A 56933-nucleotide genomic window follows, 5' to 3' on the forward strand; every position below is an offset into this window, starting at 1 on the left:
GCCCCGCTAGCGGGAACTCTACGACGAGGTGTTAAAGCCGATGCAGTCACTGGAACTGCGCCGTCATGGTTCATAATAGCCCGTAGTGAAACTGCCAGCCCGGCCTCGGTGTGACGGGGTTTGTAAGCGACCCCGACTATTTATGCCCATCGAGTCAGACACGGGCTTTTCGACGATCGTGGACTAGCCGAAGTGAAGAGTTCGTCCTCGCTAAAACTGTCTGGTTCTGTGTCGCTGCGAACTCGCCAACTCTTAACCCCAGTCTTAGTCTTCAACGTCTGTGTCAACGCATTCAGCCACCGCTAGCGAGCATCGTAAGATCGGATGCGGAAATTATTTAGCCAAGTAGTCCAACAACTTGCTGACTACGTCCACCGCCGCCGCTGCGGTGAAGACTTTAAGTCGAAGCATGAACTTTGCCGAACCGGTCATTCAAACGGGCTTGAGAAGTGAAGCCGATCAGGTGCTAGCGGCTTTTCGGGCACAGACTGAGCTACCCGTATTTATTAGCCCCAGCGAATGTTTGGGGCAGTGTGGCTCCGGCCCAACCGTCAAAGTGATGCCCGATAATACCTGGTACTGCCGCGTCAAGGTCACTGACGTAGCCGAAATTGTGGAGCAGCATCTCAAGGGCGATCGCCCCGTGCAGCGGCTGCTCCATCCCAGATTTCATCCCCAGTACGATGCTTACTCCTATCCGTCCGAGCAAAGCAGCCACTAGCTAGAGGCCGCTGCCGCCATCTTTTTCTCTAAAGCCAGCTTAGAGCGCTTAAACGGCTCCGGGATTTGCACCGGATAGTTGCCGGTAAAGCAGGCCGAGCAAAAGCTGTTGGGGTCTTGCTCAGTGGCTTCTAACATGCCTTCCCAGCTTAGATAGGCCAGAGAATCTACTTCAATCTGGGCCTCAATCTCTTTGACTGACTTGGTGGCGGCAATGAGCTGATCCTGATTGTCAGTATCAATGCCGTAGAAGCAGGGATGGGTCACAGGCGGCGAAGAAATGCGCATGTGGACCTCAGTCGCCCCCGCATCCCGTAGGGTTTTAACAATTTTGCGGCTGGTAGTACCCCGCACAATTGAATCGTCCACGATCACAATCCGCTTGCCTTCTAGTACGTCCTTTAGCGGATTTAACTTCATCCGAATGCCCGCTTCTCGCATTTTCTGGGTTGGCTGAATAAAAGTGCGCCCTACATAGCGATTTTTGATCAGCCCCTCCGCATAGGGAATCCCGGAAGCCTGAGAAAAGCCAATCGCCGCTGGCACCCCGGAGTCCGGCACTGCAATAATTAAATCCACGTCGGCAGGAGATTCTTTGGCCAGCCGCTGTCCCAGACGCAGACGATAGCTGTAGAGGCTCTCATCATTGACCACGCTATCAGGCCGGGCAAAATAAATCATTTCAAAGATGCAGAGCTTGCGCTGTTCTTCGGCCCACTGCATTGAAGTCAAGCCAGTTTCATCGATCCAAACCAGCTCGCCGGCATGGATATCCCGCAGAAACGTTGCGCCGACAATATCTAAGCCGCAGGTTTCAGAGGCCAAAATGTACTGAGCCGGGCCATTTTCCGTAGCGGGCGGCTCACCCAGATAGCCTAAAACCAAAGGCCGAATCCCGTGGGGATCGCGGACGCCCATCAGCCCCTTAGGAGTACCAATCGTGAGGCTAAAGGCTCCTTCACACTGCTTCAGGGCCGCGATCGCGCCACTGGCCCAGTCCTGACCGTCATTTACTGCCTCAGCGATCGCAAAGGCAATCATCTCAGAATCGGTCGTAGTCAACAAATTACAGTCACGCTCTAACAGATCTTTTCGCAAATCGGCGGTATTGACCAGGTTGCCGTTATGAGCCAGTGCCAGCGTTCCCAGCCGCGTCTCTACGACGGCAGGCTGAGCGTTGAGGACGCGGCTAGACCCAGTCGTGGAATAGCGGGTGTGGCCGACGCCAATTTCTCCCGGCAGCTGCTGTAAAATGCTGTCGCTGAAGACCTGGGAAACCAATCCCATGTTTTTGTGCAAATGGACGCGATCGCCCTCAAAGGTGGCGATGCCCGCCGATTCCTGCCCCCGATGCTGAAGCGAATAGAGGCCAAAATAGGTGAGCGTGGCTGCGCTTTCCCCTGGTGCGTAAGCGCCAAAAACGCCGCAGGCTTCCTCTGGTTTGTCAGCACCAGATGACTTAATAGTGGCGGCTGAGGACGGAACCTCAGAGAAAGTAGACGGATAAGACATGGATTCTGTCACCTGGGAGACCATTGAATGGGACAAGAAAGCAGCGAGTAAGCTACAGCGCTGGCACAGCTCATTACTGAAAAATCAAGCACAAAGCCTGCCTCCATCATAAAAGTTCACGCTTTAATCAGGGACGCAATAGGGCTTAAAGTTTTCAAGACTTATTTTTAATGGTTTCTTAATATTGGGATTTTAGCACTCTACTGCTGGGATAAGGAGCGACCGCCGTCAGTGATTGGTTGATCGCATACTGATAGCGATCGCCAGTCTTTCCCCCCTACTGCCCCAGCTGACGTTCAATCGCCTTAGCCCAGCGATCGCGCATATCAAAGAGGCTAAGACTGATGAGGGGAACCGCTTCGGCTGTTTGAATCACCAAGCTTTGCTCAGGACTCACCTGCCCCAAACTCAGCCAGGTGTTAGCCAGTGTTTCCTGTAGATAAGCTTCCCAAGCGGCGGCCTGCTCCGCCGCCACAGAGACGATAATCCTGGCACCACCTTCACCAAACAGCACCCGGTCCCAGCGCAGCCCCCGCTGATCAATCGCCAGCGGCAGCGTAATCTCGGCTCCCTGCTGGCCGCTGATGCAGCTTTCTGCCAGGGCGATCGCCAGTCCGCCTTCAGCACAGTCATGGGCCGATCGCACCCAGCCCTGCTGCACGCCCCAACGACAAGCCTGCTGCACGCGCCGCTCCAAATCCATGTCAATTCGAGGCGGCTTGCCTGCCACCGTTTGATGGATAGCGGCCAGGTATTCTGAACCGCCGAGGGTCACCATCTCATCTGAGCGAGTCTCAAAGGTCAGACCCAATAAATAAATGCGATCGCCGGCGGCCTGCCAGCCCTGACCGCAGACTCGCTTTAGATCAGGGATCAAACCCACCATGCCAACTACCGGAGTGGGATAAATCGGCTGGGGCTGCCCCTGGCTATCGACAGTTTCGTTATACAGCGAAACATTGCCCCCAGTTACTGGCGTCCCAAAGGCCGCACAGCCCTCTGATAGCCCCCGGCAGGCTTCAGCTAGCTGCCAGTAGCCGGTGGGGTTTTCCGGGCTGCCAAAGTTGAGATTGTCGGTGACCGCTAGCGGTTCGGCCCCAACACAGCTCAGGTTACGGGCGGCTTCCGCCACGGCTGCCTTGGCCCCCTCATAGGGATCTAAGTAGACATAACGGGCATTGCAGTCTACGGTAGCCGCCACGCCTCTGCTCACATCTCCACTGCCACCGAGTTGAGGCCGCAGGCGCACAATCGCCGCGTCACCGCCGCCGGGCAGCAGCACCGTGTTGTTTTGCACCTGATGGTCATATTGACGATAAATCCATTGTTTAGAGGCAATTGTCGGCGCTGCTAGCAGGCTCAAAGTAATCTCACTCCAGCTTAGGAGTTGCCCTCCTACCTCAATCCCCCCCGCTGTACAGCCCGGTAAATCCGACTCACACCACTGCCAAGCCTGTAGGGCATAGTCAGGCGGCGTTTCTGGCAGATCTCGGTGATAGATAGGCGTGTTGTCTGAGAGGGCAGTAGCGGGAATTTCAGCGGCGATCGCCCCCTGAAAGCGAATTCGCACCGTCGGTTCTGCAATCACCCGCCCCGCTACCACGGCCTGCAGGCCCCAGCGATGGAAAATGTCGATTAGCTCTTGCTCACGCCCCGCCTGAGCCACAAACAGCATCCGCTCCTGAGATTCCGACAGCAAATACTCATAGGGCACCATGCCGGTCTCCCGCACCGGAATCAGGTCGAGGTCAAGATCGATACCGACACCGCCCTTAGCCGCCATCTCAGCCGTAGAGCAGGTAATCCCCGCTGCGCCCATATCCTGAGCCGCTACAACCGCGCCGGTCTTAAATGCTTCCAAGCAGGCTTCTACCAGCGACTTTTCTAAAAACGGGTCGCCGACCTGCACCGCTGGCCGATCGGCCTCTGACTTGTCCGTCAGCTCGGCGCTGGCAAAGCTAGCCCCGCCCATGCCATCCCGCCCGGTGGTCGAACCGACATACAAAACCGGATTGTCAATGCCAGCCGCACCGGATTTGACAATCTCTTCCGTCTCCATCAGACCGATAGCCATGGCATTGACTAAGGGATTACCTGTGTAAGCCGGATCAAAATAAACTTCGCCGCCCACGGTTGGCACCCCAAAGCAGTTGCCATAGTGAGCAATTCCAGAAACAACCCCAGTAAAGATTTGTTTGGTGCGCGGCTGGTCTAAGCTGCCGAATCGGAGGGAATTCAGCACCGCGATTGGGCGAGCTCCCATCGTAAAAATATCGCGCAAAATGCCGCCAACGCCCGTAGCTGCTCCCTGAAATGGCTCCACGGCAGAAGGATGATTGTGAGACTCAATCTTAAAGGCCAGTCTCAGCCCCTCGCCCATATCTACCACGCCGGCATTTTCCCCCGGTCCCACTAAGATGCGTGGCCCCTCAGTGGGGAACTGCTGCAGCAGGGGCCGCGAGTTTTTGTAGCAGCAGTGCTCAGACCACATCACCCCAAACATCCCCAGCTCAGCGCGGTTGGGATGACGGCCTAAACGCTGCACAATCTCTTCGTATTCTCCTGGCTTAAGTCCTTCGGCAGCAATTTCGTCAGCAGAAAAGGGCGGAACTGAAGAAGCAACCATACGCTCTTAATCACCAGGCAGATTTAAAATACAGGCTCTTATTTTACCGCCGATATCTCTGCTAGCAGCCAGAAGAATCGCTCAGAATCATCAAGTAGCCTAAAAATGATGACAGTCGGCTTCGCAAAACTTTATTCAAGACCTCTGGCCTCGCCGCAAGCCTATGAATATGCAAAAAATGCAAGGCTAGGGGTGAACTGGAGCCGTCAATTCTCAGCGTTAGGGGAGCACCGATCAAGAACAGCCGCTTGCCTGTGATTTGAGTCACATCAAAGACTGATCCAGATCGCAATGTCCTCCGGCGTAGTTAGACATACTGTAAATGACTCAACTCTAGCCGAGTCATCTACAGGGAACACACAATCGGCCGACAGCTCCTACGGGATTTGTCGGTTTTTTATTTAGCGCATAGCGCCCATCGTGTTTTTCCAAGAGAGTTCTTTGCAAAGCACCTCTAGCGCCCGCCGATCGGCCCCGGCAAATAGATCGCTCTCGATCAGTTCGCTCAGAACCTGCTGGGTAAGCTGGGCGGCAAAGTTGCCCCCCGATCGCAAGAGATGGCTGTAATAGCAAAACTGAGATTTACCTTCAGCCGTTTGGTGAAACTGGTGTACCTCCCGCAAGTCCATGCGATAAACCGCTGTATTGATGGGAACAACCGCGCGGGGAATGCCGTGAATACCATAGGGGCGATCGCCCTCAGAGAAGACGCCCACCAGCGCAACCCCCAGCAGCGTCCGCGTGTCGTTGATCAGGTCGGGCGTAAAGATCGGATCTGGCTCGCTAGAGAGACGCGGGCCACTGTTGAGAAACATGGGGTTAAAAAGCTGGGAGTTGTAGATCACGCCTACGGCCCAGTGTCGCTGATGGCCTTCCAGCTTGACGAACTGGCCGAAGCCATAGTCCGCATCAGTGGGCGGTGTATCTACTTCTAGACTGTCGTCTAGCTGCACCACATAGTCACAGTGGGAGCTAGACTTAACGACTTTGCCAATCCGACAGCGATTGGGTTCAGACCTCAAAAATGTCATAAGAATTATGCCACTGCGATCGCAGCGCGATCTCGCGATCTAAAAAGGGCACAGCTTTGCCATGCCCTTGGACTTTAAGCGTAACAGGTGTCCGTTCGCTACAGATGTTTTGAAAAAATGAGGAGAGGACGTTAGGTTTGCTAAGCCCTGAACAGCGATTAAGACATTGCCTGGATAATGTAGTCGAAGTAGGGTGCCGCCTCTTGAGCCTCTTCCTCAGAAAGCAGCCCCAGTGAAGCTTCCTTTAAGCAACGAATGGCCTCAGCCATCCCTGGAACCGGCACGTTCAGAGCGTTATACATTTCCCGGACACCCACTAAACCAATACTTTCAATCGGTTCTTTTGAACCTGAGATGAGGCCGTAGGTGATGAGACGCAGATACCAGCCATAGTCGCGGATACAAAGCGCCCGCTGCCGCTGCCCATAAGCATTGCCCCCCGGAGCGATAAAGTCGGGACGGCGCTTCCAGAGTTCCCGACTGGCCTGATCGACAATTTTCTTCTCGTTCTCGGCTAAAGCTGCTGCGATGCGCATCCGCTGTTCGCCCGACTTGAGAAAAAATTCAATACTCTTAAGCTCGCCCGTAGTTGGATAGCGCAGCTCATCATCAGCGTTAAGGATAACTTGACTAACAACAGACATGGTTAAAGACGATTGCAGTAATGTGAATAGCTATCGATAGTTTAACGACTCTAGGTACCCGCAGGAAAGCAGCTAAAATCTAGTCTTTAATGTGACACTGCCTCTGGCAATGTGCAAGAAATGTCAAGTCTCGTAAATTTTTATCCCTTTTGCTCATTATTCGTCGGCTGAAATTTCTGCCAGTAGCCTTTGGAGCTGCTGGGCGATCGCGGCAGAGCCACCGGCTTTCCCCACTCGCTCGTAGCCGTTAGTACGGCAACTTGCTAGATAGGCAGAATCTTGAAGGGTTTCAGCAACGCACCGGGCGGCCAACTGCAGCGTATACCTGTCGGCTCGTCTGCGGCCAACAGTCTGGACAGATCGGCCCAAAAGCCGCATCTGAGCTTCAGCAAACTGATAGGTGAACTGCGGCCCGACACCGGGGATTTGCACAACCGGCTTGCCCAAACCAACGGCCTGCTCAACGGCGGTTCCGGCCATACCAATCGCCAAACTGCACTGATGCAAAATATCGGCAAAGGCATCCCGGTAGCAGTAGGCTTCGATAACGATATTTTGGTCTAAAACTTTAGTCAGCTTGCCAGGGGTATACTGCCAGGCGATCGCGGCGGCGATCGCCTGCAAGTCTGCTTCCCCAATACTGGGCACCAGAGCAGCGCAAAACTGAGCTTTTTGCAGATGTCTCACCTGTTCGCACAGCCGCAGCTGCAGCTTGAGATTTTCTAAGGCTTCCGGTAGGCGGCTACCGGGCAACAGGGCAATCATGGGCAGTGCCGGGTCAATTCCTAAGTTCCGGCCCGTCGGCGTCAGCACATCCATGATGGGATAGCCCGCAAACACGGCTTTGGTGAAACCCTGGCGATTCAAATCCTGAGCGGTGTAGGCATCACGGGTAAAAATTTGCAGGCAGCGCCGCGATCGCAGGCAAAACTTAGTCACCAGCGGTAGGCGCAGTCGCCCTTCATAGAAGCTGGAGGTCGAAACTAAAAAGGCGGCATAGGGGCGGCCCGTCAGATAGGCCATTAAAATGGGCACGATATCGCCGGTCGCCAAGAGCAAATGGCAGGTGCGGCTACAGCGACGGACGGCTTTAAGCTGCTGCCAGGTGAGGCAAATCAGGCCGTTTAGAACGTCTTTGAGGTAGTTGAAGGGATGGGTATAGATCAGCCCCCCAGAGGGCAGGCTGGCGGTAGGACCCACTACTGGAATATCGCTACGGCGATAGGCTTTCCCGCGACCGACCAGCGGCATAGCAGCGAATGTAAGGCTGGGTATGAGCGCCTGTAGCGATCGCAGTACCAGACTCGCATTGAGATCTTCCCCATGTCCGTTACTAAGAGAGAGCAGCCGCTGAGTCATTAAAATAGCTTTCAGAAGATCCTTCGCTAGATTACCGTGAAGGGCTAGCGGAAATCCCCGGCAGGCTAAGTAAGTTTGGGGGCAAGTTTGTCAGCAAGGCAGATATGCGGCTACTTTGCATCAGCAACGGACATGGAGAAGACGGTATCGGCCTACGCATTCTGCAGGCGCTACAGCACTTCGATCGGGCGATTGAGATAGCAGTTTTGCCAATTGTCGGGCAGGGGGCGGCCTACCGCGCTCAAGGTTTCTCGCCGCTAGGCCCGGCCCAGGATTTGCCGTCGGGCGGCTTTATCTACATGGACAGCCAGCAGTTAGGCAAAGACCTGCAGGCTGGTTTGCTGTCTTTGAGTTGGCATCAGCTTCAGGCCGTTCGTCAGTGGGCTGCCGCTGGCGGACAGGTATTAGCCGTCGGCGATATTGTGCCGCTGCTGTTTGCCTGGCAGAGCGGCTTGCCCTATAGCTTTGTCGGGACGGCTAAGTCAGAATATTGGCTGCGCGATGAGCAGGGACCGCTTCCCTCGCAGGCTTGGCTGCGCCCAAAGTCGGTTTATTTTCCCTGGGAGCGGTGGCTAATGGCGCGGCCTCGCTGTCAGGCGGTATTTGTCCGCGATCGCCTTACAGCTGACTGGCTGCGGCAGTGGCAGCTCCCGGCTATTTACGCAGGTAATCCGATGATGGATGCCTTAGCCCCCAACCAGCCTGCTTTGCCGGGTTTAGCAGCCTCAGAGCTGACGGTGGTGCTACTCCCTGGATCGCGGGTGCCGGAAGCCCATCAAAACTGGCGGCTGATCTTGGCGGCAGCGGCAGACCTAGCCCAAACTCTCTCTGAAAAGTCGGTCACTTTTTTGGCCGCGATCGCGCCGTCGCTGTCTTTGTCGCCTTTTGCCCAGGCGCTCACCCAGCAGGGGTGGCAGCCTACTACCTCAGAAATGCTTTATCGGTCTGAAAATGCTACAAACGCAAGGCTCCAGCTGGTGAAAACGGCTTTTGCTGACTGCTTGCATCGAGCTGATTTGGCGATCGCGATGGCTGGAACGGCGACTGAACAGGTGGTGGGCTTGGGTAAGCCTGCGATTACGCTGCCGGGGGTGGGGCCGCAGTTTACCCGTCGCTTTGCTGAGATGCAAGCGAGGCTGCTAGGGCCTTCGGTTTGCCTGGTGGAGGAGCCAGCGGCGGTGGGGGCGGCAGCGCGATCGCTGGTGGCTGATCCAAAACGATTAGCGGCGATCGCTGATAATGGCCGTCACCGCATGGGCACTGCCGGAGCAGCCCGGCGAATTGCTCAGAGGTTGGTGGAGATTGAAAAATGCGGTACAATTGAGAGCCGCGTTTGATGCTGAATTTTAGAAAGGCTGGAGAATTTCATGGCCCGCAAGTGTGAACTGACCGGGAAAAAGGCGAACAATGCCTACGCTGTTTCCCACTCCCATCGTCGTACTAAGCGACTACAGCACGCCAATCTGCAAAATAAGCGGATCTGGTGGCCGGCTGGCAACCGCTGGGTGAAGCTGCGGATTTCGACGAAGGCAATCAAGACGCTGCAGTCTAAAGGAATCGAGGCAATGGCTAAAGAAGCTGGGATTAATCTAAATCAGTATTAGGCTAGCTTCGGATTTAAACGAGTCACAAAAGCGGTGAGGGTCTTCCGTAATATGACCATCAGCAGCCATAGCGAGAGCGTAGCTACACCTATGCTCTCGCTATTTTGATATGAGTGACCTAAAGGGAATTTATAAAGTTGGTTAAGAAAACTCCATAGGTTCTCGGAAGTCAGTCTTTAAAGACTGTGTGTACTATTTAACTGGAGGAGAAATGTTTTCTCCCAAAATTCCATATTTGGGGTGCTTCGCTATTGAGGCTTGTATTTTGACACTACCTGATCGTTTCCCGAAAGGAGATGGGTAGCATTTTCACTGAACGTACTTCTCGGTTTCTTCATACTTCGGTTATAAAAAAGAGGTTCAGGGCAACCTCTCAAGGCGCGATCGCGCTGACTATGCTGGTTGGTTTTATTAGACTTATCGCATTGACCTGCGGTTTTCGAGCTTAATTTTCTAAACAATCATTTAACGCTGAACAGGAAGGCAGATATGTCACCCCGTAAGCTAATCAGGGATCTTCAAAAGCTACCCCGGCGCATTACCAAGCGAGTTGTTACTTATTTATTGCGCAATTTGCTGCTATGGAATCGTCGTCCGGCAGCGGCAACGGCAGGCTTTGTATTGCCGACGACTATTTTGCTGCTGCTGATGGTGGCACTAACAGCGGGAGCTTTGACATATCGGGCCTATAGCCGCTCTGAGCAGGCAGTCATTGAGCGCCAGCAGCAGGTCATTACCAATGCGGCCACGCCTGCCATCGATCGGGCCAAGGCCAAGATTGAATTTTTATTTAAGGAAGACAATCGCATTACAGCGGGTCTGCCAAGTAGTGCCTATCTCAACAGCATGATGCTGAACGATGGAGACCCTGTCAGCGCTTTGTTTAAAAAGTTTCCAAAGGGAGAGACACCTTACCGACTACCAGATGAGATTGCTCTAAATATTAACGGTCCTGAAGCAATAGCAAACACAGTGCCTCCTCCGGATGCGGTTGATAATGCTTGGGCATTTAATGCTGATGTCAACGGTGACGGGGTTGTTGATGAAAAGAACGAGTGGATTGTTTACTCTATTTTGATCAACGATAAGGCTCGTACTGAGATAGACGACGGTGATGGAACGGTTACAGAGACTGTTGTAGCTAGTGTTGATGGGACTGCTGATCTCAACAAGAAAGCTGACAACTTAGTTACGCGAACTTATCCTCTGGAGTCTAGTGACTCTGGAGATGGATGTGCTGCCGCGCTTGCTGTTGATGCTGATGCGGCAGCACTTGATCCAGGTGAAGGATGGCAAGTTGTCAGCTTGAGCGATGATGCAGCTCTGCAGAAAAATTTTCAGGTCAATGTCTACGCAATTGACTTAAATGACGTTAGCCGTAGCGTTGAAACTTTAGAGTTTCAGCAGTCGCGTCAGTCTATAAGCGGGAACAAATGGGGAGCTTGGTTTCGCTACGACTTAGATTTATATCCGGCTGACACCTTCAACTGGAATGGAGCTATGCATACGGAAGGCAATCTCTTCCTGTCTTCAAAGTTGAAAGCTCACATGATTAGCTCTCACAGGTCTTGTCTCTACAGCGAAGATGCTTCTGAGATTGAGATTGGCGATGGTGATGGCTATGACGGACAGGTAGTGGCTGGCAGCATTCGCAAAAATGAATTTGATGCTAATGGGGTAAAGGTTCATATATTCAACGGAAAAACCAACCCTCCGATTGTTGAAAATTTCACAACTTTAACTGATTCAGTTAATCCCGGGGCAAGTGCCAAGCCTATTGATATAGCGACTGATCCTATTAACCTTTTTACGGGTAGTAACTACACGCATGTTAATCCAGACACTTGGTCAGCCTCTGGCCAGGTTTTAGACAGATTTCAAGAGACAGAAACGCCTTCTAATCCCAACGTAGACGATTCCTTCAGAGCTGATAATCGTTGGGGGCCTTCTTCGAGCTATGGGGAAATTCGGTTGCCCCCTACCACTAAGGTAGGCAGCGACATTGATGATCCTGATCTTGCAGAACTAATTGATGAAGAAGAAGGGCTTGATGGCTATTGGGAAAGGCGAGCAATAGCCACAGGTCTGCGTATCATAGTAGGCCAGCGTCTAGAGTTAGGAAATGTTGCTGGTTGGAATACCACTTATCCTGATTCCAGTAAGAATGATCCGCTATATCCGCCGCACAAAACTGATGTGATTGACGTTTCGGATAAGAGTCCCGACACCGAAAATATAGGTATTAATGAGCGTCGCCAACACAAATCATTGAGAGATAACTTGGCGGCTGTTCAGGGTATGGTGGTTTATCACTATGAAGATAACGACGGTAATTTCCCTCTAGCCTGCGTCGCCCTAACAGCTCATCCGGGAACTAAGCAGACCATTATCAATAGCCGTACTTTTGATCTGTATCCAGAAACAGGTGCGCTAAAAACCGATTTCTTCAATGGCTATGGTACTAACGGCTGGGAGTTTGGCTTTACCGGACTTACGGACACCGCAATATCACTTGGCGACTTAGATGATGCACTCGTCAACCTGGCTTATTTTGCAGGTGATCCTAGAGGAGGTGCTCCTTCCTTCACGCCAGTACCGGACTCAGCCGTGCATCCCTACCCACAGATGGCCATGTGGGGTGACTTCTCGCCGCTAAGAAGAATATTAGCTAGCAATACCTCTTTCTCATCCCTGTATTCTTCTTTAAGTCCAGCAGACAAATCAACCATTCATTCAGCTGCTTGTACGCTGGAACTGCTAGCCTACAACATTGACAGTTTAGCTAAATACAAGGTTGCCTTAGAAAGCGCAGCAACCAATGGTTTAAGTGCAATAGGGGAAGGTTTAACTAATATTGCAACTGCCATTGGTTCAACAAGTGTTGCTACTGATCAATGGATTGATGCTCTTACTGACGGAACCGTCAAAGAGAGAGCTGAGCTTTTAGCCACTTACTATCAAGTTGAACGCGATCGCAACTTTGGTTTTATTTCCGATGGCACTGTATCGTCGTTTACTGTGCCTGCGGGATATCCAATTGCAGCCGGAACAACTGTGAATTTATCTTGCGATCCAGGTACTGAGTTTGCGTCAGTAACCGATCTTGAAGATCAATTTTCTTTGGGGTTGGCTTTTTGTTCTCCTATCAATAGACCAAAATATCCTTCTCTGTTTTATGTGTTTCCCAACTTTGAGCACGGTCAAAACGGCACAGGGGCCTCTGTATCTTTTGTAACTTCACCTGAACAACCTTCGGCTGAAGAGTACATTGACAAAGTTGTCACTGATTACGGCGAAAACAATACTTTCAATGCCGTTACAGTTGCTGACATCGCCGCAACTCCAAGGGGAGTGACTGGTGGCTCGCTGACTTATGCTAACTGGGCTTTACCCAATGAGTCCGATGCAGCCATAGGCGATCGCAACGCTCTCAACGGTCTTGACGTCGATAGGCTTGACCAAGCTTTTAATATTTACGGTTCTAATGGTTCCGGTAGTTACAACAGTCGAACAGTAGCTTTGCTTGATAAGGGGCTGTTTGACGGTCGCGAATTACTTAATGTTCGCGTCCTCGACGTTAACTTAGAACTGTTATCTCAAAAGCAAAACAGCATTGACTACTGGATTTCGGATAACGCGGAGGAGTCAGCCGAAGGTATTGTTTATGCCTTCCGCGAGGATGCTGTTCGAGAAGATGAGATTGTACGTCCAGCTACCGGAGATTGGGGAAGCTGCAATATGCTAACAACTTTACCCATAACGGCTGATTGCTACATGAAGATGCCAGATTTAGAAGCATCTCCTGCGTTTGATGGACAAGATCCACCACTCAACGATGTTAATTTCATCAGTGCCAAGCCTGTAGACTTCTATGCCGACCCTGATCGCCGTCCTCACGGCTTCCGGCTGAGAAACGGAATTGATATCAGCAACGGCAAAGAAAGACGCTCTGGAATGACTTTCGTGACAGACAACTCCGTGTACATTCAAGGGAACCTTAATCTACACAGCAGCAATGGCGAGCTGTCTGGTCTGCTCGAGGAATTCGAGAGTCCTCAAACCTTACTGGATGGCAAAGTCAAATTCGTTGACAAACCAAGCGATATTAATGGCAGTGATTTCTACAGCGGTCGTGAAACTACCAAACGCAATATTGGCAACTTTGCTGATGTAGAAGTTGATCACTGGCGTCCGGTAGAGATCATGGCAGATGCTATAACCATCCTGTCTGACAGCTTTAAAGATGGCAGCGTCGATCACTTCTTCATTCGACCATCGCCTACTTATCCTGCCAAGGCTCGCGGTCAATACAATACCGTTATTGGTGAAGAGGCGACTTCTTATCTCAATGCCAACCGATTTTATTTCGAGCAAGATGATGCTTCTCTCTTTACCTCAGATAAATGGGTGCATGAGATAGAGGGTGATACATCATCTCCTATCTGGGTTGGCCGAGATGCTGAGTTTGCGATTCTTAATGGCTCAACGCCGATTGTCGGTTTTACAGGTGAAGAAGCGGGAGCTGCTGGAGATGCTTCCTATTTAGTCAACTTTGACATCAGAGATCTCTACCTCTTCAGACAAAACAATCAGATTCGTGCTAGCGATACCTACGTTAATGCGCTGATGATCTCAGGTATCGTACCTATGAGAGCAGGACAGGGATATGGCGGAATGCACAACTTCCCCCGCTTACTGGAGTACTGGGCTGACGTAGGGGAAGTTAAGGGAACTTCTGAGACTCTTTACTTATACGGCAGTTTATTCCAGCTCAACTTCAGCCGAGCAGCAACAGCTCCCTTCGACCAGGACGTATGGGAACCTAGCACAACGCCAGCAGACCCAGCAGTTGAAAAGAGCTTTTACTATGGTGCTGCTCAACGTAACTGGGGTTATGACGTGGCGCAGCTTTATGTCCCTCCCGGCCCGATCTCCAGCCGATTTGTGAACATACCGGAAGCTCGCAGTGAGTTCTACCGCGAACTCTCCGCTGATGATCCGTACATCCTCAACCTGCGCTGCGCTAGAGCAGAAGGTGAAAGTACGCCATTCCTCGACGATAGAAGAACCACAGGTGGACAAGATGTTTGTCCGCGATAGTCACATCGTCCACTTACTGCGATAGGAGGTTAGGCAACATGTTGCGCTCAGGGTCAGTCAAAACGTTTCTCAATCGCTTAGCTCGTCCAGCTCAAGGGGCTGCCCCTGAGTCAGGGCTGACGCTGATTGAGTGCCTAGTCGCTATCATCATCATTGGCCTAACGGTCGGGGCAGTAACCCCTGCCCTCGTCATCTCTGTAGCCTCACGCGTACAAAGCCAAAAAGCTAATCAAGCCCTAGAGATTGCTCAAGGCGAAATTGATCAAGTAAGGACTCTAATCGAGCGGGGTGACTACACGCTAACGGAGCTGAACGCCTCTGTTCCTTTTGTGTCAGTCACAGGCACAATTACCTACTCCACAGCAGCACAAGTACCCGTACCAACAAATAATCCTGTCCCTACGGCAGACTACGATACTTATACTGAAACAAAGCAAATTGACTATGACGGAGATGGCGAAAACGATTATGCCGCTCAGGTCTTTCGAGTTGCTAACAACGCTGACGCTTCGACCGCCTTCACGATGGGCGTGCGGGTCTATGACTACGACGCGGCTCTAGACGCTAACAATCTAGGCAGCGATTCCACAGATACAGCTCGCTTAGGCGTAACAGGTAGCCGGGGGGAACGCGATCGCCTGCCGTTGGCAAGTCTGTATACTTCCATCGTGCGAGGTGAAGACAGCAACTCACTGTGCGATTACATCGAATACTTGACCAACTCCACACCGGATGACGATTATAGCTGCAACTAAACCATTGACCGATTTACACAGCTCATATATCTGACCTACTGCTATGTCTACCACGCCCTCTCAGCTTTGGCTTTTTCGTTTACTGATGAGCCTGCGCCGCTCTAGCAAAGCTGGGTTCACGCTGCTAGAGCTGCTCATTTCCATCATCATCGTTGGTATTATTATTTCTGGGCTGCTGTATTTAGTTGTTGAGATGCTACAGCTCGACCGCCGTGAGTTTGTGCTAAATCAGGTCAGCACTGATATGAACCGGGCGATGGACTATATCGCCAGCGATGTAGAAGAGGCAATTTATGTTTACTCAACGCCAACAGACATAATTTCTCAGCTTTCGTCTGACATCGATACGTCTACTGAGACACCTATCTTAGCTTTCTGGCGTCCGGAAGTCCTCGATCAAGATGAGCTAAATACTATAGAAGACTGTGATTTGCCCAAGTGTAGGATACTTAAAAAACGGCAGGCATTTTTGACACTTGTAGTCTACCTTCAAGAAAGTAATGAAGATAGCCCTATATGGAATGGCGAGACGCGGATTGTTCGTTATGAATTACCAAATTATACGAGCATAACGTCATCTCTGGATAAAGTTACGCCTGGTTACGCTGATCCGACATTGGATGAAACGCTTGCTGAAGAGAGTGATATCTTTAAAGCCTGGAAAGCTGATGGCAATACTGAGGGTACTAAGCAGGTTTTAGTAGACTCAGTAGATGTGTTGGCACCAGATGATATTGATGATGATGAAGCTGAATGCCCTAGTTCTGTCTATGAGCGATCGCCAACAGCACCCTCCGATGGTAAAAGTTTCTATGTCTGTGTCCGACAGGGGACAATTGCTAACCAGGACTTGAATTTTGATCAAAGAGTAGACACATCCAACCAGGACTTGATTGTTTTCCTGCGTGGCAACGCAACGGCTAGACAGGATGGCTTAGTTAATGCCCTCAGCGACGAAAGTCGACTGCCAACCTTAGAATCACGAGTGCTTTTACGTGGCGTTCGAGATGAAGTTTTATAAGCTGTTGCTGACATTGATCCAAAAGCGAGGCCAGTTCTGATGCGTAGCCCCAAAACCAGTTCTATCCCTAACAACACAGCAGCAGGCTTCACATTCATTGAGGTACTGCTCGTTGTCATCATGGTGGCCATTCTCATGGGTATTGCTGCCCCCGGTTGGCTGGCCTTTGCCGATCGCCAGCGGATGAATTCAGTGCGTAGCGACTTGCTAGAGGTTCTGCGACAGGCCCAAGCCGATGCGAGGCAAAACCGAGAAACTCGCGTCATTACCGTTTTAGACGAAGCAATGCCCTCTCTGCAGATCAGCACACCCACCGGAGGCAGCAATGTAGCCGTTCTAGCCGAGAACAGCATTGACCCCGACTACGTGGATATAATCGGCTATGCCAGCGTCAGCGGTAGCTGGACACCCAGTACAACCCTCAGCTTTGACTATGAAGGCTTACCCGATAGCGATCAGGTTCCGTTTCGGATTGACGTAACGCCGAGCGCTTCTAGCGCAAAACGGTGTGTTATTGTCGCAAATCTACTAGGGACGCTGAAGACTGCCAACGGCGAGGAATGTGACAATCCATCTCTCAGCGTAGACTAATCGCTCGCGGATTAATTACCCACCTGAGCCAAGTGAGATAAATCACACGGCAAAGCCGCAGAAATCACCAGGCGATCGCGAAGACAATCACCTCCAGAGCTTCATAGAACCTTTAAAGTAGGGGCTTAAGCCTTTGAAGTTGATTGTCATGCCCAGGATTTCTCAAAAGCCACTCAAGGCAAATCCGTTCGTTACCTACCGTGACCCCAAAACCGGCAGGTGGATTGTGGTAAAGTCAGCAGCCTAGCTTCCTCCCCAGCCTGTAGCTTGCAGGCGATCGCTGATATGGTGAAAATAGCGAAGCCGACCGGAGAATAGCTAGGCTATGCGATCGCTCTATCCACCCATTGAGCCTTTCCATCAGGGGAAGCTGGCCGTTTCTCAGCGCCATACCCTTTATTTTGAGGAAGCGGGTAATCCTAAGGGCAAGCCCGTCGTCTTTCTACACGGTGGTCCCGGTGGCGGCACGCAGCCGCTCTATCGCCAGTTTTTCGATCCGCAGCGCTGGCGCATTGTCCTATTTGATCAGCGCGGCTGCGGTCAGAGTACGCCCCACGCCGAGCTAGAAGAAAATACCACCTGGCATCTAGTCTCAGATATTGAAGCGCTACGATCGCACTTGGGCATAGACCAGTGGGTTGTCTTCGGCGGCAGTTGGGGCAGCACTCTAGCACTGGCCTATAGCCAAACCCATCCCGATCGCTGCAGCGGCTTGATTTTACGCGGCATTTTTATGCTACGGCCTCAAGAAATCCGCTGGTTCTATCAGGAAGGAGCTAGCTATCTGTTCCCAGATGCTTGGCAGCACTATTTAGCTCCTATTCCGGCAGCAGAACGCGGCGATTTGCTGAGCGCTTACTATCGGCGGCTCACCAGCGCCGATGCCAAAGTTTGTCAGCAGGCCGCCAAGGCTTGGTCGGTATGGGAAGCCAGCACCAGCAAGCTCATCCCTGACGCTCAGCTAATCGATCGCTTTGAAGAGTCAGATTTTGCCACGGCCTTTGCTCGCATTGAGTGTCACTACTTCGTCAACGGCGGCTTTTTTGAACCTGCCGACCAGCTCTTGCAAAATGTCGCTCGCATTCGCCACATTCCTGCCGTCATCGTTCAGGGCCGCTATGATATTGTTTGCCCCATGATTTCGGCGTGGGAACTACACCAGGCTTGGCCAGAAGCGACGTTCATCGTGGTGCCTGATGCGGGGCACTCGGCCACGGAACCCGGTATTGTACACGCGCTAGTTGAAGCGAGCGATCGCTTTGCGGCCTGAAACAAGCTGACCCCAGCTATTTGATCGTCGTGGTAAAAGGGATTCGCGTATAGAAGCCGCGCGGATCTCCCAGCAGACCGAGAGTACGCAGGCGATCGCGTAGAGCGTAGACCTCTTGCGTAAGCGGATCTTGAGCCGCCGGCAGGCGAGAGATAATCCGGCCAAACAGACTTTCAAAAATTTGTTCTTCCAGAGTGCGGGGCTGCGGATATTCCTCGACGATCCAGTCCTCCAGTTCGGCAGCGCTAGCGGCAGCAGCGATCGCATCGTCTAGCCCGCCAATTTCGTCCACTAGCCCCACGGCAGCGGCGTCGGTGCCTGACCAAACCCGCCCCTGAGCCACCTGATCGACTTCAGCCGTAGTCATATCACGGGACTCAGACACAATGGTCAAAAATCGGCTGTAGAGCGTGTTGACAATATCCTGCTGCAAAGCCAACTCCTGGGGAGACTGAGGCCGGGCAATGGTGCCAATATCAGCAAACTCAGCCGTCTTCACCACGTCCCAGGTAATGCCATTTTCATTGGCGATCTCTTTAAGATTAAGCAGCAGGCCAAACACGCCAATCGACCCCGTAATCGTAGTGGGGGTAGCAAAAATTTTGTCCCCCGGAGCCGCCATCATGTAGCCACCAGAGGCAGCTAAATCTCCCATTGATACCATCAGCGGCTTAACTTCACCGGCTAGCTCCACCTCGCGGGTAATTAACTCAGACGCTGTCGCTCCGCCGCCAGGGCTGTTGATACGCAAGACGATCGCTTTCACGCCTTCGTCCTGACGCAGCTCTCTCAGCAGCCGCGTCAGCGTTTCCGAGCCAATCAGTCCCGGTGCCGATTCCCCGCCCACAATCTCACCTTCAGCGTAGACAACCGCAACGGTGTTATCTGAGTCATTATCGCTAGCTAAGGCAGCAATTTCCCCATATTCGGTTAGCTCCACCTGGGGAAAATCCTCCAGCACATCGGCATCAGACTCCGTTAAGTCCCGCAGATCGGCGAGTACCTCGTCAAAATAAGCGATCTCATCCACTAGTCCGGCCTGCAGCGCCTCATCCGCCATTAGCAAACCGCCCGTGTCGGCAATTTGCTGAAGCTGCTGGGGTGTGAGGCTGCGCTCTGCTGCCGCAACGGTCAGGAACTCTTGCCAGAGGTCGGTGAGCAGAGCCTGAGTTTGCTCGCGCTCTTCAGGACTGCTTTCTGTCCGAATAAAGGGTTCTACGGCAGACTTGTAACGGCCTGCCCGCAGCACCTGCACACCAACGCCATATTTTTGTAAGGCTCCGGCCAAAAACTGAGTTTCAGCGCTGAAGCCATTGAGTTCTAGAATGCCTGCCGGATTAAGAATGAGGCTATCTGCCACTGAGACAAGGTAATAGTCTCGCTCTGCCCAGCCCATTTCGTAGGCAAAAATGGGTTTGCCTGTCGCCTTGAATCGAGCTAGCCCTTCTCTCACCTCCCGCAGCGTTGAAAGTCCTTCAAAGGTGTTGCCCTGTAGTAGCAGACCGACAATGCGATCGTCATTGGCGGCCTGATCGAGGGTGGCCAGTACGGTCTGCAGCGAGACGGCTTGACCTAAATCACCGTAAAGCGCTTCCTCAATAACGATCTCTGGCCCAGTGGGCGGAATAGAATTGGTAATATCTATTGAAAGATCGAAAACAAGCAGGGACTTGTCTTCAACTTGCGGTTCCGTATCCCGCGAGGCAGTTGCAACCACGAAGGTAAAAAGCCCAACGGCTCCGAATCCCAGCAGGATAATCAGCGCTACCAGGCTGACGAAGGCACCTACGGCGCTGGCCGCTGCATATTTTAGAAAATCTCGCATGGCTGCAGTTGAACTTATGAGGCGTTGGCGGATCTTCTCTATGGTACTCGCTGCAGTCGGTGAGCGTCTCGTAGTTCAGCCAGATTAGCTGCGCCTGTGCAAAACAAGGTGGTGGTAATTTCAGCAATCAGAATTTCAGTCAGTTCTACTAAGGCTGCTTCTGACTCATCAGCGGCCTTGAGAAAGGGCCAAGCCAGCCCCGCCAAATCCGCCCCCAGGGCGATCGCTTTAGCCACTTCCAAGCCGTTACGCAGTCCCCCTGAGGCAATCAGCGGTGCGGTTGGCGCAACCTGACGAATGGACGCAATGCACTCAGCCGTAGGCAGACCCCAGTCAGCAAAAGTCTGTCCCAGTCGCCGCTGCTTGGCATCTTGGGCCCGCTGGCCCTCGACTTTAGCCCAGGAAGTGCCCCCGGCTCCGGCGACATCAATTGCGGCCACACCGGCTGCCATCAAGCGCTGCGCCATTGGGGCTGAAATGCCGTTGCCGACTTCCTTGACGATCACCGGCAGGCTCAAGCGCTGGCAGAGCTGCTCAATTTTAGTCAGCAGGCCGCGAAAGTTAGTATCGCCCCGCGACTGAATGCACTCCTGCAGCGGATTTAGGTGCAAAATCAGAGCATCCGCTTCTAGCCAGTCAACAACGCGCTGGCACTGGTCTAAGCCGTAGTCGTAGTTGAGCTGTACTGCCCCCAAGTTCGCCAGCAGCAGAATATCGGGAGCGATCGCGCGGACTGAGAAGGTCGATTTTAGCTGCGGATTTTCAACGGCTACCCGCTGCGAGCCTACGCCCATTGCTAAGCCATAATGCTGGGCGATCGCCGCTAAACGTTCATTGATTAGCTTTGCCTGCTCGGTGCCGCCTGTCATAGAAGAAATTAGCAGCGGCGCGGCTAAGGACTTACCCAAAAAGCGAGTGGATAAGTCAATGTCATCCCGGTTCAGTTCCGGCAGGCAGCAGTGAGCAAATCGGTAGCGATCGAGGCCGTTGCTAACCTGGCGAAACTGGACGTCTTCGTCAATACAAATGCGCAGATGATCGGCTTTACGAACCTGAGTTTCTAATGAAACAAAAGAAGGAGTCACAGTCATCGATATAGGCGTTTGGTTAAACAAGTTTGGTGTAATACCCTGTAGTCTCCCACAGGCTTGTTTCCTGACGACGACCCCTTTAATAATCTCTACGCTTCGCCTTTAATCAGCTCTACGGCATCTCGCTGGTCGGTGCCCTGCAGGTAAACTTTGATAATTTCTTCTCCGGCAGTGGGCAGTTGTTTGCCAATAAAATCGGGATGAATGGGCAGTTGACGGTGGCCGCGATCGATTAAAACCGCCAGTCGTATCACCTCTGGGCGGCCATAATCATTGACGGCATTGAGCGCCGCCCGAATAGTACGACCGCTAAAAATAACGTCATCGACTAAAACAACGGTGTGCCCGGTGAGGTCGTGCGGCAGCTTAGTTTTAGCGGGGGTGCGGGTGCTAATTTTGTCTAGATCGTCCCGGTAGAAAGTAATGTCCAAAGCGCCGACCGTAATTGAGATCTGCTCTAAGCGCTCGATTTGCTGAGCTAGGGTTTGGGCTAAAGGGACACCGCGCGTATAAATCCCCACCAAAATCAGCTTTTTGAGATCGCCCGTTTTCTCCACAATTTCTGAGGCGAGGCGGTTGACTGTTCGCCGCATTTCTTCCGCAGATAAGATTTCGATGGTATCAGCAGTCATCGGTAAGTCACCTCAGCCCCAGCAAAATCAGAATACCGACAATCAGCCACAGCCAAAAGCTGTTGCGAGTCAGCCTGAGCGCCTCTGCAATTACGGCTGGCGTAATTTCCCGCTCGGCATTGCCCAAACGGGGCTTCACTTTGATAACTCCACGATAGCGATTTACGCCGCCGAGTTGAACTCCTAGCGCTGCGGCATAGGCACATTCACTCCAGCCAGCATTGGGGCTAGGATCAGCGATCGCATCACGCCAGCAAAGCCGCCAGACCCGTCGCGGTTGCCATGACAATAGGGCAATGGTCGCAACGGTGAGACGACAGGGAAGCCAGGTCAAAACGTCCTCTGAGCGGGCACTAAACCAGCCCAAATCGCGGTAGGGCAGCTCTCGATACCCCACCATTGAGTCTAAAGTACTGGCAGCTTTGTAAGCGATCGCTAGGGCAACAGCGCCAGCAGGTGAAATGAGTGCGCCCAGCAGGGCGTAAAACAGCGGTGCCATGACGCCGTCAGTCGTATTTTCGCTCACCGTTTCCAAAACGGCTCTAAGAATGTCGGCTTCCCCCAGCAGGTCGGTATCGCGTCCGACATATCGCGAGAGGCGCGATCGCGCGGTCGCTAAATCACCTTGCTGCAGGGGCTGTAAAACAGCTTGAGCCGCATCCCCTAGGCTCCGCCGCGCTAGGCAGCTAGCCACCACAATAGTGGCTAAACCAATGCCTAAAAACTCATTGACCTGGCTGCTGTAGCCAACCAAGCCAGCCGCGATCGCGCCGCTGCCACCCATCAGCCCCAAAGCCAAAACGACGCCGGACAAACGCTGTCTCTCTGGTGAGGTAAACTGCTGCAGACTCCACTGACTATAGCGGGCGATCGCGCTGCCCATCACGCTGACCGGATGGGGCCAGCCCCAAGGATCGCCAACAAAGGTATCAACAAAGCTGGCCGAGAGCAGCATTATCACGGCAGCATCTAACCCTGACATGGTCATGGTAATGATTAGGGTATCTAGAGAATTTTGAGACTTCTGTTAGTCAACAGGTCTAAACAATAAAGTTGATATTTTCACCTTGAGCAGCTTGCCAACTGCGAGCATCGTAGTAAAGGTCTTCTAGAGAAATCTCATAAAGCGCCTCTTTCAGTTTTTGATGTAATCGCTTCCAAAGCGTCAAAGTTACCCAATCTTCTGTTTGATCATCTTTGAGCTGATGTCGAGACAGCGGCTCAACAGTTTCACCGACCGCTTCCAGAATTTGACCTAAAGAAATTTGGCTCGCAGGCATGGCTAATAAATAGCCCCCTTGAGAACCTCTAACTGACTTAACGAGTCCGGCTCGACGTAGAGCAATCAGCAATTTTTCTAAATAAGGCGCGGGAATTCTTTGTCGTTTAGCAATAACGCTGACAGAGACAGGCTGATGGTGACCTTGCAAACTCAGATCTAAGAGAGCTTTGACGCTGTAGTGACCCCGAGTTGTCAGCTTCATTTTTTCATTTACTGTTTCTATTGAATTTCAATGGCACAAATAAATTTACGAATATGTTTTGATTAAAATCTTTCGATTAAATGCAAAAAACTATTTTGCTGTAGTATCATTTTTCATGTCAATATGAAAGTTGAAACTCCATAGAGTTCTAAACTATATTAACTCTACCGAGTAATTTTCGCGTCCTGTAGGATATAGAGACTTAGGTTAATGGCTAGTGAAGTAAATGCAGATGCCCTTACGGGTAAAGCCCTGCTCAAAAAAGTCAAAGAGTTGGAGCACCTGTCCAAAGAAGACAAAGCAAAAGCCTGTGGATACTACACCGTCACCAAAAATGGTGTAGAGCGGGTTAATATGATGAAGTTTTTGAATGCCCTAATTGATGCTGAGGGTATTCAACTAGACAGCACCCAGAGCAGCAATGGCCGAGGGGGACGTAGTGCTAGCTACCGCATTACGGTGCAGTCTAACGGAAATTTGCTCATCGGTTCTGCCTACACCAAGCAGATGGGTCTAAAGCCTGGAGATGAGTTTGAAATTTCTTTAGGACGGAAGCATATTCGCCTTAAGCAAATCACCGAAGATGGTGAAGAGATTGACGACGCCGATCTAGACGAATAAGCGCTTAGCTATCTCTGCTGATCAGGGCTGGGGACATCTGAAGTTTGAAATAAGCCCAGATAAGCCCAAGCCCTATTTGAGTTAAGGTAAGACCTAAAAATCTAGGCGCGTCGATAAGTTTAGTTAAGGGATGCGCCTAGCAGAATCGGTTTGACCTATATTACCGAATGCTTGGGAAGATTCGGGTAGAGTCCTGAGCGGTTTAGCCATATAGTCACTATTATGAATTTACCGTTAATCCTGGACTTAGCGCTAGGACTGGTTTTCACGTACTTGATTCTAAGCCTTTTGGCCAGTGAAATTCAGGAAATTATCAGCGCCGTTTTGCAGTGGCGAGCTGAGCACTTAAAATACTCAATTGAGCAGCTTTTAGCAGGAGATAGTGCTGAAAATAGAGCGGCTGCTCAAGAACTTGCAAACAAGCTATATAACAGTCCGGTAATTCGCAGCCTCAACCATGAGGCGAGGGGGCGGATCGCTCGACTGCTGCGGCAGTTTTTGCATTTTGTGGGTCAAGTCTATCGCACGGTGACGCGAACGCGAAATGTTTTTGGAAATCAAACTAGCGGCCCTTCCTATATTCCCGCAGAAGCGTTTGCCACAACTTTATTAGAAAACTTACATTTAATCGATCTACAGCGACTGTTAACAGAATCAAGATTAGGCAGGCTGTTTGAGGAGCGAGTTCAGTTACCCGTCAATCAAATTCTGAATGACTTGCGCGTTAGCACTGCCAATGAGTATCTGTTGGAGCCTGAGATTAGGCAATTAGAGCAGTCACTACAGCAAATTTCTCAGGACTTTCAATCTCGACGAATCAATCTTACCCAAGCCCTGAATCTACTGCTCGGCAAGATAGATAATTTTATTGAGATAGCTCAGCAATCGCTGCCAGCAGATAATCATCTCAGTCAAACGTTTTTGAGGCGATTAGCTTTTCTAAAGCGTAATTTAGCAGGCAGCGCTGATGAATATGATTTGTTGCTGAGAAAAATTCAGCCGACCCTGCGGGATTTGGTGCTCATCTTAGATACCAAAAGTCCTATCTATCAAGAAGTAATATCTCTAGCTTCCCAAGAACAGGGACTAATTCGTGACATAGCTGAACGGATTAAACCCCAACAGATTCCCCCTCGTTTGAAAGACAGTTTGCTGACACTAGCAGAGCAGGCCCAGTTCAAAGTGCAGCAGGCCGATGAGGAACTGCAAAAGTTTGAACAAGAGATACAAGCCTGGTTCGATCGCTCTATGACCAGAGCCGCAGGCGTCTATACGCGCAACGCTAAAGGGGTAGCGGTTTTAATTGGGATTGCGATCGCAATTGTACTCAATGCAGACAGTTTACATATTGCTAGCCGTCTGACCACTGACCAGACGATTCGAGACAGTATTTCAGTGGCCGTCAGTCAGCTAGCCAACCAGGATTTACAAGATCTGCAGCAGGAATTAAACCTGGTGACGGAGGCTGTAGACAACTCCTTGGAACAGTTTCCGTTACCGATTGGGCGATCGCCTCGAGTTTTGGATCAGCAGGCGCAAGCAGAAGCAGAGTGGGTTTTCCCGGTGCCGCGCCGAATTTTGGGATGGTTGATTACTGGACTGGCGATTTCGATGGGATCTAGCTTTTGGTATAACTTGCTCAACCGCATCGTCAATGTCCGCTCGACCGGGAACAAGAGCGATCGCACCGCAGACAACTAGTGAGCCTCTAACGCCTCTGGCAGCCATACGGTAAAGGCTGTGCCTGGGCCTAAAGCAGAAACCGGGGCCTGCTGATTCAGCCAGTCCAATGTTTCTTCTGCCAGCCAAAGGCTTTGCTCCACCGGGCTAACCACCTCAATTTTGCCCTGCATCTGTGTGATCAAATCGGAGGCGATCGCCAGCCCCAGCCCGGTACCCGCGATCGGCCCGGCAGCTTGAACACCGCGATAGTGCCGCTCAAAGATGTGTAACTGATCTACCTCTGGAATGCCGGGGCCACTGTCGGCAATCATAACGCCCTGATAGCGAACCTGGGGCTGTACTTGAAAAAGCCCGGTTTGGACATAAATCCAGCTACCAGCAGGCACATATTTCAGCGCATTGTCAATCAGGTTGCTCAGCACTTCTTGCAGCGCTAGGGCGTCTCCCAGTACGGGATAGAGTTCAGCTTCAATGGCAGTCCGCAGCAAGACTTGTTTTTCTTGGGACTGAGCCGCCGCCGAAATTAGCAGAGGAGACAAAACTTCTTTAAAGCGGCAGCGCTTTATGGTTAAGTCAGCGCCTAAGCCGGCACTGGGCAGCAGCGGCAAGGATTGCTGTGTGGGGATGCTAGCGGCGGGAAGCTGATTTTTAGGTGAGCTGACTTCTGGAACTGGCCTGGGTTCAGGCGGGAGGGCCATTCCATCTGTTTGCCACTGGCGATCGCCGTGGTTCACTGCCGCATCAAACTGCTGCAAAAGCTCCTGGAGGCGATCGCTCTCGCGAATAATGCCAGAGGCAATGGTGTAGTTGTTGTCCTCAGGCTGAAAGCGTTTGACTAAAAGCTTGCTAAAGGTTTTGAGGGCCGTCAGCGGATTGCGAAACTGATGCAGTAAGTTGTGGAAGATATCAGACTGCTGGTGCTGACTCAGTCGTTTTTGCTGTAGCGTTTGTCGAATCCATTGGCCTTGCTGATCTAAAAAACGGGCAATTGCTAAAGTGCGAGTCACCTGCTCAAGCTGCGATCGCTCTTGTTCAGTCCAAGGGCGATCGTCACGGGCTGTCACCAAAAGTCCCATCACAACTTCTTCATGAATTAGCGGCAAGACTAAGCGATCTTCAGCAGACCGTGATACTGAAGGAGTAGGCAGAGCCGCTAAAGACAGTGACAACTGTTCTGACAGCTCGCTGTTATGGGGAGCAGCCATCGTCATGTCCCGTAAGCGATCGCTCTGGTTTTCTACAGTCAGGTCATCAGCCCCATGCGGTAACTTATCTTGATCAAGCTGGGGCCAAACAGTTGTCGATTCTGGATAGGCCACAACCGGAATCAGCTCCGCTTCCGGCTGACTGGCATAGCGTTCGGTTAGGTAAACAACCACAGAGGCTGCTCCCAGTGTCTGAGTCAGTAAAACAATTTGAGACTGGCAAAGCTCAATAAATTCCGAGCTGATGGGCATCAACATTCAAGAGGGCTTTCTTTGGCAAGAATTAGTAAAAAGTTAAATTTTTGTCAACATTTTAACAATTTTAGGTTCTCTTTGGATTCGCCCTGAAGTCCCTGAATGCAAGGCACGAAAGCACTTGAGAAGCAGACGCCGCCAATTTTAAGAGAAGTTGAAATTATAGGGTGAAGCCGATATACTTTGCAGGGTTGATTAGTTTTTGTAACTAACACTACACCTTATTGGCGATCAGAGAGGAGGTAGGCGATTTGGCAAGGAGACGCAAGCGCAAAAGCCGTCGTCGTTTAGAAGGACGTCGGATTTTAGAGAACGTACCTCAGTATAGTATCGAGAGTGGGAGCGAAAAGCCAGTTACGGCAGCTCGTAACTTTATTCACTCCGAAGGGATTATGCCTCCAGCTTTACTGTTAGTAAAGCGGAATGAGCATACAACCGATCGATACTTCTGGGCAGAGAAGGGGTTGTTTGGAGCCCAGTACGTCGAAGAAAATCACTTTTTATTCCCCAGCCTCCGGGTTGAGGAGGATGAAAGCGAAACGATTAGTCTAGCCATTGGGCGTTAGGCCTTTAGCCATTTTCAAATGGTCTTAACTATTTGCTAGGGTGTCAGCAGCAAACTTGCTTGCTATCTACTGATCTGTTGCGCCAGAGCAGTGCTTAAGGTTGGATTCCCTTCAGCAAACTTTAAGCCGTTTTGGAATTATGCCAACCATTCGCTTTTTAGTAAGACGGTTGTTTGAATCTAATGGCTTATCTAATCAGTTTCGGAGATTGAGTCCCGTTGGCCCTAGAAATCTGAAGGTTTCTATAGGCTGATGTGTCATTAAGAACAATTTACAGGAAGCAGCGCTAACTCGGCTCTGCTTCCTTTTCTTTCAGCGGCACATTTTGCCTAAGCTGAATCAGCTCGTCGCGGTGAGCCCGAATCGTCAACTGGCTGAGAAAATCTTCTCGGTCAGTAACAGGCCGGATTTTGAAGTCAACTTGCTCAACCCGGGCAGCCCGCCGCCAGTAAAAAACACCTGCTAAGGGAGCCAGCAGCAACAGTCCCAGGGAGAAGGATGCCTGCTGAGGCCACAAAAAAGAGAAAATCAGGTCAAAGCAGAGGATACCAACTGCGGCCAGCCCGGAAAGAAACACAGCCAGGAAACGACTGGGCCGGACAAAGCCCGATAGGGTAATTTGCTCTTGTTCGGGGTCAATTTGGCTGACCTGATAGGCGCGGTTAGCAAAATGCTGCCGTAGCTGCTCTAATAAATCGGCGGCTGAGGCTGGCGACAGCAAAGTGGCAGTTTCGGTTCTATCTTTGGCTGAGGCTCGAATAAAAAAGAAAAGCCCCACCGCTAACAGTAACGTTAAGAAGAAAGTAGACGATAAGATAGCGTTTGTCATACAGAACTAAGAAGTGCTTGACCTGGTTGCAGAAAAACCCTGCCGTAGGCGGCATCTCCCTGGTCAAGGGGAGGCCAAAGAAACCTGAATACGCAGTTACCCAGCCGAGAATTAGAATTTACTCCGTTTTAAGAGCCTTTAAGAAGCTTTTAGCGATGACTCTCTAACTTCAGCAATCACTGCAGTAACTCACACTCCAGCTTATATCAATGCGCTGCAGTGCCGCCTGCGAGTTATTGTCGCTTGCTGTTGTTGGCCTATGAGGCCATTTGAGCCTGAACGTAGCCGCCTACCATACGCTCAAACTGAATGCTGCTTCATCTCATCCATTGAGGCGTATTCCAGCGCTGCGGCATGGGTTGCTGCCAACACCACAGGCGGGGCTACACCTGCATCATAAGCCTCTTTCCAGCGGCTAGCACACAAACACCAGCGATCGCCCGGTTTTAAGCCCGGAAACTGATACATCGGCATTGGCGTGCTGAGGTCATTGCCCTGAGCTTTGGTAAAGGTCAAAAATTCTTCAGTCATTTGGGCACAGACAACATGTACTCCCGTATCTCCAGCGCCGGTATTACACACGCCGTCGCGGTAGTAGCCTGTCATAGGCGAGGTACAGCAAGTCTCTAATTTGCCGCCCAACACGTTACTTGCGTCTGCCATGATTTTGATGATTCCTGTGCACAATATCTGCTTCGAGCCTACTCTTTTTTCTCAATGCTGCTGCCTATCTAAGGGATAGGATGTAGCAAAAGATGAAGGCGGGGGTGAGCAAGGTGGCAACCCACTTTTCCGCCAGCTTGCCACCGAGGCTATCTAACAGCTTGGCGGACATTTAAGCCTCAAGCCAGCTAAACAGTTCGCCGACGGTGAGCGTGAAGGATTCGGCAAAGGTGGGAACAGGAAGGCGATCGCTGGCGTTCTCGAAAACGGCGCTGGGGCGATCGCTGAAGTAGACAAATACCAGTTCTTCGTCTGGATCGATTAGCCAGCCCATCTGAGTGCCATGCTCTAGACAGTGCAAGATGTTGCGGACGACTTTGGTGTGGCTTTGGTCAGGGGAGAGGATTTCGATAGTCCAGTCGGGAGCCAGAGGGAAGGCGTTGGCGACTTTGCCGCTGGGGTCGCGGGGAATGCGCGGCCAGGTGAAGACGGCGATATCGGGGACGGTTGATCTGCCGCCAAAGGTGCAGCGCAGTTCGGGGTAGGCGCGGGCGATGCGTTGGGGTTTGAGGACGGTGTTGATGGCGGGGACTAGATCGCCTTGGAGGGTACTGTGTTTGCCTTGGGGCATGGGTTTTTGAATGACCTGACCGTCGATGAATTCACTAGCGGGTTTGGTTTCCGGTAGCTGCAGAAATTCAGCAAGGGTGAGGGGTTTGGCAGGGGTTTGAACCATAGCCGTGAGAAGGGAGGTGAATGGCATTATTGTATCGCTGGGCTAACTAAAGAAATTCGGCTATTTGCCGGGGCATCTTGCTGCTAGACAGAAGTGCATTAGCCTGCTCAAAGTAGGCAGCTTTGTCGCGGTTGGGCAAGTCGGGGGGTGAACCGTAAGCGAATTGAGGAGATTCGCAGCCGGTTTGAGGCTTAGCGGCGGCAATGCCCACACTTGCGGAGCTTTTGTTAAAACCCTCGCCACAGATATCGAGTCAGCTCTTGGCCAACGCGGCGTTCGACTTTTGGATCGGCAGGCAGCTGCCAGCGCAGAGACTGGTAGAGCAGATGGCGGTATAAATCAAAGCTGGCTTCGACCAGTTCGCCATAGATTTGAGCGGCGGCGATCGCCCACTGATAGGCCAGCCAGGCGGAGAGCAAGCCCAGCAGCGGCCACAGAGCCAAGAGATTTATCAGGAATGGTTTAGTGGGATTCCAGGCCACAAATACCCAACCGCAAAATAATAGGCTCCAAAGCCAAACGCGGGCGGCGGTGTTGAGGTCGGCGCGGGCGGCCTGCAGGTCTTGTTTGGCGGCGTCAGGGAGGAGCAGCCACAGGCGCGGCCAGCAGATGACGGCATCGAGGCCGTATTTTCTTTGGGGCTGGCGCTCGGCAGCGCGGAGAATATTGCCTAAACGAGTAGGCAGCAGATCATCAGCGCTAGGTGTCTGTCGCCACTGGCGATTGAGCTGAAAGTGCTGAGTTTTTTCGAATGAGTGCAGTTGAGCAATGCCGCGATCGTTAAGCGATCGCAGCTTTTCTCTGATCCGGTTGCGGCGATACTGCTGTTTTTGCAAGAACGGTTTATGCAGCCAGCTCAGCCAGGAAGGCCAATAGCCCTCTAACAATCTGAGAATGGCTAGATCAAAACGCTGTACGACAAAAGCAGAAATGGCGATCGCCCCAAAGCCAACAATGAGAACGGCAATTTGCAGCGACTGATCGGGCAGCTTTAGAAACCAGCCAACGAGTTTTTGCCAGCCAAAACGCTGTAGTGCGGCGGCGAATCCCCCAAACCAGAAGACGAAGGCTGGCGTCAGCAGATTGGTAACCCACTGTTCAGCAAGTTTGCTGCTAAAACCTTCTGAAAACTTGGTTAACATTTAGCTGACCTAGAAAAAGTGCCTAAATTGGCTGGAGGAGGCCGTGGGTCTTATCGACCTCGCAGAGAGGAACTGGCTCGTCTGGCTCTAGTTGTGACCAAACAAAACCACAGACAGAACACTTAAATCGAGGGAATTCTTGGGGAGTTCCGGTGCCGGGAAGCTGATGAAACCGAGTGGGATTATCTGATATGCCCTTGGGATTCAGCAGGGCAAAGGCTGCTTCTCTCGTCGCGTCATGTTCGGCAAGAACGACTAAAATTTGATTTTCAACGTTATCACCGGCTTTACCCTGTTTGAGCAAGGGAGCCAGTTGGCGATCGATTTCGGCAGCGGCATCTGGTTCAAGCAGATCTGATAGTCGTGGTCGAATGGCCTGAGCCACTTGGAGGACTTGTTCTAGGCTATACATAAGCAGCTCCGAGTTGAGCGTTATTCAGCTTCGTCAGTATCCGGTAGAGCTTCTAAGGCGTCGGCAATCAGGGTCTGAAAATCATCATCACAGTGGCTATGTAGATGAATGGCAGAAGCTAACAGATTTGCCAGAATCTCGGCCTGTTGGGTTGGGGTGAGATTTGGTAGCTGTAGCTGATTGATCAAGGCCAAGACGCTTTGACATTCGCTACCCAGTTCACGAATCAGGGTGTTGAGCGTCTGATTAGCAATGGCAATGGGGCGATCGCGGGTTTGCATAGTTATTTTCCTAGTCGTTTTTTTGCCTGCTGAATGCCTTTTTCAAAGGCTCGGATTTCTTTTTCCCAGTGATTGATTAGGCCTTGATCTGGCGAGTCTTTTTCCAACTCTAGCCGAATTTTTTCCTGATGCTCGGCAATGCGCTGGTTCAGGCTTCTAATCGCTTTCTTGTGATTTTTCTTGCCCATAAATCTCTAGAACTCTGTTCTCGTTATATGCCTGTGTAGCTGAAGGCAGCCCAGTGAAAAGGATGAGCAAAGTCCTGGGATGTGGGCCGTGCGAGAATTAGCTCTTGAAAGAGATAGTTAGCAACTTCGGTAGGCGGGTGTAGCTTTGCAGATTGGGAATGAACCGTTTTGAAGAAGGTAGCTTTTTCTAGATTAGTGGTGTCGCGCAGCCATTTCTGGGCTTGGCGCAGGGCGATCGCGGGTTCTAGCTTGTCTTCGCGCCAGTAGTCGTAGAAGCGTACGAGCAGCATCATGGTGCTGAGGTCGGCGACTGACCAGAGAGAGGCGACGACTCCGGCAACGCCAGCCTGGAGCAGGCCGGTGGGGAGGCTGATGGCTTCGTCGGCGAGTTCGAGGCCGGGGAGTCCGGTTTCACAGGCGGAGAGGATGGCGAGGCGAAGGCCGCCACTGGGTCCTTCGGTGAGTTTGAGATCGAGCAGGTCGCGCAGGGTGAGCAGGCCGTCGGCCATGAGCAGGCCGCTGTTGAGCGGGGTGTTGAAGTTGGCGGTGCCGTGGCAGGAGAGATGTAGGTGGCTGGCGTGGGGCAGAGCGGCGAGGACGGCGGCTACGGTGGCGTGTTCGTGTTGCAGAATTTTGGGCTGGGTGAAGCTGGCGGTGGCGGCGGTGATTTCGCGGCTGGAGTTGGGCAGGTCGTTGCGGGGATTGTCGATCGCCAGTAAGGATTCACCGGAAATGCGATCGCGGATTTGCTGGGCGGCTTTTAGCGAGCGAGCGTTGGAGGCGTAGGTAAAGTGAATGTCGTCGAGGGCGTAGCGTTTGCCGGTGGGTGTGCTGGGGTCTTCTGTCCAGGCGGCGTGGAGGGGGAGGAGGCTGAGGTAGCCGGTGGGGATGAGGGTGGCTTGCTCAAAGCCGAGGGCTTGGAGTTTGGCGATGAGGGGAGCCATGAGGGGCTGCCAGAGCTGTTGGGTGGTTTGGGCGATCGCGTTGTACCAGCTTTGGCGATCGGTTTGGGATTGGTCGTAGGCGTTAAACCAAGCTTGCAGAATTTCTCTGAGGGAGATTTCGGTGAGGTCGTCTAGCCAGAGCGCAGTGATTCGGCTCTCTTCTCTAGTCTCTCTCTCGAAATTGGGAGAGGGGGGATGGATGATTAGGGCGAGGCTGCCAGCAGGGGTGGGGACGAGATAGACAAGAGGACGATCGGGCTGGAGGGCGGCGAGAATATCGTTAAAACTGGGCTGATCGAGGAAGTCGGCGTAGCCTTCGACCTGACGGATTTGCTCGATCACGGTTTCTAGACTTTTGCGCAGATGGATGGCTTCAGTGCGGTGGGCTTCGGGGGTGAGGTTTTGGCGGATTTGGAGCTGTTCTTCGGGAGTGGTGCCGCTGGTGGCATGGCTACGCTGCTGGGCCTCTAGGTTGCGGAGCTGGGTGGTGACGTTGATGTATTGCTCGTAGAGAGTGGGAGCAGACTTTTTTAAGTTTTCTAGGTCGGCTCTGTCTCGCTCCAAGGTTTCGCTGAGGCCACGGGCGCGGCTTTGCTCTAGGACTTCAACAGCTTTATGCAGGTGGCCGCTGCGGGCGAGGGCGTAGGCGGCGCGACGGGGAAGATCGGCGGTTTCCGTCAGTTCAGCCGCTTTGCCATCAAGGAGGTTGGCACTTTGATACAAGATTTCAGACGCTTGAAGTGCCTTTTCATAAATCGGTACAGCTTCTTGCCAGCACTGCTGGTCGCTATAAAGATTGCCTAGGCTACGAGCAGTTCTACGACAATCATCAGGCAACAGCTCAGGTGTAAAGACTTCTAAGCTGCAGCAGTAGGCGTCAATGGCTTGCTCAATGTTCTCGGCCCGGTCGCCGCAAATGCGATCAGAGTAGGCATTTGCCAGGTTATTTGTGGTTTGTGCCCACTCGACGGGCATGGCCTGCTGGGTCCTCACCGTCAAGGCCTGCTGGTAAGCGTCAATGGCTTGCTCAATGTTCTCGGCCCGGTCGCCGCAAATGCGAGCAGAGTAGGCAGCTGCCAGGTTATTTGTGGTAGTTGCCCAGTCGACGGGCATGGCCTGCTGGGTCCTCACCGTCAAGGCCTGCTGGTAGGCGGCAATGGCTTGCTCAATGTTCTGCGCCCGGTCGCCGCGAATGCGATCACTGTAGGCAGCTGCCAGGTTATTTGTGGTAGTTGCCCAGTCGACGGGCATGGCCTGCTGGGTCCTCACCGTCAAGGCCTGCTGGTAGGCGTCAATGGCTTGCTCAATGTTCTGCGCCCGGTCGCCGCGAATGCGATCACTGTAGGCAGCTGCCAGGTTATTTGTGGTAGTTGCCCAGTCGACGGGCATGGCCTGCTGGGTCCTCACCGTCAAGGCCTGCTGGTAGGCGGCAATGGCTTGCTCAATGTTCTCGGCCCGGTCGCCGCGAATGCGACTATAGTAGGCATTTGCCAGGTTATTTGTGGTTTGTGCCCAGTCGACGGGCATGGCCTGCTGCGTCATCACCGTCAAGGCCTGCTGGTAGGCGGCAATGGCTAGCTCAATGTTCTGCGCCCGGTCGCCGCGGATGCGATTCTTGTAGGCAGCTGCCAGGTTCATTGTGGTGGTTGCCCAGTCAACGGGCATGGCCTGCTGCGTCATCACCGTCAAGGCCTGCTGGTAGGCGGCAATGGCTAGCTCAATGTTCTGCGCCCGGTCGCCGCGAATGCGATCAGAGTAGGCAATTGCCAGGTTATTTGTGGTAGTTGCCCAGTCGACGGGCATCGCCTGCTGGGTCATCACCGACAAGGCTTGCTGGTAGGCGGCAATAGCTAGCTCTACATTTAGCCAGCGAGTGCCTAAAGGAAACTGCCAAATCAAACTGCCAAATACGACCAATACTGCCGCAATCCATGTTCGCTGCTCTGCTTCTCCGGCCAGTAGCTGCGCTCCTACCTGGGGCAAAATTGCTAACAAAGTTGTGTTAAGCTGCGCCTGCTGCTGCGCCCATACCGGATAAATCTGCTGCGGATTTCCCTGGCTATCGGCTATGAGCTGCAACGTCTCCAGCAAAAATTTCTCTGCTTCTTGCGCTTCATCTGCTTCCATAGCCGATTGACCTGCCCTTGTCCCCAATGCCTGCGCCAACTGCGCTGCAAAGCTCCGCAGCCACCCTGCATTGCTATCTCCCTGACTCTCTAGATAATCAGCAACCTGCTCCATCACCTCCAGCAGCCCTGCATCTACCAGTTCCGCCTTCGCCTGCAAAATCTCCGCTTCTTGCCCCTGCGGACAGCTCAGCAACTGCTCAATCAACGCCACATACGCCTGAACTCGCTGCTCGTCCATGCTGCTGTCCTCAAAAAGTCGCTGCTGTTGCTCTCTACACTCGGTCAGCAACCCATTCCGCTCTTTTTTATACCACTGCCGCAAAAACACAGATCCCTAACTTTTTCAAAAGGTTAGGGATCTTGGTTAAGGGTCAGGGTGTAAAGCGATCGCCCGCTAAACTCCCTGATCAAAGCAGCCAAAAGGCGATCGCCTAAAATGAAACCAGCAATCAGCCAATAGCAAATTCCGTATACTGCTGCACATGAGGCGCATGATAAGCCAGCACAATATCGTGCTTAGGCACACCCTTAGCAATTAGCTGCTCTGCAATAGCATCCTCAGTTCCGTCATGCTGTAGCTCTAATTTATCCATTGCACAACTTCCGGCGTCTTTGTGTTGTGAACAGCAATCACCATTATCAGGGTTCTCCTCACCCCCAACCTCTCCACGTCCCCGCGTCCCCCACTCCCCCATCCCCCTCACCTTCCTCATCTCCCCCATCCCTCCACGCTATGACAGTGCTGGCTCTAGAGGACGAAGCCTACCGGGAAATTGGGGTATTTGGTAAAGCTGAAGCGATCGCCTCAGTTGAGTTTGCCAATCTCAACCTCACCGTAGATCAGGTTTTTGCAGCAGAGAATTAGCTCAACCCGTGCCAGAGCCGTCAACACATTTGCCCAAATCTGACTCGTCGGCCCCTAAAATATCTGCTATCTATGAATATTCCATAGTAGGCTATGTAGATGGCTAAAAGTAAACGATGCTGTAGGGTGTGCTATGCGAAGCCATAACGCACCGTCCTACAAAGCTTTGATGGGTCACGCTGGGCTTTTCTTCCATGCCCTTCGGGCTATCACAGCCTACGTGAATTTATAGCCACATACTTGTAATCCCGGAAACTCTAGGAAAGTTTAGGTGTTGCACAACCTCTATGAACTCTTCCGCACCGATTGGCGTTTTTGATTCTGGAGTCGGTGGTTTATCAGTTTTACGGGCTATTCGAGCAGCCTTACCTTACGAAAATCTTTGCTACGTCGCAGATTCCGGGCACGTGCCCTACGGCAGCAAAACGCCAGCCTATCTGCAAGAGCGATCGCTAGCGCTGACTCGTTTTCTCCTAACCCATAACGTTAAAGCCGTCGTCGTCGCCTGCAATACGGCCACTGTTGCGGCAGTGACCCATCTGCGGGCTACCTTTCCGGTGCCCATCATTGCCATCGAGCCAGCCGTGAAGCCAGCGGTACTCGCCACTCAAACCGGCGTCGTCGGCGTAATTGCAACCACGGCAACCTTAGCCAGCGAACAGTTCTCAGCGCTGCTCACTCGCTTTGGCAATGGCGTCACTATTTTGAGTCAGGCCTGCCCCCACCTAGTCAGGCAGGTAGAAAAGGGAGATCTCACCAGCGCCACCACGCGGGCATTAATTCAGCAATACACCGCGCCTATCGTCGCCGCCGGGGCAGACATGCTGGTGTTGGGCTGTACTCACTATCCCTTTCTGCGGCCTTTGCTAGATGAAGTCGTTGGCAGTCAGGTGACGCTGCTGGATACGGGGGCTGCCGTGACCCGGCAGCTTTCAAATATTCTGGCCGCCCAGAATCTGCTCAATCCGGCTTCAGTCCTGGGACAGGAACAGTTTTGGACAAGCGGTGATGCCAAGCAGGCCCAGGCCGTCTTTTCTACCCTATGGGGACAGCCGATCAAGCTGCAGTCTCTACCCCAGGCATTTGCCTAGAAAAGCCACAATTTCGGCCCAAGCCTGATCGGCGGCTGCCGGATCGTAGCGATAGCCATCATCTCGCATGAACGTATGGTTCGCTTCGTACAGCAGTGTTTTGTGAGTTATCCCTGCCTGGTCAAGCGCCTGCAAAATTGCCTCCCGTCCGGCAGGGGGCACATGAGGATCTAAAGCGCCAAAAATAGTCAGCACCTCACCGCGAATTTCACCAACGCGATCGAGGGTATTGGCGGTGCCCCGGCCCAGCTTGCCGCTGTGAATGCCCGTGGGGTAGCAACACACAGCCGCATCCACGTCTGCTCGCAGCGCGGCGCGAAATGCCAAATGTCCGCCAATACAAAAGCCTAGCGCCCCTAACTCGTCAGGCAGAACTTGGGGCTGAGTTTTGAGCCAGTCTAGAACCGCTGCGGCATCGGCATCATAGTCAGCGATCGCAGTGCGGCGAGCATTGTCATTTCCCCGCAGCCGTCCTATGTCGTTAGGCTCAATCACAGCGCCAACAGGCTCTAGGCGATGAAAAATTTCAGGCGCAGCCACCACAAAGCCATATCCCGCTAGGCGATCGGCCAGCAGCGTAATCGGTCGCCCTAGCTGATAAATATCGGAATAGAACAAAATTCCCGGATATTGTCCCGTTGGCTCTGGCATCGCGACGTAGACACGCATGAGACTGTCGCCAACCGTCAGCCCCACCGTTTGTTTAACAACCTGCACCTAGTCAATCCTTGGGCAAACTTCTCAAGCAGTATATCGGTTAATCCAGGTATGCGCTGGTTGATCAGCCACCTTAGCGCCAGGGCAAGCTAACGCGATTGAGCTGCTCTAGTTCTTCGGCTGTTAGGCTCCAGCCCAGGGCACCCGCATTCTGGCTGGCCTGTTGAGCGTTTTTAGCCCCCGGAATCGGGACTATGTTTCCCTGGGCAATGAGCCAGTTGAGGGCGACTTGAGCCGGCGTGCGGTCGTAAGCCGCGCCAATCTGCTGCAGTGTTTTAACCAATAGCTCAATTTTGACCAGCCCATCCTGATTGAAACGGGGATCGATTTGACGCGCTCCGGTCGGCTTTTGATTTTCCTGAAACGTATATTTGCCTGTAAGCCGCCCCTGAGCCAAAGGGCTATAGGCTAAAAGGGTAATTCCTAGCTCTTTGGCCGTCTCTAACACGCCGTTCGTTTCAGGCTTGCGGTGCAGCAGGGAATATTGCACCTGGTTAACGGCTAGGGGAATATTCAAGTCTGCCAAATACTGATGGGCTTCTCGCATCTGCTTGGCAGAATAGTTGCTGACGCCAATTGACTGAATACGCCCTTGCTGCACTTCTTGCGCTAGGGCTGTCATCAACGTTTTTTGACCCATGAAAAAATCAAAGGGCCAGTGTACCTGGTACAGGGCGATCGCGGGCACTTGTAAACGATCAAGGCTAGCCGTCAGCGCATCAGCAACGGCCTGCTCGGAAAAGCGCCAAGGTAGGGGAAAGTACTTGGTGGCAATGTGAACAGGCTGCTGGGCTGATTTGAGAAACTGGCCAATCAGACGTTCCGATTCGCCAAAACCGTAAATTTCGGCGGTGTCAAAGAAACTGACTCCAGCGGCTAAAGCAGCGGCAAAAGCCTGCTGTACCTCAGCCTCACCGTAGTCTTTGCCATAATTCCAGAACAGGGAGTCCCCCCAGGCCCAAGTGCCTACGCCCAGCGCCGATATAGTCGGCCCATTGGGCACAAGCGTTACTGTTTGAGAAGCAACCTGGGATGTCATGGGAGAACTCCTGACTCTAGCAACTATTGAATAGCTTACCTTTACAAAACGTAATTTTGCCGGGTCGGCTATTTATTCCACCTCAATTTGAGTCTGTCCTTCTCCGTTAGGGACTGCCTGAATCTCAACCGTCTGCCCATCTTCCAGCACCCGCGTTTCGGTGGTTTCGACTTCGATACCGCCTTGAGGATCCAGTTCAATTGAAGTTTCAGTTGTGGTCCCGGACTCTGGATCTACGGTAGTCACGTCAATGTCATCGTCGCCAATAACGGTGCGGGTGACACCAGGCTGATCAGCTTCACCGTTAATGGTGTCGGCCTGATCGGCTGCTGGCGAGAGCTGAATCTCGGTGACGGTTTCTGTCGTGGTGGTAGGAGTCACGCCGTCGTTTTCGATCGCGTCAGCTTCGTCTATGGCGGCCTCAGCTTCATCTACGATGGCCTCAGTTTCGGACGGCTCGGTCAGGTCATCAGTGGTTTCTAAAGTCTCAATGCCGTCAGTTGTCTCAAGGGTTTCAACCTCGGTCATGCCGTCGCCTTCCATCAGGGTTTCCTGAGCGATCGCCCGGGTGCTGAAACTTCCTAGAATTAATAAGCCAGTTATAGCGAGCTGTGAGAGGAGTCGAGCTTTCATAATAATTTTTTATGACAAAATAGAACGAACGCTTTTACTTTGCCACTTCCTCCCTGACGCAACATGGGGAAAACGGTGGAGGTATCGCTGCCTCTAAAGGCTGATTTCCCTAGGATTGGCCTATCTGACCAAAGACCGAGCCGGGTTTTTCCAAGCAGCAAAAAGGCTGTCGTTACGGCGACAGCCTTTAGATTTAATGCCCTTCGTTGCTCGAATTGAGACTAAGCCTCAGTCAAGATCGCTGTTGATGGCCGAAGGGGTTTTCTTGACCGTACCCGATGCCTGAGACATATTCGCCGGGGCCGGATCGGGGGCCGGGGGGCCAGAAGCCGGAGGCGGAGTTGTAACTGACTCAGACTTGGGTGGCTTGTATTCAATGCCGAGCTGCTCGCTGGCCTGAGACAGCAAAAAGGCGGCGCTGTTGCTGCTGGCTTCTAGTAAGGACTGTCCGGCTGAGCTAAAAAAGGGCTTGGCCTCTTCCGTTTCAGCTGGCTTCTCACCTAAATGTTCATACCAGTTGCGAAAATCTTTGCCCAACTTTTTGGCATATTCCCCTAGCCAAGCTAGCAAAACAAAAACAAGACAAACCAGCAGCCAAAGTAGCAGGGCCGTCTGCTTGAGAATATCCCAGGTCAGGGCCAGGGCTTTTTGATAGGTCGCTGCCGTCTCAGCGGCAAAAATTAGTTCCCAAAGCTTTGTAGCTTGTGCTCGAATTCTATCCATAAAAGCTTTATTAGTAACTCAAATTTATTTCAGTCTCTAGCGCTGCGCGATCGCGCAGAATTGACTCCAGTATAGAAGCAGAAGCCTACCCTGGAACTGAACCAAAGATCAATTTTATGAACCGCTAAAAGCCCCAAAAGCTCTCACTTCTGGAAGATGAGCTTTATTCTCCCCAGGCTTTTTTAAGCACATCTTGGGCTGAGATATCGGCGACGCGATCGCTCAGAGAGGTAATCGCCAAGAACCTAACTTCAGCGTCACTTCCATCTGTCGGAGGCAAGCGCCTAGCCGGATCGCTACTGCCAAACAGGGCCAGCGTAAACACCTTGAGGGCAACCGCCAGAGGCAATACGTCGCTATCTGGACAAATCACCAGGTCAGCCCCAGCGATGATTGCCGCCATGCGGCCAATATTGGTTGGCTGAATCAGCTTGATGGAGGGAGCCAGGTCGCCGAGCGAATCTGCCAAAGTGCCGTTCGTGCTGTCCTGAAGAAACACAATTGGCAGGTCAGGCTGTCGCCGCTTAAAGTCTTCGATGATAGCCTGCCAGGACTCAATCGGATAAAACGCGTTGCTGACTTTGCCTCTAGCCGCCGTATTGGGGCCACCGTAGAGAATGACGTATCCCGTATCTTTCAGACCCAGAGCGGCGCGAGTTTGTTCTGCCCAGTCTAAGTCGCTCTGAGGCACGCTGAGGCTGGTAGCCGGACAAGCCCCGTTAATCTGTAACCCCTGCAGCAGATCGTGATACTGCTCAGCCTGGTACTGAGCTGGCTTGTAAGGCACCGACTGGGTCAGAAAGATGCCGCTGGAGGGGTTGGCATAGCCAATTCGCATGGGAATGCCGCTCAGCCACAGCAACAGCCCGACACTCCAGTCCTGACTGGTAGAAAGCACCACCTCATACTCGCGATCGCGGATAATTCCTAACAGATTGGCCCAGTCAGAGGGGCTGCTGTTAGCGGCAAAATCAAACGGTATTGTTTCATCAACGGCCTTGGAAACTCGATAGGCAGACTGTGCTCTGGGTTCGACAACAACATCAATTTCGGCCTTAGGATAGGCTTGCTTGAGGTCATCCAGAGTTGGGAAAAACAGGATTTGGTCGCCGATTCCGCCAGGGACTAGAGCCAGTACTCGCATAAGATATGTTTACGCTTTTCGCCAAATATTTTAGTGGAAGCTGGACAGAATATGTTTAACAGCACTCAACCGCAGCCCCTCAATTTTCTCAGAAAGACTGAAAATTAGGGCAAAAACGGGATTTTTTATCGAGATAGCCATTTCAATGAGGTCATTTGTGCATCTTTTAATTCCTGCGGCTGGCATGGGACGGCGCATGGGCAGCGATCGCAATAAAGTTTTGCTCTCTGTTTTAAATCGCCCGCTGATTGCCTGGAATCTGCTAGCGGCAGAGCAGGCCGAGAGCATTAGCTGGATTGGCATCATTTGCCAAAAGGCCGATCAGCAGACCCTAGCTCAGATTGCCGGTGAACTCTCCCTGACAAAGCCTGTCAACTTTATTCAAGGGGGTGACAGCCGCCAAGAGTCAGTTTTTAACGGATTGCGGGCGCTGCCGCCAGAAGCCCAGCGCGTTTTGATTCACGATGGGGCCCGCTGCCTTGCCACCCCAGACTTATTTAATCGCTGCGCCGCGACTCTGAAAACCTGCCCCGGATTGATTGCGGCGGTTCCCGTCAAAGATACTATCAAGGTTGTCGATGGGGAAGGTGTTATCGTTGACACCCCAGCTCGCCAAAATCTCTGGGCAGCGCAAACGCCTCAGGGATTTGAGGTGAATTTGCTCAGGCAGTGTCACCAGCAAGGGCAGCAGCAAGGCTGGAACGTCACCGATGACGCGGCCCTGTTTGAAAAGTGTGGTTTGCCCGTTCGCATCGTTCAGGGCGAAGAAACTAACCTCAAAATTACAACCCCCGTCGATTTGGCGATCGCTGAATTTATCCTCCGACAGCGTCAGAAGACGCCCTAGTCCAGCAAAACTGCCGCAAATTTCAAATTTTAAAGATCCTTGCCAAAGACAAGGATCTAAAACAAATCAATTCTCTGGGATTGCAGTCGCAGCAATTCAGCCAGTTCGCGCTTAGGCCGCGATCGCTTTGTGTATCGGCTTGTGTATCGGCCAGAGACGACCTACAGATCCCCACCCCGCGCCGCTAGCAAAAACACAATCGCTGGCCCAGAAATCACGATCATGGCTAGCATAGTCAACTGAGCAATCAGCTCAAAATTAATACTGCTTAAAAACTCCATTTATCCTCCCAAACAGACAAAGCTATAGGTATACGGGCTTAAATTCTCAGCGCCATTTTACCTGCTAACGAACCCCTAATTTTAAGTAAGTTTACAAAATTCTAAGGAGATTGCTGTAATTCATGGCTACTTGGCAATGTGTAAAAAACTGCGGGGCCTGCTGTCATCTAGCCCCAGAGGAGCGGCCAGATTTAGCTGATTATCTAACGCCAGCAGAGCTAGAGCAGTATCTCAGCCTAGTTGGCGAAAATGGCTGGTGTATTCACTATGACGCGGAGCGCCGGGAATGTCGCATTTACCGCGATCGCCCGCAGTTTTGCCGGGTTGAAGCCCAGACCTTTGAGCAGATGTTCGGCGTTGATCCAGCAGAGCTAAATGAGTTTGCGATTGACTGCTGCCAGCAGCAAATCGGCGGGGTATATGGGGACAGCAGCCCGGAAATGGAGCGTTTTCAGCAGGCGATCGCGCCTTGAGCATTGCTGATTGCCCTGATTTTGCAGATAATGAAAAGAAAATGAAATTGACCTGTTTTAATTTCTGAGGTATCAGGCTGATGGTTTCGTACAATCTGCACAAGTCACCTTAGTTTTAGCCGTGAGTTCTAACGCTAACCGCCCCCTCTCTCAGACCTCTGAGACAGCAGAGATCGCTAAGCCAGACGCGACTGCCCAGCCACTTCAGGCCGAACAGCCCGTGGCAGCGGCGGTCAAACCCACCGCGACTCCAGCCAAGCCGAGTACCTTTTGGGGCGTCTTCCTGTCTACCTTCATCACCATCTTCTTGGCAGAAATGGGAGACAAAACCCAGGTCACAACCCTGCTGATGGCGGCAGAGTTCCATGCCCCCTGGATAATTTTTGCCGGGGCGGGCAGCGCCCTCATTGCCACCAGTCTGGTGGGGGTCTTGATCGGTCAGTGGCTGGCTAAGCGAATTTCTCCCGCTGCGCTTGATCGGGCGGCGGGACTCACCCTGTTGGGCATTACCTGCTGGCTGCTTTGGGATTTACTGTCCGTCTGAGGCTGGTAGCAACTGCAGCACCTTATAAAATGGAAGCATGGACTGGAATTTGTTAGGTTTGAGTTTTGCCGCCGTCTTTTTATCAGAACTGGGGGACAAGAGCCAGTTTGCGGCGATCGCCCTTAGCGGCGCTTCTCGTTTTCCCAAGGCCGTTTTTTTAGGCACGGCGGCGGCGCTGCTGTTAGCGAGTTTGATTGGCGTTTTACTGGGGGAAGGAACGGCTCAGCTCTTGCCGACCCGCTGGGTCAAACTGGCGGCGGCGATTGGATTTGGCCTGATGGCGCTGCGCCTGCTTTGGCCAACCTCAGAGACAGCCGAGGCCGAGTAAAGTGTCTGGCTGATTCCCTTTTGAGTATTCTCAGCCAGGGAGTTGCGTTTACTAAACGGACAGCTATACTAATCTGAATTGTCAGCAGCCTCAGGTACCCTGAGATGACTCAAATCAGGGTCAAGATTAGTGCAACAGGGTTTCAGGTAAACTATGACCGGATATCGAGACCTGCCCCAGCGGCCCGCTCGCAGAGCGTCTAATTCTGCTGCGTCTAGCACGCAGTTGCCTAAAATCTCACCCGTCCCTCCCCCTAAGCGAGAGCAGCGGCCCCTGCCGCCATCGTCGCGGCCTGCGGCAATAGATTCTCAGCGCCGCGCTGTTCCAGCGACCCCTTCCCCCCAGGCAGAGACTGGCCCGCTCTCGACTCCAGCCTTCTCTAAGGCCCACAAACCTCCCGTAGCTGAGCTACAGCAGCAGATTAGAGCGCCGCAGGCAGCGCAAACCCCAGTGTCCAAGTCTACCCTCAAACCGTCTCCCCGCCCGCGATCGCGCCGCCGTTTGCCTCTGGGGAAGTTTTTGACTAGCTGGCCTTTTTGGTCCTTGACCTCTTTGGGTTTGATTAGCGCGGTTGGCGTCGCTTCGGCCATCAGCCTGTTTCGCATTCCCAACTTGCCTAACTGCCGAGCCATCTTTTGGCCCACCGCTTCAGCTTCTACGCGGCTACAGTGTGCTGAAGCCTATGCCAACCAGGGCACCGTTGACGATTTGTTAGCCGCCATTCGACTCGTAGACGCCCTGCCCGCCGACCATCCCCTGCGAACCGACATCAACGATCGCATTGAGCTATGGGCGGCTCAAATTTTGGAACTGGCCGATGAGCAGTTTCATGCAGGCGAACTGGAAGCAGCGATCGCCACGGCGCGTAAGATCCCGGCCCAAACCGCCGCCGCTGACGAAATTGAGCAGTCGATAGACCGCTGGCGCGAAATCTGGAACCGAGCCGAAGAAATTTATCAGACGGCTGAAGAAAAGCTGAGCGAGCAGAGCTTTCGCGAAGCCTTTGCGACCGCAATCAAGCTGCTGTCGGTGGGCAATGATTACTGGGAAACCACCAAGTATGAAGAGCTAACCCAGCTGATTTCTGTCACCCGCGAAGACGGCAATCGGCTAGGGCAGGTTAGTAACTTGCTGCGTCGAGGGGGCCTGAGCAATCTAAAGAAGGCAATTGAGCTAATTGACAAGATTCAGCCCGAAAGCCGTCTTTACCAAGAAGCTCAGCGCCGCCTGAAAGACATTGCCAAAGAGATGCTGGATTTAGCTGAAGCCTCTCTAGAGCGTCAAGACGCGGATCAGGCGTTAGCGATTCTAGATGAAATTCCCGATGGGGTCGATTTTGACGCCCAGACCGCTGATTTTCGGGTTTTAGTCGAAGCCTATAAGAGCGCCTGGGAGGGAACCATTCCGGCCCTAGAATCAGCCATTGTACGGCTGCAAAGCATTAGCCGCGATCGCCCCCTGCATGGCCGCGCCCAAAAGCTAATCAGCCGCTGGCAGAGCGAAATCCAGGGAGTAGCCCAGCTTGACTGGGCCAGACAGCTGGCCGAGCCGGGTACCACTAGCGATCTGTCAGCCGCGATCGCCCATGCCGATAAAATTTCTCGCTCCAACCCAGTTTCAGACGAGGCCCAGGCCCAGGTGCGACGCTGGCGCAGTCGTTTAGAAACGGCTGAAGATCAGCCCTTCCTAGAGCGAGCCGAGCAGCTAGCCTTAGCAGGCGATGCCCTTTCTCTGCGAGCCGCCATCGCTGAAGCGGAAAATATTCGTCCGGGCCGGGCTTTGTACGATCAGGCCAGCGGTCGCATTCGGACTTGGCGGCGCACCCTGCAGCGGGCCGAAGATCAGCCTGTTTTAGCTAAAGCTAGGCAGTTAGCCCAAAGCGGCAGCTATCAGGAGGCGATCGCCACCGCTTCTCAAATTGGCAGCAATCGCGCCCTCTATGATGAAGCCCAGTCTGACATCAGCAGTTGGCAAGGACGAATTCAGGGGCAGCAAAAGCTACAGCAGGCTTACCAAGCTGCTGAAACAGGTACGCCCGCCGCATTGGCCTCTGCTATCGCCTTGGCCAATCAGGTGCCAGCCGATAGCACAGCACGCTCGGACGCTAACTTGATGATGAACCAGTGGAGCTGGCAGATTTTGTCCCTAGCCACCACCCAGGCCAACTCGGATTTGTCCAGCGCGATTGAGATGGCCCGGCAGGTTCCGGCCCGCACTGAGGCCTATGCCGCGGCCCAGCTCAAAATTCAGGAGTGGCAGGAGCGGCTAGAGCCGACTGAGGAAGTAACGCTGGACGACCTGCTGTAGTCTGGCTGGAGAGGTGCAGCTTTGAGCCGCAGATCAGGGAACTTCTGATTCGGGCCGCGCTGGTGATTTTAGCTGCGCTCGACTGAGAGCCGCCTGCACCGCCTGCTGCTGATCACGGTGGGTGATCCAGCGGTGGTAAGTGCGGTTGTGGACAGCGACGGAGTGGCCCATCATTTTGGCGGCTACCGTGTCCGGCAGGCCGAAGTGAATTGTTCTAACCGCCCAGGCATGGCGCAGATCGTAGGGAGAAAACGGCAGGTCATAGCGGCGGAACTGAACCGTGACTAGCTGCCCAATCCGCTGCAGAGTGGTGCGGCTGAGGTCGGTGTTGATATTGGGCAGTTCCAGCTTTCTGAGATCAAAGTGATCGACCCACTCCGGGTAGAAAGGCCAAACTTCATGACGCCCTGTTTTGGTAGCGGCCTGCACCTCAATCACCGCTTCGCGATCGCCTGCTACTAGCCGCCGATAGTCACAGAAAAAAACCTCGTGATTGCGTAGCCCGTAGGTCGCCATGAGGCCATAGACACAGCGCCAGGCCGGATTGGGCACCTGCTGGTAGCTCGCCATAATCTGCTCGTCTGAGGGCAGCGCTCTCGCTACCGTCTGACTGTTGCCATAGCGCCCCACTAGGCTTTTTAATTCCAGCGGCAATTCCAAACCCAAAAAGTCGGCAAAGGCGCTTAGCGCCGTGCAGCAGACTTGACGACTGCGGGAGTTGGCTGGGGTTGACTGCACAGCAGCGTAGATAGCTTCTCCCAGGGCATAGCTAGGATACTGCTGGGCGATCGCGGCCAGTTTTCTGAGATAGGGGGCATAGGCTTTTTCCCAGGTTGTGCGCACCGAGGCTCTGCTTGATGCCTCTTTTTTTGTCAAGAAATATTGCTGAAAAGAGCCAATTTTCTCCGCTAGGCTTTGCTGAGATAGGGGCTTGCCTGCCGGATTTTTTAGATAGTGCCGCCAATCAAAGGTTGACTGAATCAGCTCAGCAGCCACAATCTTAGCCTGCTGTTCGGCCTGCTTGAGTCCGGCCTTGGTAGCGACTAAGCCCAATGAAATGCGCTGCTGATACGGGCGTAGCCGGGGACTGTCGGGGCGCGGCGGCAGAGTTCCTCGTAGTCCTAGCAGATTGCCACGACGTTCTATCTGCAGGCCGAGACGAGCGGCTTTCAGGCGTTGGTTTACCTGAGCAATTTGAGCATCAAGGGCTGAACTAGGAGACATCTATTGCGAAAGACTTGCGGATTAGAGTCACTAAGCCTTTAATGAAGATCAAAACAACTTGATAAGGAGCAGCTACCCCAGGAGGATAAGTAACCTGGCTGCTATCTTAAACCTTATTCAATCAGCAATCTAAAATTTAGTTGAGTCAAGGGATAAGATTAATTGTTACGATATTCAAAGATTATTAGAGACGAAGGTAACTGAAATCATCATGGGCCGTGTTGGGGTTTTACTGCTGAATCTAGGTGGACCAGAGCAGCTTGAAGATGTTCGGCCATTTCTGTTTAATCTGTTTTCTGATCCTGAAATCATTCGTCTCCCTTTTCCCTGGCTGCAGCGCCCTTTGGCCTGGCTAATTTCTTCTTCGCGGGCCAAAAAATCTCAGGAAAACTATCAGCAGATTGGTGGCGGCTCCCCCCTACGCCAAATCACCGAGGAGCAGGCCCGCGCCCTCGAAAAGTCACTGGAGCAAAAGGGCTTAGACGCCAGAGTCTACATTGGTATGCGCTACTGGTACCCCTTCACCGAGGAAGCCATTGCCCGCATCAAGCGCGATGGGATTGACCGCCTCGCTATCTTGCCTCTCTATCCCCACTTTTCTATCAGTACCAGTGGTTCTAGCTTTCGCCTGCTAGAACAGCTCTGGCTAGAAGATCCAACCCTCAATCGCATCCGCTACACCGCAATTCCCTCTTGGTACAGCCGCCCAGGCTATGTGCAGGCTATGGCTGAGCTGATTGCGCAGGAACTCGATCAGCTACCTGATCCCAGCGCCGGCCATATTTTCTTCAGCGCCCACGGCGTCCCGGTGAGCTACGTGCAGGAGTCAGGCGACCCCTATCAGCGCGAGATAGAACACTGCACAGAGCTGATTATGCAGGCGCTTAATCGCCCCAATGACTACACGCTGGCCTATCAGAGCCGCGTCGGCCCAGTTGAATGGCTGCAGCCCTACACAGAGGACGCGATCGCCGATCTGGCTGAGCGCGACATTAATAGCCTGGTTGTCGTTCCGATTAGCTTTGTTTCAGAACACATTGAAACCCTGCAGGAAATCGATATTGAGTACCGAGAGATTGCTGAAGCCGCAGGAATTGAAAACTTCCGCCGCGTTCCGGCTCTCAATACTCATGCTGGCTTCATTGACGATTTGGCTAACCTGACTGTTGAAGCCTTGGAGGCTCCACCGCGCCTGCTCTCTGAAGTTGTTCACCCCGACAAGCGGATGAAGATGTATCCGCCAGAGCGCTCGGCCTGGGGAATGACTCCCTTTGCTGAAGTTTGGAACGGTCGCCTAGCGATGGTCGGCTTTTTGGCCCTGCTGTTGGAACTGGTTAGCGGTCGCGGGCCGCTTCACTTTGTAGGTCTGCTTTAATCCGGGGATCTGCGTGGTTTGCCACCGTTTTTTTTGGCGGATAGGTACCACTGCCGCCAGGCTGCCGAATTGCGAATCACCAACCACAGCAGCAGTAAAGCAACTAGCCCTCCCTGCTGAGGGGCATCGAACGCCAACAAAACTAGGCTGACGCACAAAATATCCTGCAGAAATAGCAGCCACAGAGGCGGTCGCTGAGGCCGATACAGCCAGCCTGCCTGAAAGAGCTGAATTACTAGGGCTAAAAGTCCGCCCACAACGCCTACCAGCCCGACAAATTGAGCTAGGCCAGCCGTTCTGGCGATCGCGACCCCCGCGATCGCTCCGACAAAAGGGCTAAAAAGAACTTCAATACTCTGCAGCAGTTGGCGACTGGAGCGGTCTTTTAAGATGACCAACTCACACAGCGACCAGCTTGCTAAAATGCCTACCACCAGGGAAGGCGAAAGCTGTGACAGGATTGGCACATTAGACCATAGCCCCGGCCCAGACAACAGGCCAATCAGCAACAGCGGCAGGGCTAGCCGCAGTCCGACTGCCGCTGAAATCGCAAGTACTGCTAAAAGTTCAGTAATGATCACGGAGGCGTCAGCGCTGACAGAGACTCGACTGAATTAAGCAGGCCAGAGCCAAATGAGACAGCTCTGGTCTACCTAATCCTAGCTTGACATTAGAAAGGCCAAAGTGCTGTCATCTACCATCCTAAGATCTGCCAGAAAGCAGCCTTCGCCTATGCCCGCTGCTGCTGCATTGCCTCAGTTGGCATACAAATAAAATTGTCGCCATAGTTTTGAATCAGATGGCGCTGCCGCAGCTTGCCCATTAAGCGAGTTACTGTCACGCGGGTAGAACCGATAGCGCTGCCAATCTGAGCATGGGTTAACGTCCAAGGCAAATAGTAACCCTGGTCGCAAGGTTCACCATATTCTTCAATCAGCAGGGTCAGAAATCCCAGCAGCCTATCAATCGTGCGCCGCTGGCCCAGCGTGCTTAACCACAACAGCTTCCGCTGATGCTGATGGCGAAAGGCATCTAAAACTTCCCGGCGAAAATGAGGCCAGTTGTCTAAGTCGTGCCAGTAGAGCCAAATCACCGCCGTCTGATCAATATGGGCAAAACTTTGCAGATTGAAGGGAGACTGAGCCACAATTTCAAACGGCTGCCCCGCTCCAACAAAACCCAAGAAAGCTTCCTCTGCCGCCACTAGAGGAATACGAGCGGTACTGTGCTTTTGCTTGAGGCTAGCACTGATTTGAGAATTACCCACTAGCCGGATAGCTCCTCGATGTACCAGATAGAGTAGCCCTGCCCGGGCAGGCACTTTTTCATCGCGGCTGAAAATACGATAGCGATAGTGTTCCTGCGCCCAATCTAAAATTCTTTGCCAGGTTAAAAAGGGGCGAGCATTGTCATTTTGAGAAGGTGAATACATGGCTCACAACAAAGGTTAGAAATTGATAGAGTTTGTATAGCAATAATCGCTACGAGCTAATCACTTCTTATTGAATATCCCTTCGATCATAGGACTAGTAAAATCTAGTCACTCTCGTTGTAACACACCAAGGGCGATCGCTCTTTGCGGCGGGTTGGAAGTCTTCAAACGCAAATCAGCAAATGTAAATTGGCTCAAAAAAGTCTGCTTTTAGCGTGAATCAGCCAACATCGATTGACATTAATCTATGACATACCTCTCATTTCAACGGATGTTCCAAGCACATCTACAGCGGGCTCCATATAGTAGCATTTGCCCAACTCAGGTTTATCAGTCTTGGGTAGTTGATCGGGCAGGTTCTTCAAATTCTAGAGACATACTTGCTCATCATATCCAAAGTATTCCAGTCTCGAAAACCAAAAGATCAGCCGTTGTTGTTTATCAGTCTCCTATTGCGCTCAAACTGCAGCAGACTGTTCATTGGCCTTGTCAAAAAATCGCGCAAAATTTGAAGGATTGGCTGTTAAATGCCCGGTTAACTCCAGCAAACGCGCCTCTCTTTCATCAGCCTCTAATTTCTGTGATCAACGGTATCTGGCCACACATCAAAATTGAAGTACTTGCTAACGGATGGCTGCAGTTTTGCTGTTCAAATCAGGGGCTTGAGCAATGGTGCAGTCATTTTGAGCGGATATCGAGCCAGCAAAGCATATCAAAGCTAACTAAAGATGATCTACCGATACGCTTTCCTCAGTATATTCCTCAAATTGACGCCTTCCAGATTACTCCAGAGACTAGCTTCAGACTTCAGTATAACTACGCGCGCTGCCATGCGCTGACAAACCGAATACAGCCATTAGTCGAAAGCTCTCTGCGATCGCCCCAGACTGAACTAGCGCAATCTAGGTTCAGACTATCAAATCAAGCTGAACAAGATCTTTTACACAGCGTCATTGAACTAGCCGATAGCTGTTTCTCAGGACAAAGCCTGCCATCAGCCCGATATTTTGAACAGCAGCTCTTAAAACTAAGCCACGGCAGCGAGCAGCTTTGTCGTCAATATGCCTGTATTCAAAACGACGGGAGAAGATACGTTTATCTCAAGCTGCTTTTAGCCGCTCAGGCGGTCTTAGAGCATTGTCTGACCGCTGTGCTGAGAATCGCAGCTCCTACCAGGCTATAGGCTAAGGCGGCAGTGATAAGAAAATTTAACCCTTCAAACCCGCTGTTGGGGGTGACAAGCTGGAAACCTTGGCCTATACTTTGAATGTGTGTGAGGAGCGAACCAGTCAGGGCACCGAGACGAAACACGGCCAGTCGTCGGTGCCCTTTCTGCTTTAAATATTTTTTGGACAGTTACAAGCATTATCAATGCGTCAGGCTCCGGGCTGACGCATTGACGATGTCCGATTTGATAAAGCGCTACATACCCATGATTTCGTAGCCGGAATCGACATAGATAATTTGTCCGGTAATGCCGCTAGATAGTTCACTGCACAGAAAGGCGGCTGTGTTACCCACTTCAATCTGAGTCACTGTGCGGCGCAGGGGCGCGACCTCCTCGACGTGATGGATCATGTCCAAGATGCCACCCACGGCAGAAGAAGCCAGCGTACGAATGGGGCCAGCCGAGATCCCGTTGACGCGAATGTTGTGGGGGCCAAGTTCCGAGGCTAAATAGCGCACATTCATTTCTAAAGCCGCTTTGGCAATTCCCATCACGTTGTAGTTGGGGACGACCCGCACGCCGCCTAGATAGGTAAGCGTCACAATACTGCCGCCTTGGCGCATCAGCGGCTTGGCGTAATGGGCCAACTGCACCAACGAATAAGCACTGATTTCTAAAGCTGTCTGAAAGCCGCTGCGGGAAGTAGCGCTGAAGTCTCCTGTGAGATCATCACGATTAGCAAACGCTAAGCAGTGAACCAGAATGTCTAGCTTGTCCCACTTGTCTTCGATAGCGGCAAAGGTAGACTTGACCTGCTCATCGTCTTGCACATTGCAGGGCAAAAACAGCGAAGGCTCTAGCGAAGCAGTTAAGTCCGCCACCTTTTTTTCCATCCGGCCTCGCTCGTCAGGCAGATAGGTGACACCTAGATTGGCTCCCGCCTGATGTAGCTGCTGAGCAATGCCCCAGGCGATAGAGCGATTGTTGGCAATTCCGGTTACCAAAGCATTCTTATCAGTTAAATTGAGCATAATCCCCTTATCTAACAGGCACTCTGGGAGAATACTCAAAAAAGGGGACACCTGAACAGGCAGGGCCTCAGTTCTATCGGCCAGCAGCTCTGCCGCACCTCCGCCTTAGCGCCATTGTCGTGGATGGGATGGAACCATTTGAACTCTTTTTGAGCGCTGCGATCGCCCAATAGGAGCAGTTCTGACCAATTTTTCGCAATTAAGTATTTCTTGATACAAAACTAAGGCTGTTAGTTAAGCTTAAGTGGTCTAAAGTTAACATTTCCAGCATCTGTAGGATTTAATTGAGTTAGACAGACTGTTTGCTAAAGGCAGTCTCAACGGTTGCAGACGACAGATTGCTACTCCTGGTTAATTATGGGTATGGTTGTGACGCAAGATAAGCCGCTGGCCAGCGTGTTTCGTCAGCTTTCGGGAGGCGCTTTTCCGCCTGTTGTTGAAACTTACGAAAGAGGCAAGACCATCTTTTTCCCAGGAGATCCGGCGGAGAGGGTCTATTTTCTGCTGAAGGGGGCCGTCAAGCTTTCTCGCGTCTATGAAGCCGGTGAAGAGATTACGGTAGCCCTGCTGCGAGAGAACAGCGTTTTTGGGGTGCTTTCGCTAATTACGGGCAATCGCTCCGATCGCTTCTATCACGCTGTCGCTTTCACTCCGGTTGAGCTGCTTTCAGTGCCGATTGAGCAGGTAGAGCAGGCACTAGAAGAAAACCCTGAGCTGACGATGTATATGATGCGGGGGCTATCTTCGCGGATTTTGCAGACAGAAATGATGATTGAGACTTTAGCGCACCGCGATATGGGATCGCGCTTGGTCAGCTTTTTGCTTATTCTCTGCCGCGACTTTGGCATTCCCAGCGCTGAAGGAATTACGGTTGACCTCAAGCTTTCCCATCAGGCGATCGCCGAAGCGATTGGCTCAACGCGGGTCACCGTCACCCGGCTACTGGGGGATCTGCGCCAGGAAGGCATGATTTCTATTCACAAAAAGAAAATTACCGTTCACAACCCGGTCAATCTCAGTCAGCAGTTCACTTAGTCCGTTCCCCTAATCGTAGAAACATGCAGTAGGCTGGAATCTGAACTGCATTCTCTAGCCCATGGCCACAGGGTACATCCTGATTCTGGCGATTTTAGTCCTTGGTGGTGTGATTGCAACGGTTGGCGATCGCATAGGTATGCGAGTCGGCAAAGCGCGGCTGACCTTATTCAACCTGCGGCCTCGGCAAACGGCTACCGTTATTAGCATTCTCACAGGCAGCGTCGTTTCGGGCACAACGCTAGCTTTGCTATTTGCTGTCAGCGACCAGCTGAGAACGGGGGTTTTTGAGTTAGAAACGCTGCAGGACGATCTTAAAGAGGCGCGTCAGGATTTGCAGGCTACCCAGTCGGAAAAAACAGGCGTCGAGGAAGAACTCGCAACTGCGGTTAGAGACCAGATCCAGGCTCAGCAGCGGCTGCGTCAAATCAATGAGTCACTCCAGACTGCCGTTGAGCGTCAGGCCACAACCCAGGCACGCCTGAATCAAACCCAAAAACAGCTCCAGTCCGTCTCTCAGCAAGCTCAGCAGCTACGCTCAGAAATCGGCAGCTTACAGTCAGAGCGAAGAAATCTGCTGGAACAGCAGGCCGCCGTTCGCGCTCAGATTGCCCAGCGCGATCAGGAAATTGCCCAGCGCGATCAAGAACTCTCTCAGCGCGACCAGGAAATTGTGCAGCGCGATCGCGAGATTGCCCAGCGCGACCAAGCGATCGCCCAGCGTGAAGCGCGGCTGCAGAAGCTGCAGGAGCAGCAGGCTTTCCTCGAAGAACAGGTAGAGCAGCTTGACCGCGAGTTCTTGGGATTGCGCCAGGGCAGCGTTGCTTTAGGCCGCAATGAGCCAATTTTGGCCCGCTTGGTGCAGGTAAGAGACCCAGAACAAACGTCAGCGCTCATTAGGCGTTTGCTACAGGAGGCCAACTGGCTGGCCCTGCAAAACATCGATCCGGGGGCCGATCAGCCAACCCGGCAAATTATCAGAATCGCTAGCACCGATGTGGAACAGCTCGCCGACCGGATTAGTGATGGTCAAGAGTATATTGTGCGCTTTTTGTCAGCGGCTAACTATATTGTGGGTGAACCCTGTGTGATTCAGGCGGAAAATTCCTGCATTGAAGTTTTTGCCGATGCTACCGTCAATCGCCTGGTTTATGAACAGGGACAGCAGTTAGCAGAAACCACCCTTGAGACGGCAAATCCCTCTGATCAAGAACTGATTTCTCGGCTACAGCTCTTGGCTGCCGCCACTCAGTTTAGGGGCAGTCAGGACGGCGTCATTGACGATCGCATTCAGATTGCCGATGGTCGCTCTGACGCGGTATTGCAGTTTTTAGAGCAAGTTCAAACTACCGATACGCCCGTTGTCATCAGAGCGGTCGCCGCCAATCCTATTTTTACCATCGGCCCAATCCAGATTGAGCTAGTCGCCACGCAGCAGGGGCAGATTCTCTTTAGCACGCTGCCTCTGCCCGCATCCCCCGCGCAAACTGAAGAAAACGCAGCCCCAGAGTAAGGCTAGAGTAAAGTTTTTTGACGCCCGAAGTTTAATAAAGTCTAAAAAAATTTGCAGAGAGTAACTATATATCCCTGTTTATGAGCGAAGCGAACGCTCAGTGATTAGAATTGACAGATATCACCTGAGGGCAATTGAGTCGTCAATGGTCAAAATTAGCAGCATTGGAGAACGCCGCTCTGCATAGGTTTAATGCCTGTCATCCTATTAATGTAGAGCTAGGCGGCCTGCCGTTTTTCCAGCACTGTGTTTAGCAATTGACAGTTGGCTCAATACATCCCGCTACGGCCTAGCTGTGGCTGATATTGCAGCCATTGCCTAACCAGTCTGTGTTGAACAGTAAGCTTGGAGCAGTCAAATGAAGTTTGAGGATATCTATCAGTTTTTTGAGGATCCGCCGCCAGTCTATCTTAACAAGGAGCTAGCGGTCTGCTACGTCTTAGCAGTACTCATTCATCAAGACTCCTATGGCACGGAGCTGATTCAGCTGCTGATGCATGAGTATCCCCACTATCGGCTATCCGACACGGTGCTTTACAGCGCGCTTAAGTTTTTAGAAGATCAAAGCGCGATCGCTGGCTATTGGAAAAAGGTAGAAGGTCGTGGTCGGCCTCGTCGGATGTATCGGCTCAGCCCTGACTGGCAGTTGCAGGCGCGCAACCTAGCCGATCTGTGGCATCACTATATGAGCGATCGCGCGGCTCAAGAGCTTTCCCATGCCGGCGAAGTCCTAGCCCGCTCTCAGCCGCGATAATTTTTGAGAGAAAAATCCTTCTATTCCTGATATCAAAGCGTCCGGCCTAGGCTTAAAATCCTAGGCTTCACTATAGGCATCTGTTAATACAGATTCAGCAACCCAAGCTGGCCTGACTACCTACAGCGCAGACCATAGAGGCCGCTAATTTAACATTTCAGGCTTTATTCTTTGCGAGCAGTGTTGGAAATGCTTCCCACTCCAGAGGGATGATAGCGGCCCTAAGATACGGCAGATTACGGGAAGTTTCTGCTGTTAACGGCGTTTAGGCATGGTGCATCGTTCGACTCTTGGCAAGATTTTGACCAGGCGGGTAACTGCTGGCCTCCTGTTCGTTATGACGTTGCTGCTAGCCTTGGCCGCTCCGGCCGTCACGCCAGCGGCGCTGCCTCAGTCTGCCGTTCTGATGCAAAGCTTGGGCACTGCGAGCAGTCAGGGATCGGGTAGTGACTATAGCCTGGGCTGGATTGGGCTAGACGGTACCCCAGTATTTCAAATTGCGGCTCCCCAGTCGGTGCTTTCGCAGCGGCAGCAGAGAATCGAAGAAAACCTAGTCGCTATCCGCGACAACTATCTACAGCGAGAGTCGCCAGTCGCCACGCTGACGACTTCTCAAACCGGTCCCTCTGAGCCTATTAGCCTTTACGTCAACGGTCTCTACCTGTTTACGCTGACTCCCTGGGATGCCGAAAATCAGGGGATGACCTTGGACGCCGTTGAGCGTCTGTTGGAAAGGAAAATTCCAGAGGCGTTAGAGCAAGCCTATCAGCAGCGGCAGCCGGAATATCTGCGGCGACAAGCTATCGTTGCGGTCGGCCTCCTTCTGCTGGCGATCGCGGTAGTTTGGGCTTTGCAACACTGGCGCGAGGCCATGCTTAGAGCCAGCGTTCGCTGTCTCAGCAACACACGCCTAAATCAGCTTTCTTCCCAGCAACAGCACCATCTGCGCGATATTCAGTGGCGGCTGTTGCCCCTGGTACAGGGGCTGATTTTGGTGGGAACGGCGCTAGCGATCGCCGGATTTTTTCCCCAAACGCGATCGCTGCAGAACAACTTTCTAGGGGCGCTGAAAGCGCCGCTGGTGATCGGCATTTTGATTTTGGTGTCCTATGTGGGGATCCGGCTCAGCTACTTGCTGATCGATCGCTTTGTCACCAGCCTGACTGACAGAGACGGCTTCAACGACGCCAGCCCCCGTCGCCTGCAGTTGCGAATTGAAACCATTTCCAGCGCCGTCAAAAATATTGCCAATTTTGTTTGGATTGGTATCGGCTTGCTGGTGGCCTTAGCCGCAACCGGGATTAATCTGGGGGTGCTGCTGGCTAGCTTTGGCCTGATTGGTCTAGCCATTTCCCTGGCTTCGCAGAACCTGATTAAAGGAGCAATTCAGGGCTTTTTTATTATTTTGGAAGATCAGTACGCCATTGGTGACGTAGTGGCGATCGATCAGGATGCGGGCTTAGTGGAAAACATGAATCTGCGGATTACCC

53 protein-coding genes (1 of these 53 cut by a window edge) are annotated in these 56933 nt (G+C 52.5%); 23 read left to right on the forward strand and 30 right to left on the reverse strand.

Annotated elements, in window-relative coordinates; genetic code table 11:
• Positions 1-409 precede the first annotated feature (409 nt).
• Positions 410-721: a (2Fe-2S) ferredoxin domain-containing protein gene (locus QJQ48_RS08200; protein ID WP_346290733.1), complete on the forward strand. Its 312-nt coding sequence runs from the start codon at positions 410-412 to the stop codon at positions 719-721.
• Here QJQ48_RS08200 and purF read toward each other — a convergent pair.
• From purF to QJQ48_RS08225, 5 genes are all read right to left on the reverse strand, one after another.
• Positions 718-2232 carry an amidophosphoribosyltransferase gene (gene purF, locus QJQ48_RS08205; protein WP_346290734.1) on the reverse strand — a complete coding sequence of 505 codons (1515 nt, stop codon included), beginning with the start codon at positions 2230-2232 and terminating at the stop codon, positions 718-720. The two genes, QJQ48_RS08200 and purF, sit on opposite strands and share 4 nt — an antisense overlap.
• A 277-nt stretch (positions 2233-2509) precedes the next feature.
• A complete protein-coding gene (purL, locus tag QJQ48_RS08210; RefSeq protein WP_346290735.1) occupies positions 2510-4858 on the reverse strand; it encodes a phosphoribosylformylglycinamidine synthase subunit PurL in 2349 nt (782 codons plus the stop codon).
• Between the two features lie 401 nt (positions 4859-5259).
• Positions 5260-5889, reverse strand: coding sequence for a DUF8166 family protein (locus tag QJQ48_RS08215; RefSeq protein WP_346290736.1), 630 nt, complete (start codon positions 5887-5889; stop codon positions 5260-5262).
• Positions 5890-6047: 158 nt separating this feature from the next.
• Positions 6048-6533, reverse strand: a complete 486-nt coding sequence (locus QJQ48_RS08220) for an allophycocyanin subunit alpha-B (RefSeq protein ID WP_346290737.1) — start codon at positions 6531-6533, stop codon at positions 6048-6050.
• A gap of 156 nt (positions 6534-6689) precedes the next feature.
• The gene (locus QJQ48_RS08225) at positions 6690-7892 is read right to left on the reverse strand and encodes a lipid-A-disaccharide synthase-related protein (protein ID WP_346290738.1); all 1203 of its coding nucleotides are present in this window, start codon (positions 7890-7892) and stop codon (positions 6690-6692) included.
• Positions 7893-7996: 104 nt separating this feature from the next.
• Between QJQ48_RS08225 and QJQ48_RS08230 the strand changes: the two genes are divergently transcribed.
• The 7 genes from QJQ48_RS08230 (at position 7997) to pip (ending at position 18233) form a co-directional block, all read left to right on the forward strand.
• A complete protein-coding gene (locus tag QJQ48_RS08230; protein WP_346290739.1) occupies positions 7997-9229 on the forward strand; it encodes a lipid-A-disaccharide synthase-related protein in 1233 nt (410 codons plus the stop codon).
• A gap of 30 nt (positions 9230-9259) precedes the next feature.
• Positions 9260-9496 carry a 50S ribosomal protein L28 gene (gene rpmB, locus QJQ48_RS08235; protein WP_346290740.1) on the forward strand — a complete coding sequence of 79 codons (237 nt, stop codon included), beginning with the start codon at positions 9260-9262 and terminating at the stop codon, positions 9494-9496.
• 489 nt (positions 9497-9985) lie between these two features.
• Complete coding sequence (gene hpsA / locus QJQ48_RS08240) at positions 9986-14596, forward strand: hormogonium polysaccharide biosynthesis protein HpsA (RefSeq protein WP_346290741.1); 4611 nt, start codon at positions 9986-9988, stop codon at positions 14594-14596.
• A gap of 38 nt (positions 14597-14634) precedes the next feature.
• Positions 14635-15351, forward strand: a complete 717-nt coding sequence (locus tag QJQ48_RS08245; RefSeq protein WP_346290742.1) for a prepilin-type N-terminal cleavage/methylation domain-containing protein — start codon at positions 14635-14637, stop codon at positions 15349-15351.
• Between the two features lie 43 nt (positions 15352-15394).
• Positions 15395-16372, forward strand: coding sequence for a prepilin-type N-terminal cleavage/methylation domain-containing protein (locus tag QJQ48_RS08250; protein WP_346290743.1), 978 nt, complete (start codon positions 15395-15397; stop codon positions 16370-16372).
• A gap of 39 nt (positions 16373-16411) precedes the next feature.
• Positions 16412-16963 (forward strand): prepilin-type N-terminal cleavage/methylation domain-containing protein, encoded by a 552-nt coding sequence (locus QJQ48_RS08255; protein WP_346290744.1) that lies wholly within the window; start codon positions 16412-16414, stop codon positions 16961-16963.
• A 325-nt stretch (positions 16964-17288) separates the two neighbouring features.
• Entirely contained in the window at positions 17289-18233 is a 945-nt protein-coding gene (pip, locus tag QJQ48_RS08260; RefSeq protein ID WP_346290745.1) for a prolyl aminopeptidase, read from the forward strand.
• A 16-nt stretch (positions 18234-18249) separates the two neighbouring features.
• Here pip and sppA read toward each other — a convergent pair whose 3' ends face one another.
• The 5 genes from sppA to QJQ48_RS08285 form a co-directional block, all read right to left on the reverse strand.
• Positions 18250-20058 carry a signal peptide peptidase SppA gene (sppA, locus tag QJQ48_RS08265; RefSeq protein WP_346290746.1) on the reverse strand — a complete coding sequence of 603 codons (1809 nt, stop codon included), beginning with the start codon at positions 20056-20058 and terminating at the stop codon, positions 18250-18252.
• A 38-nt stretch (positions 20059-20096) separates the two neighbouring features.
• On the reverse strand, positions 20097-21149 hold the full coding sequence (gene fni, locus QJQ48_RS08270; protein ID WP_346290747.1) for a type 2 isopentenyl-diphosphate Delta-isomerase: 1053 nt from the start codon (positions 21147-21149) through the stop codon (positions 20097-20099).
• An 89-nt stretch (positions 21150-21238) separates the two neighbouring features.
• A complete protein-coding gene (gene pyrR / locus QJQ48_RS08275) occupies positions 21239-21781 on the reverse strand; it encodes a bifunctional pyr operon transcriptional regulator/uracil phosphoribosyltransferase PyrR (protein ID WP_346290748.1) in 543 nt (180 codons plus the stop codon).
• Positions 21782-21788: 7 nt separating this feature from the next.
• Positions 21789-22769 carry an adenosylcobinamide-phosphate synthase CbiB gene (cbiB, locus tag QJQ48_RS08280; RefSeq protein WP_346290749.1) on the reverse strand — a complete coding sequence of 327 codons (981 nt, stop codon included), beginning with the start codon at positions 22767-22769 and terminating at the stop codon, positions 21789-21791.
• A 52-nt stretch (positions 22770-22821) separates the two neighbouring features.
• Positions 22822-23265 carry an Rrf2 family transcriptional regulator gene (locus QJQ48_RS08285; protein ID WP_346290750.1) on the reverse strand — a complete coding sequence of 148 codons (444 nt, stop codon included), beginning with the start codon at positions 23263-23265 and terminating at the stop codon, positions 22822-22824.
• 210 nt (positions 23266-23475) lie between these two features.
• On the opposite strand from QJQ48_RS08285, the gene QJQ48_RS08290 reads away from it, so the two are divergent.
• On the forward strand, positions 23476-23886 hold the full coding sequence (locus tag QJQ48_RS08290; RefSeq protein ID WP_346290751.1) for an AbrB family transcriptional regulator: 411 nt from the start codon (positions 23476-23478) through the stop codon (positions 23884-23886).
• Between the two features lie 222 nt (positions 23887-24108).
• The gene (locus tag QJQ48_RS08295) at positions 24109-25587 is read left to right on the forward strand and encodes an AAA family ATPase (RefSeq protein ID WP_346290752.1); all 1479 of its coding nucleotides are present in this window, start codon (positions 24109-24111) and stop codon (positions 25585-25587) included.
• Here QJQ48_RS08295 and QJQ48_RS08300 read toward each other — a convergent pair.
• Positions 25584-27026: a GAF domain-containing sensor histidine kinase gene (locus QJQ48_RS08300; RefSeq protein WP_346290753.1), complete on the reverse strand. Its 1443-nt coding sequence runs from the start codon at positions 27024-27026 to the stop codon at positions 25584-25586. The two genes, QJQ48_RS08295 and QJQ48_RS08300, sit on opposite strands and share 4 nt — an antisense overlap.
• 254 nt (positions 27027-27280) lie before the next feature.
• Here QJQ48_RS08300 and QJQ48_RS08305 point away from each other — a divergent pair, with 254 nt between their 5' ends.
• The gene (locus tag QJQ48_RS08305; protein WP_346290754.1) at positions 27281-27595 is read left to right on the forward strand and encodes a DUF3155 domain-containing protein; all 315 of its coding nucleotides are present in this window, start codon (positions 27281-27283) and stop codon (positions 27593-27595) included.
• Positions 27596-27881: 286 nt separating this feature from the next.
• Here the strand turns inward: QJQ48_RS08305 and QJQ48_RS08310 are convergent, their stop codons facing one another.
• The 9 genes from QJQ48_RS08310 to QJQ48_RS08350 all read right to left on the reverse strand — a co-directional run bounded on the left by QJQ48_RS08310 (position 27882) and on the right by QJQ48_RS08350 (position 35512).
• Positions 27882-28424 (reverse strand): cofactor assembly of complex C subunit B, encoded by a 543-nt coding sequence (locus QJQ48_RS08310; protein WP_346290755.1) that lies wholly within the window; start codon positions 28422-28424, stop codon positions 27882-27884.
• Positions 28425-28724: 300 nt separating this feature from the next.
• Positions 28725-29087: a DUF2237 family protein gene (locus QJQ48_RS08315; protein WP_346290756.1), complete on the reverse strand. Its 363-nt coding sequence runs from the start codon at positions 29085-29087 to the stop codon at positions 28725-28727.
• 172 nt (positions 29088-29259) lie between these two features.
• On the reverse strand, positions 29260-29823 hold the full coding sequence (locus tag QJQ48_RS08320) for a Uma2 family endonuclease (protein ID WP_346290757.1): 564 nt from the start codon (positions 29821-29823) through the stop codon (positions 29260-29262).
• 227 nt (positions 29824-30050) lie between these two features.
• Positions 30051-30965, reverse strand: a complete 915-nt coding sequence (locus tag QJQ48_RS08325) for a hypothetical protein (protein ID WP_346290758.1) — start codon at positions 30963-30965, stop codon at positions 30051-30053.
• A gap of 22 nt (positions 30966-30987) precedes the next feature.
• Complete coding sequence (locus QJQ48_RS08330; RefSeq protein WP_346290759.1) at positions 30988-31377, reverse strand: hypothetical protein; 390 nt, start codon at positions 31375-31377, stop codon at positions 30988-30990.
• A gap of 20 nt (positions 31378-31397) precedes the next feature.
• Positions 31398-31658: a hypothetical protein gene (locus tag QJQ48_RS08335; RefSeq protein ID WP_346290760.1), complete on the reverse strand. Its 261-nt coding sequence runs from the start codon at positions 31656-31658 to the stop codon at positions 31398-31400.
• 2 nt (positions 31659-31660) lie between these two features.
• Positions 31661-31846 (reverse strand): hypothetical protein, encoded by a 186-nt coding sequence (locus tag QJQ48_RS08340; RefSeq protein WP_346290761.1) that lies wholly within the window; start codon positions 31844-31846, stop codon positions 31661-31663.
• Positions 31847-31869: 23 nt separating this feature from the next.
• Positions 31870-35157, reverse strand: a complete 3288-nt coding sequence (locus tag QJQ48_RS08345; protein ID WP_346290762.1) for a CHAT domain-containing tetratricopeptide repeat protein — start codon at positions 35155-35157, stop codon at positions 31870-31872.
• Positions 35158-35368: 211 nt separating this feature from the next.
• Positions 35369-35512, reverse strand: a complete 144-nt coding sequence (locus tag QJQ48_RS08350; RefSeq protein WP_428843033.1) for an element excision factor XisI family protein — start codon at positions 35510-35512, stop codon at positions 35369-35371.
• A gap of 140 nt (positions 35513-35652) precedes the next feature.
• On the opposite strand from QJQ48_RS08350, the gene QJQ48_RS08355 reads away from it, so the two are divergent.
• Complete coding sequence (locus QJQ48_RS08355) at positions 35653-35784, forward strand: hypothetical protein (RefSeq protein ID WP_346290763.1); 132 nt, start codon at positions 35653-35655, stop codon at positions 35782-35784.
• Positions 35785-36071: 287 nt separating this feature from the next.
• On the forward strand, positions 36072-36875 hold the full coding sequence (murI, locus tag QJQ48_RS08360; RefSeq protein ID WP_346290764.1) for a glutamate racemase: 804 nt from the start codon (positions 36072-36074) through the stop codon (positions 36873-36875).
• Here murI and QJQ48_RS08365 read toward each other — a convergent pair.
• From QJQ48_RS08365 to QJQ48_RS08385, 5 genes are all read right to left on the reverse strand, one after another.
• Entirely contained in the window at positions 36855-37592 is a 738-nt protein-coding gene (locus tag QJQ48_RS08365) for a dienelactone hydrolase family protein (RefSeq protein ID WP_346290765.1), read from the reverse strand. The two genes, murI and QJQ48_RS08365, sit on opposite strands and share 21 nt — an antisense overlap.
• Positions 37593-37665: 73 nt before the next feature.
• Entirely contained in the window at positions 37666-38631 is a 966-nt protein-coding gene (locus QJQ48_RS08370; protein ID WP_346290766.1) for an aldo/keto reductase, read from the reverse strand.
• Between the two features lie 72 nt (positions 38632-38703).
• On the reverse strand, positions 38704-39264 hold the full coding sequence (locus QJQ48_RS08375; protein WP_346290767.1) for a hypothetical protein: 561 nt from the start codon (positions 39262-39264) through the stop codon (positions 38704-38706).
• A 228-nt stretch (positions 39265-39492) separates the two neighbouring features.
• Positions 39493-39987: a hypothetical protein gene (locus tag QJQ48_RS08380; protein ID WP_346290768.1), complete on the reverse strand. Its 495-nt coding sequence runs from the start codon at positions 39985-39987 to the stop codon at positions 39493-39495.
• Positions 39988-40150: 163 nt separating this feature from the next.
• Positions 40151-41131, reverse strand: a complete 981-nt coding sequence (locus QJQ48_RS08385; protein ID WP_346290769.1) for a glycosyltransferase family 9 protein — start codon at positions 41129-41131, stop codon at positions 40151-40153.
• A 157-nt stretch (positions 41132-41288) separates the two neighbouring features.
• Here QJQ48_RS08385 and ispD point away from each other — a divergent pair, with 157 nt between their 5' ends.
• A complete protein-coding gene (gene ispD / locus QJQ48_RS08390) occupies positions 41289-41978 on the forward strand; it encodes a 2-C-methyl-D-erythritol 4-phosphate cytidylyltransferase (protein ID WP_346290770.1) in 690 nt (229 codons plus the stop codon).
• Positions 41979-42139: 161 nt separating this feature from the next.
• Here ispD and psb30 read toward each other — a convergent pair whose 3' ends face one another.
• Entirely contained in the window at positions 42140-42259 is a 120-nt protein-coding gene (gene psb30 / locus QJQ48_RS08395; RefSeq protein WP_346290771.1) for a photosystem II reaction center protein Ycf12/Psb30, read from the reverse strand.
• A gap of 122 nt (positions 42260-42381) precedes the next feature.
• Here psb30 and QJQ48_RS08400 point away from each other — a divergent pair, with 122 nt between their 5' ends.
• The 4 genes from QJQ48_RS08400 to QJQ48_RS08415 all read left to right on the forward strand — a co-directional run bounded on the left by QJQ48_RS08400 (position 42382) and on the right by QJQ48_RS08415 (position 45911).
• Positions 42382-42732: a YkgJ family cysteine cluster protein gene (locus QJQ48_RS08400; RefSeq protein ID WP_346290772.1), complete on the forward strand. Its 351-nt coding sequence runs from the start codon at positions 42382-42384 to the stop codon at positions 42730-42732.
• Between the two features lie 220 nt (positions 42733-42952).
• Positions 42953-43276, forward strand: coding sequence for a TMEM165/GDT1 family protein (locus tag QJQ48_RS08405; protein WP_346290905.1), 324 nt, complete (start codon positions 42953-42955; stop codon positions 43274-43276).
• Positions 43277-43313: 37 nt separating this feature from the next.
• The gene (locus QJQ48_RS08410; RefSeq protein WP_346290773.1) at positions 43314-43604 is read left to right on the forward strand and encodes a TMEM165/GDT1 family protein; all 291 of its coding nucleotides are present in this window, start codon (positions 43314-43316) and stop codon (positions 43602-43604) included.
• Between the two features lie 153 nt (positions 43605-43757).
• Entirely contained in the window at positions 43758-45911 is a 2154-nt protein-coding gene (locus QJQ48_RS08415; RefSeq protein ID WP_346290774.1) for a coiled-coil domain-containing protein, read from the forward strand.
• Positions 45912-45944: 33 nt separating this feature from the next.
• On the opposite strand, the gene QJQ48_RS08420 is transcribed toward QJQ48_RS08415, so the two are convergent.
• The gene (locus QJQ48_RS08420; RefSeq protein WP_346290775.1) at positions 45945-47135 is read right to left on the reverse strand and encodes a site-specific integrase; all 1191 of its coding nucleotides are present in this window, start codon (positions 47133-47135) and stop codon (positions 45945-45947) included.
• A 211-nt stretch (positions 47136-47346) separates the two neighbouring features.
• On the opposite strand from QJQ48_RS08420, the gene hemH reads away from it, so the two are divergent.
• The gene (hemH, locus tag QJQ48_RS08425; protein ID WP_346290776.1) at positions 47347-48510 is read left to right on the forward strand and encodes a ferrochelatase; all 1164 of its coding nucleotides are present in this window, start codon (positions 47347-47349) and stop codon (positions 48508-48510) included.
• Here the strand turns inward: hemH and QJQ48_RS08430 are convergent.
• The 3 genes from QJQ48_RS08430 to fabI all read right to left on the reverse strand — a co-directional run bounded on the left by QJQ48_RS08430 (position 48507) and on the right by fabI (position 52141).
• Entirely contained in the window at positions 48507-49085 is a 579-nt protein-coding gene (locus QJQ48_RS08430) for a DUF4126 domain-containing protein (protein ID WP_346290906.1), read from the reverse strand. The two genes, hemH and QJQ48_RS08430, sit on opposite strands and share 4 nt — an antisense overlap.
• A 155-nt stretch (positions 49086-49240) precedes the next feature.
• The gene (locus QJQ48_RS08435) at positions 49241-49942 is read right to left on the reverse strand and encodes a Crp/Fnr family transcriptional regulator (protein WP_346290777.1); all 702 of its coding nucleotides are present in this window, start codon (positions 49940-49942) and stop codon (positions 49241-49243) included.
• 1422 nt (positions 49943-51364) lie between these two features.
• On the reverse strand, positions 51365-52141 hold the full coding sequence (gene fabI, locus QJQ48_RS08440; protein ID WP_346290778.1) for an enoyl-ACP reductase FabI: 777 nt from the start codon (positions 52139-52141) through the stop codon (positions 51365-51367).
• Positions 52142-52504: 363 nt separating this feature from the next.
• On the opposite strand from fabI, the gene ntcA reads away from it, so the two are divergent.
• The 4 genes from ntcA to QJQ48_RS08460 form a co-directional block, all read left to right on the forward strand.
• The gene (gene ntcA, locus QJQ48_RS08445; protein ID WP_346290907.1) at positions 52505-53176 is read left to right on the forward strand and encodes a global nitrogen regulator NtcA; all 672 of its coding nucleotides are present in this window, start codon (positions 52505-52507) and stop codon (positions 53174-53176) included.
• Between the two features lie 61 nt (positions 53177-53237).
• A complete protein-coding gene (locus QJQ48_RS08450; RefSeq protein WP_346290779.1) occupies positions 53238-54689 on the forward strand; it encodes a DUF3084 domain-containing protein in 1452 nt (483 codons plus the stop codon).
• 358 nt (positions 54690-55047) lie between these two features.
• Positions 55048-55443, forward strand: coding sequence for a PadR family transcriptional regulator (locus QJQ48_RS08455; RefSeq protein WP_346290780.1), 396 nt, complete (start codon positions 55048-55050; stop codon positions 55441-55443).
• 271 nt (positions 55444-55714) lie between these two features.
• Positions 55715-56933, forward strand: the 5' portion of a protein-coding gene (locus QJQ48_RS08460; protein WP_346290781.1) for a mechanosensitive ion channel family protein. Its footprint extends 527 nt past the window's final position; the window shows 1219 of its 1746 coding nt (coding positions 1-1219); it begins with the start codon at positions 55715-55717; its stop codon lies beyond the right edge, outside the window.

The sequence above is a fragment of the Sphaerothrix gracilis Ecp01 genome (assembly GCF_030405905.1).
GTDB lineage: Bacteria > Cyanobacteriota > Cyanobacteriia > Phormidesmidales > Phormidesmidaceae > Sphaerothrix > Sphaerothrix gracilis.

Coding starts and splice junctions, on each gene's coding strand:
- QJQ48_RS08200 (WP_346290733.1), top strand. CDS start 410: ATGAACTTTGCCGAACCGGTCATTCAAACGGGCTTGAGAAGTGAAGCC.
- purF (WP_346290734.1), bottom strand. CDS start 2,232: ATGTCTTATCCGTCTACTTTCTCTGAGGTTCCGTCCTCAGCCGCCACT.
- purL (WP_346290735.1), bottom strand. CDS start 4,858: ATGGTTGCTTCTTCAGTTCCGCCCTTTTCTGCTGACGAAATTGCTGCC.
- QJQ48_RS08215 (WP_346290736.1), bottom strand. CDS start 5,889: ATGACATTTTTGAGGTCTGAACCCAATCGCTGTCGGATTGGCAAAGTC.
- QJQ48_RS08220 (WP_346290737.1), bottom strand. CDS start 6,533: ATGTCTGTTGTTAGTCAAGTTATCCTTAACGCTGATGATGAGCTGCGC.
- QJQ48_RS08225 (WP_346290738.1), bottom strand. CDS start 7,892: ATGACTCAGCGGCTGCTCTCTCTTAGTAACGGACATGGGGAAGATCTC.
- QJQ48_RS08230 (WP_346290739.1), top strand. CDS start 7,997: ATGCGGCTACTTTGCATCAGCAACGGACATGGAGAAGACGGTATCGGC.
- rpmB (WP_346290740.1), top strand. CDS start 9,260: ATGGCCCGCAAGTGTGAACTGACCGGGAAAAAGGCGAACAATGCCTAC.
- hpsA (WP_346290741.1), top strand. CDS start 9,986: ATGTCACCCCGTAAGCTAATCAGGGATCTTCAAAAGCTACCCCGGCGC.
- QJQ48_RS08245 (WP_346290742.1), top strand. CDS start 14,635: ATGTTGCGCTCAGGGTCAGTCAAAACGTTTCTCAATCGCTTAGCTCGT.
- QJQ48_RS08250 (WP_346290743.1), top strand. CDS start 15,395: ATGTCTACCACGCCCTCTCAGCTTTGGCTTTTTCGTTTACTGATGAGC.
- QJQ48_RS08255 (WP_346290744.1), top strand. CDS start 16,412: ATGCGTAGCCCCAAAACCAGTTCTATCCCTAACAACACAGCAGCAGGC.
- pip (WP_346290745.1), top strand. CDS start 17,289: ATGCGATCGCTCTATCCACCCATTGAGCCTTTCCATCAGGGGAAGCTG.
- sppA (WP_346290746.1), bottom strand. CDS start 20,058: ATGCGAGATTTTCTAAAATATGCAGCGGCCAGCGCCGTAGGTGCCTTC.
- fni (WP_346290747.1), bottom strand. CDS start 21,149: ATGACTGTGACTCCTTCTTTTGTTTCATTAGAAACTCAGGTTCGTAAA.
- pyrR (WP_346290748.1), bottom strand. CDS start 21,781: ATGACTGCTGATACCATCGAAATCTTATCTGCGGAAGAAATGCGGCGA.
- cbiB (WP_346290749.1), bottom strand. CDS start 22,769: ATGACCATGTCAGGGTTAGATGCTGCCGTGATAATGCTGCTCTCGGCC.
- QJQ48_RS08285 (WP_346290750.1), bottom strand. CDS start 23,265: ATGAAGCTGACAACTCGGGGTCACTACAGCGTCAAAGCTCTCTTAGAT.
- QJQ48_RS08290 (WP_346290751.1), top strand. CDS start 23,476: ATGGCTAGTGAAGTAAATGCAGATGCCCTTACGGGTAAAGCCCTGCTC.
- QJQ48_RS08295 (WP_346290752.1), top strand. CDS start 24,109: ATGAATTTACCGTTAATCCTGGACTTAGCGCTAGGACTGGTTTTCACG.
- QJQ48_RS08300 (WP_346290753.1), bottom strand. CDS start 27,026: ATGCCCATCAGCTCGGAATTTATTGAGCTTTGCCAGTCTCAAATTGTT.
- QJQ48_RS08310 (WP_346290755.1), bottom strand. CDS start 28,424: ATGACAAACGCTATCTTATCGTCTACTTTCTTCTTAACGTTACTGTTA.
- QJQ48_RS08315 (WP_346290756.1), bottom strand. CDS start 29,087: ATGGCAGACGCAAGTAACGTGTTGGGCGGCAAATTAGAGACTTGCTGT.
- QJQ48_RS08320 (WP_346290757.1), bottom strand. CDS start 29,823: ATGGTTCAAACCCCTGCCAAACCCCTCACCCTTGCTGAATTTCTGCAG.
- QJQ48_RS08325 (WP_346290758.1), bottom strand. CDS start 30,965: ATGTTAACCAAGTTTTCAGAAGGTTTTAGCAGCAAACTTGCTGAACAG.
- QJQ48_RS08330 (WP_346290759.1), bottom strand. CDS start 31,377: ATGTATAGCCTAGAACAAGTCCTCCAAGTGGCTCAGGCCATTCGACCA.
- QJQ48_RS08335 (WP_346290760.1), bottom strand. CDS start 31,658: ATGCAAACCCGCGATCGCCCCATTGCCATTGCTAATCAGACGCTCAAC.
- QJQ48_RS08340 (WP_346290761.1), bottom strand. CDS start 31,846: ATGGGCAAGAAAAATCACAAGAAAGCGATTAGAAGCCTGAACCAGCGC.
- QJQ48_RS08345 (WP_346290762.1), bottom strand. CDS start 35,157: ATGGACGAGCAGCGAGTTCAGGCGTATGTGGCGTTGATTGAGCAGTTG.
- QJQ48_RS08350 (WP_428843033.1), bottom strand. CDS start 35,512: ATGGATAAATTAGAGCTACAGCATGACGGAACTGAGGATGCTATTGCA.
- QJQ48_RS08355 (WP_346290763.1), top strand. CDS start 35,653: ATGACAGTGCTGGCTCTAGAGGACGAAGCCTACCGGGAAATTGGGGTA.
- murI (WP_346290764.1), top strand. CDS start 36,072: ATGAACTCTTCCGCACCGATTGGCGTTTTTGATTCTGGAGTCGGTGGT.
- QJQ48_RS08370 (WP_346290766.1), bottom strand. CDS start 38,631: ATGACATCCCAGGTTGCTTCTCAAACAGTAACGCTTGTGCCCAATGGG.
- QJQ48_RS08375 (WP_346290767.1), bottom strand. CDS start 39,264: ATGAAAGCTCGACTCCTCTCACAGCTCGCTATAACTGGCTTATTAATT.
- QJQ48_RS08380 (WP_346290768.1), bottom strand. CDS start 39,987: ATGGATAGAATTCGAGCACAAGCTACAAAGCTTTGGGAACTAATTTTT.
- QJQ48_RS08385 (WP_346290769.1), bottom strand. CDS start 41,131: ATGCGAGTACTGGCTCTAGTCCCTGGCGGAATCGGCGACCAAATCCTG.
- psb30 (WP_346290771.1), bottom strand. CDS start 42,259: ATGGAGTTTTTAAGCAGTATTAATTTTGAGCTGATTGCTCAGTTGACT.
- QJQ48_RS08400 (WP_346290772.1), top strand. CDS start 42,382: ATGGCTACTTGGCAATGTGTAAAAAACTGCGGGGCCTGCTGTCATCTA.
- QJQ48_RS08410 (WP_346290773.1), top strand. CDS start 43,314: ATGGACTGGAATTTGTTAGGTTTGAGTTTTGCCGCCGTCTTTTTATCA.
- QJQ48_RS08415 (WP_346290774.1), top strand. CDS start 43,758: ATGACCGGATATCGAGACCTGCCCCAGCGGCCCGCTCGCAGAGCGTCT.
- QJQ48_RS08420 (WP_346290775.1), bottom strand. CDS start 47,135: ATGTCTCCTAGTTCAGCCCTTGATGCTCAAATTGCTCAGGTAAACCAA.
- hemH (WP_346290776.1), top strand. CDS start 47,347: ATGGGCCGTGTTGGGGTTTTACTGCTGAATCTAGGTGGACCAGAGCAG.
- QJQ48_RS08435 (WP_346290777.1), bottom strand. CDS start 49,942: ATGTATTCACCTTCTCAAAATGACAATGCTCGCCCCTTTTTAACCTGG.
- fabI (WP_346290778.1), bottom strand. CDS start 52,141: ATGCTCAATTTAACTGATAAGAATGCTTTGGTAACCGGAATTGCCAAC.
- ntcA (WP_346290907.1), top strand. CDS start 52,505: ATGGTTGTGACGCAAGATAAGCCGCTGGCCAGCGTGTTTCGTCAGCTT.
- QJQ48_RS08450 (WP_346290779.1), top strand. CDS start 53,238: ATGGCCACAGGGTACATCCTGATTCTGGCGATTTTAGTCCTTGGTGGT.
- QJQ48_RS08455 (WP_346290780.1), top strand. CDS start 55,048: ATGAAGTTTGAGGATATCTATCAGTTTTTTGAGGATCCGCCGCCAGTC.